We start from the raw sequence: 55,908 nt of genomic DNA on the forward strand, positions 1-55,908 counted from the left end.
TCCGTTCGAAGACGGTCCACCCGCCTTTCGGCTTCTGTTTATTCGGCTTCCGACCCATGGTGGCGCGATGACCCTGCCCTCTCCTGCGTCATCAGGGCTGCGCCCGATCGGCAAGCTCGCCGCCGCCACCGGCGTCAAGATACCGACCATCCGGTTCTACGAGCAGATCGGGCTGCTGCCCGCGCCGCCGCGCACCGCCAGCGATCGACGCCTGTACGACGACGAGGCGGAGCGCCGCCTGTCGTTCATCCGCCATGCGCGTCAACTGGGCTTCGATCTGGACTCGATCCGCTCCCTGCTGGATCTGTCCGATCACCCCGACCGGCCCTGCGCGGAGGCCAACGTCATCGCCGAGCGTCACCTCGCGGAGGTGAAGCAGAAGATCGCCCAGCTCAAGGCTCTCCAGCGCGAGCTTTCCCGGATGACGGCGGAATGCGCCGGCGGCCGGGTCTCCGCCTGCAAGGTGATTGAAGCCCTGCACGATCACGCGGCGACGCTTTAAGCGCGACAGTCTCTCGGCTCGAATGCTAATGCGAGCCGCTCACAACTAGGTTCCCCATGCGTCCTCTGCTCCGTCTGCTCGCCCTGGTGTTCACCCTTGGGCTGGCCGCGCCCGCCCTCGCCCAGGCTCCGTCCGCCGCCGAGGCGCAGGTCGCCTGGCGACTGCTCGACTATGTGGCGGTCGACTACGCCGGCGCGGTGGCGAACGGCGAGGTGATCAATCCGGCCGAGTACGGCGAGATGGTTGAGTTCGGCAGCCAGATCCGAACGCGGCTGGACGCTCTGCCCTCCCATCCGGCCAAGGCGGGTCTGGTGCGCGACGCGGTCGCCCTGCAGGCGGCCATTCGAGACAAGGCCGACCCGCGCGTCGTGGGCGACCAGGCGAAGGCTCTCGCCGGCGCGGTGCTGACGGCCTATCCGAGCCCGCTCGCGCCGTCCTTCCCGCCCGATCTGGCCAGGGGTGCGGCGCTCTACGCCGAGCAGTGCTCGGTCTGCCATGGCGCGACGGGACGCGCCGACGGCGCCGGCGCCGAAGGGCTCGATCCGCCTCCTATCGCGTTCGCGGACGTGGAGCGCGCCCGTCAGCGCAGCGTGTTCGGTCTCTATCAGGTGATCGACCAGGGCCTCGACGGCACGGCGATGGCCAGCTTCGCACACCTGCCGGCCGAGGATCGCTGGGCCCTGGCCTTCTATGTGGGCCGTTTCGCTTTCACCGACGCCGAGGCCGCCGAAGGCCAGCGCCTTTGGGAGAGCGACCCGGCGATCCGCGCCGCCTATCCCGATCTGGCCGCCGTCACCCAGGCCACGCCGGCGGACCTGGCGAGGCGCATCGGCGAGACCAAGGCGCGCGCGGTCACGGCCTATCTGCGTCGCCATCCAGAGGCGGCGAGCCGTCCTCAGGGCTCGACCCTGACCCTGGCCCGGACGCGTCTGGCCGAAAGCGAGGCCGCCTATCGCCGGGGCGACCGCAAGGCCGCCACGGACCTGGCCCTGTCGGCCTATCTCGATGGTTTCGAACCCGTGGAGCCTGCGCTCGGCGCTCGCGACGGCGCCCTCCTGCGTCGGGTCGAGACGGCCATGACCGAGCTTCGCGCCTCGATCAGCAAGGGCGCGCCGGCCGAAGAGGTGGCGGATCGGGTCGCCCGTCTGAACGCTCTGCTGGACACCGCCGAGCGCGCGCTCGCGCCCCAGGAGGCGGACAATCTCGCCAGCTTCCTCGGCGCCTTCACCATCCTGCTTCGCGAAGGGCTGGAGGCCTTGCTCATCGTAGTGGCGATGATCGCCTTCCTTCGGAAGGCCGAACGGCCCGAGGTGCTGCGCTACGTCCACGGCGGATGGGTGGCGGCTCTGGTCGCCGGCGGCGCCACCTGGGCGGCCGCGACATTCTTCATCTCCATCAGCGGCGCCAGCCGGGAGCTCACCGAAGGGTTCGGGTCGCTTCTGGCGGCGGTCGTGCTCGTCTCCGTCGGTATCTGGATGCACGGCAAGTCGCACGCCGACGCTTGGCAGACCTATATCCGCGACAAGCTCTCTGCGGCGCTCTCGAAGCGGTCGGCCTGGTTCCTGTTCCTGCTGGCCTTTGTCGTGGTCTACCGCGAGGTGTTCGAGACCATCCTGTTCTATGCCGCGATCTGGAGCCAGGGCGGCCATCTCGGCATGCTGGCCGGCGCGCTTACCGCGGTGGCGATCTTGGCCGTCGTGGCCTGGGCGCTGTTGGCCTACAGCAAACGCCTGCCGATCGGCCGGTTCTTCTCGCTGAGCTCGATCCTGATGGCCGTCCTGTCGGTCATCCTCGTCGGCAAGGGCGTGGCGGCGCTGCAGGAGGCGGGCTGGCTCGACGTTCATCCGCTCGCCTGGGTCCCCCGCATCGAAATCCTCGGCCTCTACCCCACGGTCGAGGGCGTCGGGGTCCAACTTCTGACCATCGCCATCCTCGTGGTCGGCTTCGCCCGGACCTCGGCGCCGAAAGCGGTCGGTCCGGCTCATTGAGGCGGTCCAGTGGCCGTTCGCGGCCGTAAGCTAACGGTGGAGAGGTTGGCGGTAGGCGTGCCGCGGTCTTTCGAGTTCGATTCCCACGACAATGTGGAGATCTTCGATGGCCCAGGCCGACCCGCCGCTGAGGCGCACGATCAAGAAGCCCCAGTTGCGCCAGATGGTGCCGCTGGCCGACAGCACGATCTGGGAGATGGAGCAGCGCGGCCAGTTCCCGAGGCGGTTCCTGCTGACGCCGCGCTGCGTCGTCTGGGACCTTGCCGAGGTCGAGGCCTGGCTGGCCCTTCGCCGGGCCAAGCCCATCCGCAGGGCCCCGCCGCCCGATGTGCGCAAGCGGGTCACCCGCCCGGTCAGAGTCGCGGATCGAACCGAGGACCGGCCGTTTCCGGGATGACGAGCACGGGGGTGAACGCCCGCCCGGCCTCCCAGGCGTCCACGGCGTTTGACCACTCCTGGGCCATGTGACGACGCTGCGCCTCAAACTCGGCCTTGTTGTAGACGCCGCGAGACGACCGCTCCTCGTGGGCGAGGCATTTCTCGATCCAGTCCGAGTTGAACCCCATCTCGTGCAGAAGCGTCGAGGCGGTCCGCCGCAGGTCGTGGACCGTGAAGGGCTCTAGGGGCAGCTCCCGCTCGCGCGCTCGCTCGGCGATCGCCGAGGTCACCCGGTTGAAGGTCGCCCGCGACATCGGCGCATCGGCGTCATAGCGGGACGGCAGGATGTAGCGCGAGTTCCCGGCGCAGGTCTTCAGCGCGATCAGGATGTCGAGCATCTGGGTCGAGAGGTAGACGTTGTGCGGCCTCGACCGCTTCATCCGCTCCTTCGGGATCGACCAGACGGCGTTGGCGAAATCCACCTCATCCCAGACCCCGTCCTGGAGCTCGCTCTTCCGGACCATGCTCAGCAGGACGAACTTCAGGCCCAGACGGATCGTCGGAAGGGTGGCCACCTCCCCCAACAGGTTCAGCGCGATGCGGATCTCCGTCGGCGACAGCGACCGGTCCCTGGGCCGGAAGGTGGCGATGGAGGCCGGCCCGACCCCGTCCGCGGGGTTGTCGATCTTCTCCCCGTGCAGGATGGCGTAGGCGTAGATCTGTTTGACGATGTCGCGGACGTGGACGGCCGTCGCCGGCGCGCCCCGCTCGACGATCGTCTTGCAGTGGGCGCGAAGGTCGTTGGGCGTGATCTCGTTCAGCAGCCGGTTGCGCCATTGCGGCAGGATTTCCCGGGTGAAGATGGACCGCCGCATGTTGCGGGTGCTGTCCGCCATGGGCGCATGGTCCATCCAGCGCTGGGCCACATGCTCGAAGCTCCGGGCCTGTTGCAGGCGGCGCTTGGCCCGTTGCTTCTCCAGGGCGGGCGAGACGCCTTCCGCGATCATCCGCTTGGCGTCGATGACCTTCTCTCGGGCCTTGGCGAGCGACAGGCCGGCCGGTCCGTAGGAGCCCAGCGTCACGGATTCCCGCCGCCCGTTGAAGCGGTAGTCGTACTTGAATGCGATGCCGCCCTTGGGCGAGATCAGCAGGTACAGACCGTCCCTGTCGGTCATTTTGTAAGACTTTGATTTCGGGCGAATATTCCGCAATGCGGCGTCGGTAAGCATGCCGTTTTGACTCCAAAAGACCGTCAGGCGCTTTCGAGGTCTTTCGGGATCATTTTCCTGAACCAAATCCATTGCTTGGCTCAAAAAAAGACCGTCAGGACCCTCTCGGCCCTCTGACGGTATGGAGCGGAGTCCCGGCGGGCAATGGCTGCGGGACCGTCAGAGGGACCGACGCAGACGAAAGCAGCCCCTCGAAAGGTATCGAGAGGCTGCAAAAGCATTTATCTTATAAGTCAGTGTTTTAGCGCGACTTTCGGAAGCGCTCTGAAAAGATTCAGAAGGCTCTGAATCATTCCCACTCGATCGTGCCGGGCGGCTTCGACGTCACGTCATAGACGACGCGGTTGACGCCGCGGACCTCGTTGACGATCCGGGTCGCGCACCTGCCCAGCACGTCCCAGGGGAATTCGAAGAAGTCGGCGGTCATGCCGTCAGTCGAGCTGACCGCGCGCAGGGCCAGGACCTTTTCGTAGGTGCGGGCGTCGCCCATGACGCCGACGGTCTTGACCGGCAGCAGGACGGCGAAGGCCTGCCAGATCTTGTCGTACAGACCGGCCTTGCGGATCTCGTCGAGATAGATGGCGTCGGCCTGTTGCAGGGTCTCGACGGCCTCGGGGGTGATCTCGCCGGGGATGCGGATGGCCAGGCCCGGTCCGGGGAACGGATGACGACCCACGAAGGCGTCGGTCAGGCCGAGCTCGCGGCCGAGGGCGCGGACCTCGTCCTTGAACAGTTCGCGCAGGGGCTCGACCAGTTTCAGCTTCATATAGTCGGGCAGGCCCCCGACATTGTGATGGCTCTTGATCACATGGGCCTTGCCGCTGGAGGACGACACGCTCTCGATCACGTCTGGATAGAGGGTGCCCTGCGCCAGGAATTCGGCACCCTCGATCTTGCCGGCCTCGCGGTCGAAGATCTCGATGAAGACGCGGCCGATGGTCTTGCGCTTGGTCTCGGGATCCGACTGGCCCGCCAGTTCGCCGAGGAATTCCTTCGACGCATCAACGTGTATGAGCGGGATATTGTAGTGCTCGCGGAACAGGGTCGTGACCTGGGTCGCCTCGTCCTTGCGCAGCAGGCCGGTGTCCACGAAGACACAGGTCAGCTGGTCGCCAATCGCCTCGTGGATCAGGACGGCGGCGACCGAGCTGTCGACCCCGCCGGACAGGCCGCAGATCACCTTGGCCGAACCGACCTGTTCGCGGATCTGGGCGATCTTCTCGTCGCGATAGGCCGCCATGGTCCAGTCGCCCTTCAGCCCGGCGATGCCATGGGTGAAGTTCTTCAGCATCGTCGCGCCGCGCGGGGTGTGCATGACCTCGGGGTGGAACTGGACGCCGTAGAAGCGGCGGGTCTCGTCGGCGATGACGGCATAGGGGCTGCCGGCCGAGGTCGCGACGACGTCGAAGCCTTCGGGGATGGCGACGATCTTGTCGCCGTGGCTCATCCAGACGGTCTCGTCCTCACCCACCGGGGCCAGGCCGGCCAGCAGGGGCGAAGCCTTCTGGACGGTGATCTCGGCGCGGCCGAACTCACGGGTGTGGCCGCCCTCGACCTTGCCGCCCAGCTGTTCGCACAGGGTCATCTCGCCGTAGCAGATGCCCAGGACCGGCACCCCGGCCTCGAACACGGCCTGGGGCGCGCGGGGGCTGCCCTCTTCGTGGACGCTCTCGGGGCCGCCCGACAGGATGATCGCTGCCGGCTTCAGCGCCGCCAGAGCGGCCTCGGCCTTCGCATAGGGATGGATCTCACAATAGACGCTGGCCTCGCGCAGACGGCGCGCGATCAGCTGCGTCACCTGGCTGCCGAAGTCGACGATGAGGACCTTCTGGTGATCAGTCGTTGCGGCGGTCATGCGGGCTCCATGGGATCGGCGGTCAGGCGTTCGAATTCGGCTTTCAGCAGGTCCAGCGCCTCGGCCAGTCCCTCGTCGATCACCGAAAGCGTGTCGGTCCAGTCGGACAGGCCGGTCAGGTCGGCCTTGCCGTCCGAAATGCCGCGCAGACCCATGACCGGCACGCCGAACTTCGCGGCGGCGCGGACGACGGCATAGGTCTCCATATCGACCATGTCGGCATCGATGTCGTCATAGGCCTCGCCGGTGACGACGCTCGCGCCGGTCGCCAGCCGCGCATAGGGCTGGCCCGCCGGGCCGCTGGCCAGGGTCAGGCTGGCGGGCTCGTTGAGGAAGGGGGTGACGCCTTTGGGAAAGCCGATCGCCGAGGCGTCCATGTCGCGATAGGCGACCTCGTCCACCCAGTAGACGCGGGCGTGCTCGAGCTTTTGCGAGCCGGCCGAGCCGAGCGAAATCAGCACGTCCGGCAGCCGGTCCTCGGCCGCCAGTCGCGCCAGCGCCGCCGTCGTCTCCACCGCCGCCTCGACCGGGCCGACGCCGGTGACCAGCGGCCTGATGCGCGCCCTCAGGGCCGGGCCGTACTCGGCCTGGGCCGCCATGACGCACAGCACCGTCAACGGCCCGAAGTTCGTCAGCTCGAAGGTCTCGCTCACGCCTGCCGCTCATAGACGGCGGCGAAGAAGCCGTCGGTATCGGCCGTGGCCGGGGACAGACGCAGGCGATGGCCGCCATGGGCCAGTTCAGCCAGTTTGTTGCGGCCGGCGTCAGTGAAGCCCGACGACGACAGACCCTCGGCGATCGCGACCGGGGCGAAGGACGGATGATCCTCCTCGAAATGGTCCAGGGTCGCCTCGTTCTCGATCCGAAGCATCGAGCAGGTGACATAGACAAGTCGTCCGCCCGGCTTCACCAGCTTTGCCGCCCGCGCGAGGATGGCGATCTGCAACGAATGCATCCGGTCGACCTCTTCCGGCTTCAGACGCCAGGCGTCCTCCGGCCGGCGACGCCAGGTGCCGGAACCGGTGCAGGGCGCATCGACGAAGACAACGTCGGCGACGCCGATGATGTCCTCGACCCCGCCGCCGTTGGGACCCAGATGGATCAGCTCGGCCTCGACTCCGGCGCGGGCCAGCCGGGGCCGGATGTTGTCGAGCCGCTTCTGCACCACATCGCAGGCGATCAGACGGCCCTCAGCCCTGGCGATGGTCGCCCGTTTGGACTTCGACTTCGGCGCGTCGACCCAGCCGGTCGGGGTCCAGATCCGCTCGGGCCCGGCAGGCGCGGCCTCGACCCGCGAGGCGCCGACGGCCAGACCCTGCATCGCCAGGCCCAGCGTCTTGCCCCCGCCCCCGGCGCAATAGTCGACCACGGTCATGCCGGGCCGGACGCCCGCGAGCCAGCAGGTGATCTGGCTGCCCTCGTCCTGGATCTCGATACGGCCCTGTTTGAAGGCTTCCAGCGCCTGGACGTTGGGCGGCGGCTCGGCCGAAAGGCGCAGGCCCCAGGCCGACCAGGGCGTGCGTTGCGGCGACAGGCCGGCCTCGCGCAGTTCGGCCATGACCTCGTCGACCGTCGCCTTGGCGGCGTTGACACGCAGGTCGATCGGGGCGCGCGGGACCATCAGGCCTGCGGCCTCCTCGGCCCAGCGATCGCCGAAGGTGTTCCGGAAGTCCTCGACCACGAACTCGGGCAGCCCCGCGAGCGCCCAGGCAGGCGGCCCGTCGTCGGTCAGGCTGATGCGGCTGCGTTCCTGTTTCGACAGGGGCTTGGGGCCGTATCCGTCGCCGGAGTGGAGCGCCTCGATCTCCTCGACCGACAGGCCGTCGATCAGGCTGAGGGCGCCGATGACCAGGGCGCGGCCGTCCTCCCGCCCGCCCATGGCCCAGACCAGACGGCCGCGGGCGCGCATGACCTTGTAGACCTGGTCGGCGATCGACCGACGGTCCTTGGAGCCGGCGTAGCGGTTCTCGGTCCCCCAGGTCTTCAGGACGGCCTCGGCCGGGGCCTTGCCCGCACTGATGCGGTCGATGATGGCGGCGGCGGCGGCGAGGCGAGCGGCTGGGGTCACTTAAACTTTCAGATGAACAGGGCGGCGACGATCATCAGGAGACCGGCGAGCGATGCGAGGAAGGCCAGGCTGCGCAGGCCCGTGACGCCGAACGCGTACAGGGGCACATAGACGACGCGCGCCCAGAAATAGAGGGTAGCGCCCCAGTACGTCAGAAATCCGTCCTCGCCCGCGACATGGGCGATCAGGACGGCACCGAGAAACAGGGGCAGGGTTTCGTAGAGATTGGCCTGCGCCCGTTCCAGCCGGCCGGTGATGACGTTGGACGGCGGAACCGCGGCGTCGCGCGGCCCGGCGTTCCACTTCGGCCCGTGCTGCAGGGTCCGGCCGGTGGCGGGCAGAAAGATCTGCACCACCGCCAGCAGGATGGCCAGGGCCGCATAGGTGAGCTCGGGCGTCATGTTGAACATCTGCTATCCCTGCCGATAGTTCGGCGCCTCGCGCGTGATCATCACGTCGTGGACATGGCTTTCGCGCAGACCCGCGCCGGTGATCCGGACGAACCGTGCACGCTCCTGGAGGTCCGCAATGGTGGCGGCCCCGACATAGCCCATGGCGGCGCGCAGCCCCCCGACCATCTGGTGCAGTACCGGCGCGATCGGACCCTTGTAGGGTGTCTGGCCCTCGATGCCCTCGGGCACCAGCTTGCGGGAGTCCTCGACCTCCTTCTGGAAGTAACGGTCGGCCGAGCCGGCTCCCATGGCGCCGACCGAGCCCATGCCACGGTACGACTTGTAGCTGCGGCCCTGGTACAGGAAGACTTCGCCCGGGCTTTCGTCGGTGCCGGCGAACATCGAGCCCATCATGGCGACCGAGGCGCCCGCCGCGATGGCCTTGGCAAGGTCGCCCGAATATTTGATCCCGCCGTCGGCGATGACCGGCGCGCCGGAGTCCTTCGCCGCCCGGACCGCATCGATGATGGCGGTCAGCTGTGGCACGCCGACGCCGGCGACGATGCGGGTGGTGCAGATGCTGCCGGGACCGATGCCGACCTTCACAGCATCCGCGCCCGCGTCGATCAGGGCCCGGGCGGCGTCATAGGTGGCGATATTGCCGGCGATGATCTGGAGCCGGTTGTTCTCGCGCTTGATGCGTTCGACCACCCGCGCGACCTGGGCCGAGTGGCCGTGGGCGGTGTCGATGACGACCACGTCACACCCCGCGTCGGCGAGGGCCATGGCCCGCTCGTAGCCGGCGTCCCCGACCGTCGAGGCGGCGCCGACCAGCAGCCGGCCCTGGTCGTCCTTGGCGGCGTGAGGATGGGCCTGGGCCTTCTCGATGTCCTTCATCGTGATCAGGCCGGTGGCGCGATAGTCCTCATCGACGACGATGACCCGCTCGATCTTGCGGTCGCGCAGCAACTGCCGCGCCTCGTCCTTGCCGGCGCCTTCGCGAACCGTGACCAGGTCGCCCGTGGTCATCAGCTGGGCGGCGGTGCGGTTCGGATCGGTGTCGAACCGCATGTCGCGATTGGTCAGGATGCCGACCAGCTTGCCGCCGGCGTCGACCACCGGGAAGCCGCTGATCTTGCGGGCCGCCACAATCGCGCGAACCTCGCCGAGGGTGGTCTCCGGGCGGATCGTCACCGGATTGATGACCATGCCGCTCTCGAACCGCTTCACCTCGCGCACCTGATCGGCCTGCTGCTGCACCGTCATGTTGCGGTGAAGCACGCCCAGACCGCCGGCCTGGGCCATGGCGATGGCCAGCCGGCTTTCGGTGACCGTGTCCATGGCGGACGAGGTCAGAGGGATGTTCAGCCTGATGTCGCGAGTGAGCCGGGTCGAGACGTCCGCGTCTGCGGGCATGATCTCTGACGGACCGGGTTCAAGCAAAACATCGTCGAAGGTGAGCCCTTCGCGAATCTCCATGGGAGTCTCCGTTTTGCGGGCCGCCTATCCTCTTTCGCGGGTGCGAAGTCAACCACAATGGCCCGCGTCCGGCGGCTTGCCACGCTCGAAAATTTTTCAGCAGAGCTTGAAACTTTCAGCCATGGCTAACATTTAAACGCCTGATGGTCGCCAATCTCGCCCGATCCGTGCGGAGCCTCGCGCTCAAGATCGCCAGTTACGGCGTGATGCACCTCGTCGTCGCCATGCTGGTGGCCTTCGCCATCACCCGCGACTGGCGCATGGCTCTCGCCATCGGCCTGGTCGAACCCTTCTTCCAGACCGTCGCCTATTCCTTCCACGACCGGGTCTGGCACCGGATCGAGCGTCGGCGGATGCGCAGTGGCATGGAAGAGACCGCAGAGGCCTTCACCGCACGCCTCGACGTCATGAACGCCGAGGAACAGTCCCGCGCCCACGGCCATCACGGCCACAGCCACGCCCTGCCCTCGCTCAAGAACATCGCGCTGAAGACGGTCACCTATGGCGTCATGCATTTCGCCGTTGCCGTCACTGTCGCCTACGCCATCACGCGGGACTGGCGCGTGGCCCTGACCGTCGGGGTGATCGAGCCGCTGGTGCAGATGATCTTCTTCGCTATCCACGATGCGGTCTGGCGCCGAACCGAGGCCCGGAAGGCCGCCCGATCAACGGGAATGGCCTCCGCCTGATCAGGGCAACAGGAACCCCGTGCTAGAACAGCCGGGCCGTGTGTTCGTCGAGCGGTTGTCCGGATCCCTGCAAATCAGGGCCCTGAGGCCGGTGTGATCGGCGGCGTCCCGCTCGACCTTCCAGATCACGGTCAGGCCGCGGACTCCCAGCAGGCCGACCTTCGCCACCGTGTCTGTGCCGGATCCCAGCCTGATCGCAATGACCGCGAACTCCGGATCGGCCGGATCTCGAAGAACCCGTGTGCCGCGAACAGGACCCGCCCTGTCCTCGGGCGACATGCCGAGGTCCTCCCCTGCCTCTACGGACGCCAGCAAGGCTCCGCCATCGCGATCAGCGCGTGCCTCCGCGGCCCGACGGAATGGCACGGCCGGCAAGGCCGCCAGGCCGACGAGCCCCCAGAGGAGGTCCATGCCCGGATCGCTTCGGTAGGTCGATGCCGGCAGTGTTCTGCAGAGGCTGACCAGCGCGGAGCCGACGGAAGATGGCTCAAGTCGCCCCAGCACGGCTGCTCCGTCGGAAAGCGGCAATCGACCCGGACCGACCGCCAGCGCCGAAGCCGGTCGCGGCTGGCGCAACTGCTCCCGCGGTGCCGTCACGGCAGCTGGAGCGCGGATGGAGGCCGGCGGGGACGTCGACGGATCGCGGTAGACGCCCAGCAGGCGACCGTCCTCGAACGCAAGCAGACCCGTGCTGGTCGCCAGACCGCGGCTCCTTTCGACAGGATTGTCCCCGGGCGACCCGTCCTCAAAACCGGTCAGGCAGCCCGCGTCGTCGCGGGTCGGTTGTCGCCAGAATCGACGAAGCGGATACAGTTCCAGGGTTCGCCCGCCGTCGACAATCCGTATCGCGTCGCGAGGTTCTACGCCCGGCGCAGCCCCGGTGCGAGCCTCGACCTCGGCAACAGTGAGGCCCGTGAGGTCGTCCAGCGGGACCCGCCTTTCATCAGGCGTTCCCTGAAGGGCGACCGCGAGAAGGATCGCCGTCAGGATCATCGCTTGTTCAACGCCACCAGATAGACCTCCGATGAACCCTTCCGGCTGGCGGCGGGCTTGACGTATTTCACGTCCTGGAAGTTGGCGCGCAGGTCTGCCAGAACGTGACCGGCGTCCCCGCCCTGGAAATTCTTCGTCACGAAATGCCCGCCGGGCCTCAGGGTCCGGATGGCGAACTCCGAGGCGATCTCGATCAGGGCGATAATCTTCAGGTGATCCGTCTGGCGGTGTCCGACGGTGTTGTGCGCCATATCCGACAGCACCAGGTCCGGCGGTCCGCCGAGGGCCTCAATGAGCTGACGGTCCACGCCGGGCTCGGTGAAATCGGCCTGGATCAGGGTCGATCCCGGGATCGGCTCGATCGGCAGCAGGTCGACTCCGACCACCGAGGTCGCGCCCCGATTGACGCAGACCTGGATCCAGCCGCCGGGCGCCGCACCCAGATCGATGACCCGCGACCCCTTCTTGACCAGCCGGAAGCGGTCGTCGATCTCGCTGAACTTGAACGCTGCGCGGCTCCGCCAGCCCTCGGCGCGCGCCTTCTCGGACCAGGGATCGGCCAGCTGGCGCTTGATCCATTCGATGGACGAGATCGACTTCTTCTCGGCCGTCTTGATCTTGCCACCCATGCCCCGGCCGGCGGCCGTCCCGCCGGTGGGCGGGCGGACCATACGGCGGCGCGCAGGCTCGGCAGGCGCGGATGTGGGCTTTTCGTCGTCACTCATCGCTCCCACATAGCGCCCACGGCCCTCAGCGGCTATGACCCCCGCCAATCATCCGAAAATGGAGCGCCACATGGCCGACCAGACCCTGACCCTGACCCTCGACACCGGTGACGTCGTCATCAAGCTGCGCCCCGACCTCGCGCCCGGCCACGTGGCCCGCATCACCGAGCTGGCGACCGAAGGATTCTATGACGGCGTTGTCTTCCACCGTGTGATCGCGGGCTTCATGGCCCAGGGCGGCGATCCGACCGGCACCGGCACCTCGGGATCCAAGAAGCCGAACCTGAAGCAGGAATTCTCGTCGGAGCCGCACGTGCGCGGCGTCTGCTCGATGGCCCGCACGTCCAACCCGGACAGCGCCAACTCCCAGTTCTTCATCTGCCTGGACGACGCGACCTTCCTGGACCGCCAGTACACGGTCTGGGGCGAAGTGATCGAAGGCATGGACCACGTCGACGCCCTGCCGAAGGGCGAACCGCCCCGCGCGCCGGGCAAGATCGTCAAGGCGACGGTCAACTAGAACGGATCAGGGCGGCTCTCACAAGCCGCCCTTTTCGTTAGGCGTCAGTCGCCGCCGTACCAGTTCAGTTTGACCCCGGACCAGCTCTGGTCGCCGATCCGGATCGTCGCAGTGATGGCCGGCTCCTCAGAGCCGCCCAGATTGCGCCGCGCGGTCGCGAGGGTTCCGACGTTCAACTGGCCGTCGAAGGTGATCCGGTCGCCGTTCGAACCGTTGCCCGTCATGCGGATACGGCCGTCGCTGACCGAGTAACTGTCGGGCAGAACCCGCTCGGTCGTCTCGCCGGGAACAAGGAATTCCAGCATCACCGGGGCGAAGGTCGCGGACCGCTTGCCCGTCTCCCAGTCGGCGAACGCCTGCGCCTGGCCGACGAACAGATGCATCAGGGAAAAGTCGCCGGGTCCGACCTGGGCCTCGCCGACCTGGTAGTAGCCGGACAGGTCCTCGCCCTGGCTGTGTGCGAAATTTCCGGCACCCGCAGGCGCGGGCGCGGTCGAGGGCGTCTCCCCGCCGGGATCGGCCGGCTTCGCCGGCGCGTTGAACAAATCGCAGCCGGCCAGCGTCAGGCCGACGGCGCTCAACACGATGACGGTGCGCATGGCCGTCGTCCTCAGGGCAGATACAGCAGAACCGGCAACCAGCCGGCGGCCTGGGCCATATCGATACCTTCGAAGACCGGAATGGCCAGCAGGAAGACCAGCCCGTCACGAATCGTCGTCAGGAAGAACCGCGGCTTGATGCTGAGATCCTCCTCGTCGCGCCATTTCGAGAAGTCGGGGCCACAGCGGGGCGTGCGCGCCATATAGGCCCTGTAGGTGTCGCCGAACTCGGCGGTCAGCCAGGCTTCCTCCTTCTCGATCGTGAAGTGGAAGACGACGACGGCGATCAACACGAACAGAACGGCGATCACCATACTGCCGGTCTGGGCGCCGACCCCGAAGGCTCCGGCATAGCTGAAGACATAAAGCGGGTTGCGGCTCAGGGAATAGGGGCCGGTGGACACCACCTCCGCCTTCTTGCGCCCGCCGATGTAGAGCGAGCACCAGGCGCGCCCGACGATGCTGATGATGATCGCGCCGAGGCCGACAGACTCTACCGCTTCATGGGTTGGCCCCTGCCCCCACCGGGTGGCGCTGAACATGGCCAGCACGACCACTGCCAGCAGGGACAGGCCGATGGCCCATTTCCGGATTCTCTGGATCCGCTGAAGATCGAACGCATCGGTACTCACCGTCGTCATGGTCGTTTCCATGCCCCCCCTTGTTGATCCGGAGACCGAAGCGCCGATGCAACGCTTCGCGCAAGAGCTATCTTTGCAAGTGAAAATCGCCTGCGGTCAGCGATCCAGACCCTGATCCAGCGCCCGGAACGCTGACCAGGACAGTTCGACCGCGCTCTGGAACACCGACGGGGTGATCCGCTCGAAATCATCCGACGGCCGATGATAGTCGGGGTGGTAGTTCACGCCCAGATAAAGGAACGGCACCTGGGCGTTGAAGAAGGCGCCCTGGTCCGAGGCCTCAACCCAGTTGTCCTCGCCCGTGTCCTGCGGCGTATCCTTGCCGAAGGCCAGGGACACGGCGCCGTTCGCCGGAATGTCTTCAAGGATCGGCCGGAAGGTCGGGTGCTGATAGGTACCCGTGACCCACAGGAAACCATCCGTTTCGGCACGCGCGATCATGTCGAAGTTCAGGTTCATGGCGATCGACGACAGGGGCACCGGCGGCGCCTGGACGAAATGCTTGGCGCCCAGAAGCCCGCGCTCCTCGCCGTCGAAGGCGACGAAGATCACACTGTGGTCGGGCTTGCTGACCTTGAGGCGTGCGGCGATCTCGAGCATGGTCGCGACGCCCGAGGCGTTGTCATCCGCCCCGTTGTAGATCTGGCCGCCGTTCACACCGACGTGGTCGTAGTGGGCAGTGATGACGATGTAGCGATCCGGCGTCCGCGTGCCCCCGATCAGACCGAGCACATTGACGCCGTGGAAGGTCTTCGGTCCCTCGCGGGTGCGCCCCTGGGCCTCGAACGGCTGCAGACGGCCCATCGGCGGAGCGGCGACGCCGAGCGCCTCCAGCCGGGACACGATATAGGCCCGGGCCCGCTCTCCGCCCGGCGCGCCCGTGTCCCGGCCCTCCATATCGTCCGCCGACAGGGTCCGCACATCGGCCATCAACTGGTCGTAGCTGACGGACGGAGCGGCGGCGGTTTCAACCGGCGCTTCGACCGCAGCCGGGGTCTCGGTCATGCCCGCACAGCCGGACAGGATCAGGGTTGCGACGGAGGCGAGGGCGGCGGCGCGAAGGGGTCGGGACATGAAGACTCTCTGGATACTTCCTTTCAGAGATAGCCTCACCCGTCCGCCCCGTCCGCATAAATTCGTATGATCGACCCGGCTGGCCGCGCCCGCGGGCGGTGCTAAACCGTGAGCATGGCCGAACCGACCGTCGAATCCCTGAACGAAGCCGAAGCGGGGGCTGAACTGGCCCGGCTCGCCGCCGAGATGGCGCGCCATGACGCCCTCTACGCCGAGGCCGCTCCCGAGATATCCGACGCCGACTACGACGCCTTGCGCCTGCGCAACCTCGCTATCGAGGCCCGCTTCCCCGCCCTGGTCCGCGACGATTCGCCGTCGAGAAAGGTCGGCGCGCCGGTCTCCAGCCAGTTCGCCGAAGTGCGCCACGGCGTGCCCATGCTGTCGCTCGACAACGCCTTCGACGACGGTGACGTGACCGATTTCGTCGCCCGCATCCGGCGGTTCCTGAACCTGCCCCAGGACGAGCTGATCGCCTTCGTGGCCGAACCCAAGATCGACGGACTCAGCGCCAACCTGCGCTATGAAAACGGCATTCTGGTCCAGGGCGCGACGCGCGGCGACGGCCGGGCGGGCGAGGACATCACCGCCAACCTGAAGACCCTCGCCGACATCCCCCATCGGCTGAAGGGCTCCGGCTGGCCGGCCCTGATCGAGGTGCGGGGCGAGGTCTACGCCCCCAACGAGGCCTTCGCCGCCTTCAACGCGGAGGCCGAGGCCGCCGGTCGTCGCACATACGCCAATCCCCGCAACTTCTCCGCCGGATCGCTGCGTCAGATCGATCCGACGGTGACCGCACACCGTCCGTTGAGCTTCTTCGCCTACGCCTGGGGCGAGACCTCCGAGCCGTTCGCAGAGACGCAAGAACAGGCTCTGGAGGCGTTCAAATCCTGGGGCTTCCCGGTCAATCCGCGCTCGACCCGGGTCGAGGGCGCCGACGGCCTGATCGCCATCTATCGCGGTCTCGAAACGGATCGCGCGCAACTCGGCTATGACATCGACGGCGTGGTCTACAAGGTCGACCGGCTGGACTGGCAGACCCGTCTGGGCTTCGTCTCGCGCAGCCCCCGCTGGGCCATCGCCCACAAATTCCCGGCGCAGCAGGCGACCACAGTGCTGGAGGGCATCGACATCCAGGTCGGCCGCACCGGCTCCCTGACCCCGGTCGCCCGCCTCGCCCCCGTCACCGTCGGCGGCGTCGTTGTGCGCAACGCCACCCTGCACAACGAGGATGAGATCGCCCGCAAGGATGTGCGGATCGGCGATACCGTCGTGCTGCAACGCGCGGGCGACGTCATCCCCCAGATTGTCTCTGTCGTGGCCGACAAACGCCCCGCCGACGCCGTCCCCTATGTCTTCCCGACCCACTGCCCGGTCTGCGGTTCGGAAGCCGTCCGGCCCGAGGGCGAGGTCCGCCGTCGCTGCACCGGCGGCCTGGTCTGCGCCGCCCAGCTGGTCGAACGGCTCAAACATTTCGTCTCCCGCCGCGCCTTCGACATCGAGGGTCTGGGCGAGAAACAGCTGACCGCCTTCCACGAGCGCGGCTGGATCCACGAGCCGGCCGACATCTTCCGCCTCGCCCGCGATGCGGAGAAGCTGGACCAGCTCCGCGCCGAGGACGGTTATGGCGAGACCAGCGTCCGCAACCTCGTCGCCGGCATCGACGCCCGCCGCGTCATTGCCCTGGAGCGGCTGCTGTTCGGCCTCGGCATCCGCGACATCGGCGACCAGACCTCCCTGCTGTTGGCCCGGCATTTCGGCGACTGGACGAGCTTCCATGCCGCCGCGCTCGCAGCCGCATCGGGCATGCCCTCGCCCGAGTGGACACGACTGTCCGAAGGTCACGGCGTGTCCGCCCGGACCCTGTCGGTCATGGCCTCAGCCGTTCTGTCGCCCGCCGATCCCTGGCCGGAGGCGCCGCTGGACCAGAAGCTGGCCCTCGCCTTCCCCGGCGTCGCCACGCCCGCCCGCCGGGCCTTGGGCGGGCTGGTCACCGACTGGGCAAGCATCGTCGAACTGGCCCGCGTCGCTCGCGAGGAAGGCCCGTCGATGACGCTCGGAGACATCGCGGGCATCTCGGGCGTCGGCCCCGTCGCGGCCCGCGCCGTCGCCGAATTCTTCCACGAACCGCATAACCAGCGCGTTGTCGACGCCCTGGTCGCCGAATTGAACACCATCGAGGACGCTGAACGACCCAAGGCCAACACCCCGGTCGCCGGCAAGACCGTGGTCTTCACCGGCTCGCTCGAACGCTTCACCCGCGACGAGGCCAAGGCGCGGGCCGAAAGCCTCGGCGCCAAGGTGTCCGGATCCGTATCGAAGAAGACCGACTACCTCGTCGCCGGCCCCGGCGCCGGGTCCAAACTGGCCGAGGCGCAGAAGCACGGCGTCGCCGTCCTCACCGAGGACGAGTGGCTGGCGTTGATTTCGTGATCCTTCTCCCCTGCGGGAGAAGGACGCCGCCTCACCGGTTCAGCGCGCCTCGGGCCGCCTCCGCATAGCGGTGGCCAGAGGCGGCGTCCTTCGGGAAGACGGCCTCGATCGCCTCGAGGTCCGCGGCCGTCAGCACGATGTCCGGGGCCGCTGCATTGTCCTCCAGCGTCGCGATCCGGCGGGTGCCCGGGATCGGGACCAGATCGTCACCCTGGGCCAGCACCCAGGCCAGGGCCAGCTGGGCCGCCGTCACGCCCCGGTCGTGGGCGATGCCCTTGACCGCCTCGACGAGGTTCAGGTTCTTCTGGAGATTCCCGCCCTGGAAGCGCGGATTGGACAGGCGGAAATCGCCCGGCTCGAGATCGGCGATCGACTTGATGTCGCCGGACAGGAAACCGCGTCCCAGCGGGCTGTAGGGCACGAAGCCGATTCCGAGCTCGCGCACGGTCGCCAGGATCCCGTCCTCCGGCTCGCGGCTCCACAGGGAGTATTCGGTCTGCAGCGCCGTGATCGGATGGGTCGCGTGGGCCCGGCGGATCGTCTCCGGCGCGGCTTCAGACAGACCGAGGAAGCGGACCTTGCCCTCCTTAACCAGCTCCGCCATCGCCCCCACCGTCTCCTCGATCGGCGTGTCCGCATCGACGCGGTGCAGGTAGTAGAGGTCGACGTGGTCCATCCCCAGCCGGGTCAGGCTGCCCTCGATGGCGCGACGCACATTGGCAGGCGAGCCGTCGACCTTCAGCGCCGTGCGGTCCGCATTGTAGCCGATGCCGAACTTGGTCGCCACGAAGGCCTTGTCGCGTCGATCGGCCAGCGCCTTGCCGACCTGGATCTCGTTGGTGTGGGGGCCGTACATCTCGGCCGTATCGAAGAAGTTGATCCCAAGTTCCAGCGCCCGGTGGATCACCGCCGTGGCCTGGGACTCGTCCGATGGCGTGCCGTAGAAGGACGCCATCCCCATACAGCCCAGGCCGATGGCCGAAACTTCGGGACCGTTCGGTCCGAGACGACGGGTCTTCATGGGGCGATCTCCTGCGGTGGACGAGACCCCGAAATCGGGTCTCACAACGTCACGTGCAAGTCCCTCAAAGCGGGGCGCACTGCGCCTCAAGCCAGGCCTTCGCCTCGCCGTCCAGCAACGGCCCCACCTTCGCCAGGGTCTCGGCGTGATAGGCGTCGACATAGGCCCGCTCGTCGGCGGTCAGGGCCGTGACGTCGATCAGCTTCCGGTCCAGCGGCGCGAAGGTCAGCTGTTCGAACCCGTGCATCGGCCGCTCGCCGCCGGGGATCGGCTCGGGCGGAGTCACGACCTGCAGGGTCTCGATGCGGATGCCCCAGTGACCCTCGCGATAGTAGCCGGGCTCGTTGGACAGGATCATGCCAGTCAATAGCGGTTGGGTGTTCACCGCCTTGGCGATCCGCTGCGGCCCCTCGTGGACCCCGAGGTAGGAGCCGACGCCGTGGCCCGTGCCATGGTCGTAGTCGAACCCCGCCATCCACATCGGCGCCCGAGCGAGAGCGTCCAGCTGGTGCCCGCTGGTCCCGACCGGGAAGCGGATCACGGCCATGGCGATATGGGCCTTGAGCACCAGGGTGAACATCCGGCGCTGGTCAGCCGAGGGTTCGCCGATGGCCATGGTACGGGTCACGTCCGTGGTGCCGTCCAGATACTGGCCGCCGCCGTCGACGAGCAGCAGGGAGCCCGGCTCCATCCTGCGGATCGTGCGGGTGACGGGCTTGTAGTGCGGAAGCGCCGCGTTCGGTCCGACCCCGGCGATGGTGTCGAAGCTGAGATCCTTGAGCGCCCCGGTCTCCTCGCGGAACCGCTCCAGCGCCTCGACCACGCCGCGCTCGTCCGGCAGTTCGACCTGGGCCACCGTATCGACCCAATGGAGGAACCGCGCGAGCGCCGCGCCGTCACGGATATGGGCCTGACGCGAGCCCTCGATCTCGACCGGGTTCTTGGCCGCGCGCGGCAGGGCGCAGGGGTCCATGCCGCGAACGACGGTCGCACCGACCAGCTCCAGCCGGTCGAAGTACCAGGCCGAGGACTGGGCCGGATCGATCAGGACCTTGAACCCCTTCATCCCCTCAAGCGCCTGCGGAAGGACGTCCGGGGTCATCAGGGTGACGTCGTCCCCGAGCCAGCCGGGCAGTTCGTTGGTGACCTTGGCCGGATCCAGGAACAGCATGGCCGTGCCGTTGGCGGCGACGATGGCCTGGGCCAGTGGCAGGGGCGAGCGGATGACGTCCCCTCCCCGCACATTGAACAGCCAGGCGATCGAGGACGGCGCGGTGAGGACGACGGCGTCGGCGCCAGCGGCGGTCACGGCTTCGCCGATGCGCCTACGCTTCGACGAGCTCGTTTCTCCCGCATAGCGGTCCTCATGCGGCACGACAGGGGCCTGCGGCTGGGCCGGGCGGGCCTCGGCCCAGGCGGCGTCGACCGGATTGCTGTCGACGGGCTTCAGACTGGCGCCCGCCTTCGCCGCCGCGCGCTTCAGCGTCGCCAGGGCGTCGGGACTGTGCAGGCGGGGATCGTAGCCGATCACGGCCCCGGCCGGCGCGCGCTCCAGATAGGCAGGCACCCCGCCCTCGACCAGGTCCAGAATTTCGAACTGGCCCGCGTCGACCTGGGCCCGGACCTGGACGGTGTAGCGACCGTCGGCGAAGACAGCGGCCCTGTCCTTCATCACCACGCCCGCGCCGGCCGAGCCGGTGAAGCCGGTCAGCCAGGCGAGCCGGTCGTTGGCAGCGGGCAGATATTCGTTCTGATGCTCGTCCTCATGCGGCACGAGGAAGCCGTCCAGGCCCTGCTGCGCCATGGCGGCGCGTACCAAGGGAAGGTGTTTGGCCCCGAAGGACGGCGAGGTGGTTTCGTCGAAGGACTGGCGCATGCCGCACGCATAGCGCCCCCTCCCGCTTTTGGGGAAGGGGCGAACGCACGGGATCAGTTCTGCGGCGTCGTGCTCGTGATCAAGGCCGGGGCCGATGCGGGAGCGGGCGGGGCGGCCGGGACGGTGATGATCACCGGGGCCGGCTGGGCGACGGCGCGGGCGACCTCGGCCCGAGCCTGGCTGGTCGCGCGAGCCGCGTCCGCCTGGGCGCGCGCGGCGTCCATCCGGGCGATGTCGACGCTCTGCTGGGCACCGGCGATCTGCCCCTGGATCACGGCCTCGTCTGCACGCGCCTGGGCCGCGACGGCGTCCGCCTGGGCCTGCGCCAGGGCGAGCTCCGTTTCATCGTCGCGCCCGCCGGACGACAGAATCCACAGCACGGCGATCAGGACCGCGGCGGCCAGACCGCCGGCGATCCACCAGCCGGCGCTCGAGTCGCGACGGACGATGACCGTCTCGGTGTAGACGGGCTCGGTGACCACCACCCGCTCGACGGTGGCGTTCGGGTCGATATTCGGATCGTACTGGCTCACGGGAAACCCTCCATTGAGCCAGCAGAACGGCGCCGCTTTGCCGTTGTTCCGTCAGGCCATCCTGCGCAGGACGAGGGCGCTCCAGGCATCGCGGTGAATCCGCCGCTCCAGCCGGAAGCCGCGCGACAGATAGGCTGCAGACACGCGCCGCTCCTGGGTCCGCAACAGGCCCGACAGGATCGCCACGCCCCCGATGCGCAGGCTCATCTTGATGTCCTGCGACAGGGCGACCAGCGGCGGGGCCAGGATGTTGGCGAACACCAGGTCATAGGGGGCGCCGGCCCGCACCTTCATGTCGTTGAGGCCCGAGGCGTGAACGAATTTCGCATTGGCCTGATTCAGCTTCGCGTTCTCGTTGGCGATCCGCACCGAAGGCGCGTCGATGTCGGTCCCGACCGCCAGGGCCGCCCCGGTCCGCGCCGCCGCGATCGCCAGAACACCCGTGCCGCAACCGACATCCAGAACCTTCTCGAACCGCTCGCGCTTCAGCAGTTCGTCGTAGGCCACCAGACAGCCGACGGTCGTCCCGTGATGCCCGGTTCCGAAGGCCGCGCCCGCATCGATCTTCAGGTTCACCGCGTTCGGCGGCACCCGGCCCTGGTCGTGGGCACCGTAGACGAAGAACCGTCCCGCCCGCACCGGCGGCAGGCCCGACAGAGACATGGCCAGCCAGTCTGCGTCGGCCAGGGGCTCGACCTTGACGGTCACGCCGGGATGATCGGCCAGACGGGCGGTCAGGGCCTCGACCTCTTCCTCCGAGGTCGGGAAGGCGTCGATGCGCCAGATGTCGCGATCCTCGTCTTCTTCGAGGATCGAATAGGTGGCGCCCTCCAGCAGGACGTCGGAATCGATGGCTTCGGCCGCCGCTTCAGCGGCGGCCCGAGAGCCGCGGGCGATAATCTGGACGGGGTTGTGGGACATTTATTCAAACACCGGTATCATTGCGAATCGATACTATTGAGTTTGCGCCCATGCTCTCCCGCATTGGTCGCGATCGTTCCAACCGAGGGGTCGGGGAATACATGGCCAAGTCACCGTCTACTGCGTCGCCTAAAGCGTCCGTCGCTTCCAAGCCTAAAGCAGCCGCGAAGTCGACTGCGAAAACGGCCAAACCTGCCGAGGCCAAGCCCGCCGTCGCCGCCAAACCCGCCGCCGTGAAGGCTGCTCCGGCCGCGAAGGCGCCCGTGAAGGCGGCAGCCAAGCCCGCCGCCAAGCCGGCTCCGAAGGCCGCCGCAAAGCCTGCCGCCAAGGCTCCGGCCGCAACGAAGGCCGCTGCGCCGAAGCCCCCGGTCAAGGCCGCCACGCCGAAGACCGCCGCCAAGTCGCCGGCGAAGGCCGCTGCCAAGCCCGCCGCTGCGAAGGCTCCAGCCAAGCCGGCTCCGAAAGCCACCGCAAAGCCCGCGGCGAAGGCCGCTCCGGCCGCCAAGCCTGCCGTCGCCGCCGCTCCGGCGCCTGCACCGGCGCCGAAGCCCGCCGTCGCGGCTGCACCTGTTGCGCCGGTCGCCCCTGCAAAGCCCGCCACGGCTCCGGCCGCGAGCGCCCCGGCTGCTCCCGCGCCGAAGAAGGGCTTCTTCGACAAACTGGCGGACGCGATTTTCGGCAAACGCTGATCCTCGTCTGAAACGAGAAACGCCGGGCGGTTCGCACCGCCCGGCGTTTTTGCGTCTGGCATCCTGCGCCGGATCAGTCGGCGGGCAGGTCCTCGGCGAGGATCGCCATCTCGAACATGAAGCTGCCGTCCTCGTCCTCGTCGTCAAAGACCACGCCGATGAACTCGTCGCCGACATAGACCTCGGCGGAGTCGTTCACCTTGGCGCGCGCCTTCACGATGATGCCGCCGGTGTTGAAGGTACGCTTAAGGTGCGTCTCGATACGCTTCATGTCTGCTTCGTTCACGGCGGGCCTCGGGAGTCTGGATTGAAGGCGCGGACCCTAGAGAACCGGTCCCGCCAAGGAAAGCCCGTCAGGCCTAGATCACGAAATCATAGACGACGTCGGCCAGGGTATGGTCCATCGTCCGGGCTGGCGTCGCGTCCGTCGGACAGTTGACCAGTCGCGCGGGCACGCCCGCCACGGTGCATCCTGCCGGTACCGGCTTCAGCACCACCGAGCCCGAAGCGACCTTGGCATAGTCACCGACGGTGATGTTCCCCAGCACCTTGGCGCCCGCGCCCAGCAGGACGCCCTTGCCGATCTTGGGATGGCGGTCGCCGCGTTCGGCGCCGGTCCCGCCCAGGGTCACGCCGTGCAGCATGGACACCTCGTCGCCGACCACCGCCGTCTCGCCGATCACGATGCCGGTTCCGTGGTCGAGGAACAGGCCGGAGCCCAGACGCGCGCCCGGATGGATATCGATCTGGAACAGCTCCGAGATCCGGCTCTGGAAGTGGAAGGCGAGGGTCTCGCGTCCCTGGGTCCACAGCCAGTGGGCCACCCGCGACGCCTGCAGCGCCTGGAACCCCTTGAAATAGAGGAACGGCTGCAACAGCGTCTTGATCGCCGGATCGCGCTCGGCCACCGCCTGCAAATCGGCCTCCGCCGCCGCCACGATGGTCGGGTCCGACCAGTAGGCGAAGGCGCAGACCTCGCGCACGCTCATGGGCGCCAGTTCGGCGTCGCCGATCTTGCGCGCGATCTGGAAGCTCAGGGCATTGGCCAGGTCGATGTGCGACAGGATGGTCGCGTTCATCAGCGAGCCCAGATGCGGCTCGCTGCGCGCGGCCGCCTCTGCGGAGGCCCGAAGTTGGGTCCACATGCTGTCCTGGGAGGCGACGACTTCAAGCTTGGGCATCATGGGCTCCATGGGCCATCATACCCGCGTCAGCATGGCGTGCGCCAGCCAGCCCGGGATCAGCGACTCCCTGGCCATATGGTAGGCCCGAAGGGCGGTAGCCACCGTAAAGGTGTCGCGCACCGCACCCCGGTCAATCTCGCGCATCAGGGTCATGAAGGGCACGCGCGCCAGTTCGATCACCTCGGTGGGATCCGGTGCCTTTTCCACCTCCGACAGGTCCCAGGCCAGCCAGGCGATGGCCCGCTCGTCGGTGATGGAGTTCGACATCTCCATCCGCAGCACCTCGCGCCAGGATTTTGCCGCCAGGCCGGCCTCCTCGGCCAGCTCCCGTTTGACGCCGTCCAGCGGATCCTCGTTGAACGGTGCCCCGCCCTCCGGCATCTCCCAGGAATAGTTGGCCAGGGCGAACCGCGCCTGACCGACCAGGGTCACTGTCCCGTCGGCATGAATGGGCAGGACCCCGACCGACAGGTTCTTCGGCCGCATGACGACATAGGTCGCCTCGGCCCCCGTCGGGGCCGTCGCCGGATGCGAGGTCAGGGTCAGCCACGGATTCTCGAACAGGATGGCGTCGCCGTCGCTTTTCCACACCGGCCGCGCGGGCGGGTGTGTGTCCCATGAAGGCGCGGGCCGGTCGGCGTCAAAATCGTCGCGGGAATCACTCATCGGCGGCATATGGCGCCCCGGGCGCCGAACGCATAGCTAGAGCGTATGACCCTGCCTCCTCCCGTCGATCTCGGGGCGCCCCTGCCCCCACCCACGCCGTCGTCCGAGATGCTGGCCCGGCTGGCCACCCGCCGCTCGGCCCCGGCCCAGGCCCTGACCACGCCGGGCCCCGATGCGACCCAGATCACCGACATCCTGACCCTCGCCGCACGCTCGCCGGACCATGGCAAACTCTTCCCGTGGCGGTTCGTCGTCCTGGGTCCGGTCAGCCGAGCGGAGATCGCCGAACAACTCGGCGCCATGGCCGTCGACAAGGGTCTGCCGCCCAAGGCCCGGGCCGTCCTCGCCAAGCTGACCGGCGCCCCGATCACCGTGCTGGTCATCTCGACCGCCGCCCCGGCCTCAAAGCCCGTCTGGGAACAGGAGCTCAGCGCCGGCGCCGTCTGCATGAACCTGGAGCACGCCGCCTCGGCCTTCGGCTTTGCCTCCAGCTGGATCACCGACTGGTACAGCTATGACCCCGACGCCGTGGCCCTGTTCGGGGTCCGCGAGGGCGAAAAGGTCGCCGGCTTCATCCATCTCGGCACGGCGGCCGAGCCGCTGCTGGAACGCGACCGGCCGAACGTCGCGACGCTGACGACCACCCTGCCCTGAGCCCTTGTTCAGGGAGTTGTCTTTGCTTTTCGGTCGGACCATGAGTCATTGCGGTCAAGGAACAGGAGGATGCCGATGAAGCGATATGGACTCATGGGCGTGCTGTTCGCCCTGCTCACCGCAACGACGGGCCTCGCACAGGACACAGAGCCGTTTGCGCCTGACGGCGTATGGATCTTCCGCACAGACGAGATGGCAAACGGAAGCCCCATCTGCACGGAAACCTGGGCGTTCGGCCCGGGTGACCGGCTGTTGGTCGAGAGCGGCAAGGAGAGGGTCAACAAGCGGTTCCGCATCGTGCGCGACACAGACGGCCTGTGGCTGGTCACCGAGACCCTTCACACCAATGGCCGGGCCGACTGCATGGGCGATGAGACGGCGATCCCCGACACTGCCGAGCGGCGGACCTATCTCGTGCCGATGAACGATGGCCGGGTGCTCACATGCCCCGCACCAGGGCGGGCTCCCAACGGCGCTCCCTTCATCACAGGCTGCTACGGCTCGATTATGCCTGCGGCCATGGTCGGCTGATCACCGCTTCAGGCCGGCTTCGTCCACTCCATCATCATGAACCAGGGCACCCGGTTGTAGCGCGCCTGCCGGACCGGATCGCCCCCATGGGCGGGCGGCTCGGCGAAATGGGTCAAGGTCAGCCCCTGCTCCAGCAACAGGGTCATGTAGGTGCTCAGGGGCCGGTGCCAGTTCTGGATGCGGATTCCCTTCCAGGCGATCCAGCCGGCCTTCTCCTCCAGGTAGTGGTCCATCGCATGGACCTGTCGCCCGTCCGGCAGGGTGATCCAGCCCAGGTCGTTGGCGTCAGCGGCCGAGTTGTACCCCGCCAGGTTGGCGATCAGCAGCCGACCTCCGGGGGCCAGGACCCGGGCCATCCCGGCGATCGCGGCCCGCACATCCGGGATATCAATCAATGACAGATAACTGACCACAAGGTCGAACGCCCCCTCCTCGAACCCCAGGGCCTCGGCCGCTTCCACGCGATAGTCGCCCCCGGGATCCAGCCTGCGCGCATGGTCGATCAGGGCCTCGGTCGGATCGATCCCGACCGCCGCCACCCCCTCGGCCTTCAGCATCCGGCAGAACCGCCCCTCGCCGCAGCCGACATCCAGCGCGCGGCGGAACGGCCGCAGCCGCACCCGTTCCAGCATCGGCGCATCCATGACCCAGCGCCGGCCGAAGTCGCCCTCGTCCCCCTGGGATGCGACCCAGGCATCCGCCGATTCCGCCCATCCGTCGCTCATCGCGGTTCCTCCTCCGGCCGGTGGACCAGCGATACCATCACCACCGAGATGATCATCAACAGATACCAGCTGCCCAGCTTGGCTAGGGACACCATCTCCCATCCCGCCTCCTGCCCGGGATAGGCCCAGGCCCGGCCGAGGGTGCCCAGGTTCTCGGCGAACCAGATGAACAGGGCGACCAGGAAATACCCCACCAGCAACGGCATCTTCAGCCGCGTCCGGTTCGCCGTGAACCAGAACCATCCTCGTCCGAACAGCAGGACCGTGGTCGCGAACAGGGCCAGTCGAACGTCCGGCAGCCAGTGATGGGCGAAGAAGTTGACGTAGATCGCCGCCGCCAGAACCCAGGTCGTCCACACCGGCGGGTAGCCCCTGACCCGGATATGGAAGATCCGCTGCACCCGCGCGATGTAGGAGCCCACAGCCGCGTACATGAAGCCCGAGAACAGCGGCACGGCCCCGATCCTGAGCACCGAATCCTCCGGATAGACCCACGACCCGTGCGCCGTCTTGAACAGCTCCATGATCGTCCCGGCGATGTGGAACAGCAGGATCACCCGCGCCTCGGCCCAGGTCTCCAGCTTCAGGGCCAGCATCGCCGCCTGGATCAGCACAGCCCCAACGACGAGGAAGTCATAGCGGGACACCGGGCTGTCGTCGGGCCACAGCAGGAAGGTCGCGAGGATCAGCCCCAGCATCGCCCCGCCGAACAGGCAGGCCCAGGCCTGTTTGAGGCCGAACATCAGGAAGGCAAAGGCGAAGCGGGACCATGCCCGCCGGTCAGCCCAGGTCTGTCCCCGCCCCAGCCAGTGGCGCCCCCAGGTCTCGAGTGGAAGGCGACGGGGTTCGGTCAAGACAGCTGACGGCTCGCCGCACGGAATTCCCGGGGCGTCACGCCGACCTGCTCCCGGAAGGCACGGTTGAACGGTCCGACGGATCCGAATCCGCACTCGAACGCGACCTCCAGAATGGGCAGGACCTGCTCCGGGTCAGCAAGCAGGCGTTTCGCGCGCTCGATCCGGTAGTGATTGATCAGCCGGTTGAAATTCGGGAAGCCCAGAACGGTGCTGATGCACTGGGACACCTTGTATTCCGGCTGGCCCATGCGCGCGGCGACATCGCCGATCCTGAGGTCTGGCCGGCTGTCGATCGCTTCATCGCGTAAAAGCGCCAGAAGCCGTTCGGCAAGGCGCCGGTCCTCATCCGTCGGCGCCCGGCGCGCCGAACCCGTCCCGTCCGCCTGACCCAGGGGATGGCGCAGACGATACCAGACCGCTGCCGACGCCCCGGCCAGTCCGACGACGCAACAGGCGATCCGGATCAGGTCGGTCTGCGAGACCCCCAAGGTACCCGGACTGGAGACTCCCGACCCCAGAACCGCCACCAGCTGCGCCGCATTGATCGTGAGGAAGGCGAGCCGGAACCGCTTCTCGTGCACCCCGACATCAACCCGGCGCGCCTGGAACGGCTCAATGAAGGCCAGCAGCATGGCCGCCGAGCCGCTGAGCCGATAGACGTTCGCGGCAAAGCCGGAGAGGCCGCCTTCGGCCGGCGCGAGGACCGTCAGCGCGCCGGTGACTGCGACCACGGTCGCCACGATGCGGGGCCACCAGACGTCGTAGGGCGCAGGATCGAACAGGGCCCGGGTCAGCAGCCAGGCCCATCCGCAGGCCCCTGCGCCGACCAGCGAAAACAGGATCCCGGCGGCACCGTCGGTCAGACGGCCCGCGATGTAGGAGACGAAAGTGACCGCGCAGAGCGCTGCATAGGCCTGAAGACGACTGGGTGCCCGCCGGGACCATGGGGCCCGGCCGACGACCGAAACGCTGAGAACTGGCTGGGTGTACACCGATCCTCCCGGGCGCTGACGGATTCATGGCCCGCCAGAACGGCCCTGTCCAGCGCGCCGCCGCCCGTTCGTGACGGTCCCTGGCAGAATATTTCTGGCCGATTTCCAAATCGGCGAGACGCCCGGCCAAGGTCCCCCCATCCGTGCCGACACCCCGCATTCCGGGGCCTGTCGGGAGACCTCATGTCCAGCATTTCTTCACCGCCCCCTGTGAAGCGCGTCGCCGCCGGAGCCCTGCGCTGGGCTGGCATCCTCTGGTTCATCGTCGCCGCCATAGGCCAGGCGGCCTTCATCAGCTTCATCCTGGCCTTCTACGGCACGCGGACCGCGTCCGGGGACTACGCCGGCTGGAACGACAAGCCGCTGATCGACGGCTACATCGCAGGCGACGCGACCGGGAATTTCATTTTCGCCGCCCATGTGCTGCTGGCGTCGGTCGTGACCTTCGCCGGACTGATGCAACTCGTTCCTTGGATCCGGCGCGCCTTCCCGATGCTGCACCGCTGGAGCGGTCGGACCTTCCTCGTCGTGGCCGGCTTCATGGCGTTGAGCGGCTTCTGGCTGACCCTCGTCCGGGGGACCTCGCTGTCCAACGTCTCCTCGGCCGCCATCGTGATCGACGGGCTGCTGATTCTCGTCTTCGGCGCGCTGGCGTGGCGGAATGCCATCAGGCGCCGGTTCGACCAGCACCGGGTCTGGGCGATGCGCACCTTCATGGCGGTCAGCGGCGTCTGGTTTCTCAGGGTCGGCATCATGGGATGGGTGCTGGTCAACCAGGGGCCGGTCGGCATGTCGGACAGCCTGTCGGGTCCGGCCGACATCGTCATCGTCTTCGGCAGCTATCTGATCCCGCTGGTCTTGCTGGAGCTCTATTTCCGGGCCGGGCGCAGCGCCCATGCGGCGCCGAAGTTTCTGACCGCAGCCATCGTCCTCGTCGCCGCGGCCTTCACGGCGATCGGAGTCTTCGGGACGATCGCCCTCATGTGGGGTCCGTACCTCTAGGAGGAGACCGGGCGGCCTACCCCCGCCCGCGATAGGTCGGCACGCCCTGGTCGGGCAGCCACAGGCCCTCGGGCGGGGCGCCCGTCTGCCAGAAGACGTCGATCGGGATTCCGCCGCGCGGGTACCAGTAGCCGCCGATGCGCAGCCATTTCGGCTGCAACAGGTCGGCGATCCGCTTGCCGATGGCCACGGTGCAGTCCTCGTGGAAGGCGCCGTGGTTGCGGAAGGCGGTCAGGTACATCTTCAGCGACTTGGATTCGACCAGCCAGTCGCCCGGCGCATAGTCGATGACGATGTGGGCGAAGTCCGGCTGGGCCGTCACCGGGCACAGGCTGGTGAACTCCGGCGCGGTGAACCGGGCCAGATACAGGGTGTCGGGGTGGGGATTGGGCACACGCTCCAGCACGGCCGTCTCGGGCGAGGTGGGCTGGACGATATGCTGGCCGAGCTGGCTCAGGCCGGAAGTGTCGGTGGTCATGGCGGTCAAATAGCGTCACGCGCGTCTGCTGTCTCCTCCCCGTCGCCGGAGGGCGATGGGGAGGTGGCCCGGAGCGATCAGCTCCGGGACGGAGGGGGCGACCGGGTCTCACAGAGTAAGCACGGCAGATCTCAAACACCCTCTCGCCCGCTCCACCACCCGCCAAGCGGCGGGTGGTCCCCCTCCCCATTCGCCAAGCGGCGAACGGGGAGGAGACAGGGGTCAAGCATTTGCCTTCCCCGGCGACACCCGGTTAAGCGTAGCCAAACAAAACGCTCAGGAAACCGCCATGGCCATCCCCGCCTCCCTCCAGAAGGGTCTCAAACTGCCGGTCATCGAGGCGCCGATGTTCCTCGTCTCCGGGCCGGATCTGGTCGTCGAATGCTGCAACAACGGCATCATCGGCACCTTCCCGTCGCTGAACGCCCGGACGACCGAGGGTTATCGGGAGTGGCTGGTCGAGATCAAATCGCGGCTGACCCCTGACGCCGCCGCCTTCGGCGTCAACCACATCGTCCACCCGACCAATCCGCGCCTGATGGCCGATATGATGGTCTCGGTCGAACACAAGGTGCCGCTGATCATCACCTCCCTGGGCGCCGTGCGCGACGTGGTCGATGCCGTGCACGGCTACGGCGGCGTGGTCTTCCACGACATCGCCAATGTCCGTCATGCGAGGAAAGCCGCCGAGAGCGGCGTCGACGGCCTGATCCTGGTCGCCAACGGCGCCGGGGGCCATGCCGGCATCATCAATCCCTTTGCCCTGATCAATGAGGTGCGCCAGTTCTACCAGGGCACGATCATCCTGTCGGGCTGCCTGTCGACCGGCCAGGACGTCGCCGCCGCCCTGATGATGGGCGCCGACTTCGCCTATATGGGCACCCGGTTCATCAACACGACCGAGGCCATGGCCCCCGAGGCCTACAAGGACATGATCATCGAGAGCGGGGCCACGGACATCGTCCACACCCCGGCCGTCTCGGGCATCCCGGCCAACTTCATGACCAAGTCGCTGGAGGCCAACGGCATCGACCCGAAATCCCTGCCCGAGCACAAGCTCGACATGGGTGACGAGGCCAAGGCCTGGAAGACCGTCTGGTCCGCCGGCCAGGGCGCAGGGGCTGTGCACGACGTCGTGCCGGCGGCCGAACTGGTCGCCCGCCTGCAGGCCGAGTACGCCGACGCCACGGAACAGTTCGCCGCCAAGGCGATCGTCCGCTAAGGAACAGGCTCCCGCTCCCGGAGCCTCGATGCGTCACGTCCTGACCGCCCTGACCGCCCTTCTTTGGGCTGCGGCTCCGGCGGCGGCGGCCCAGGACCGGGACGACCCGCGCTACAGCGCCGAACGGCCGTCCCACTGGGCGTTCGAGGCCGGGGCCGGCACCGACAACCGCTCCAAGGGCGCGACCAAGAGCGCCGACGCCCCCTATGTCTTCGGCGAGGTCGAATGGGCCACCGCCGGCTTCTATGTGGACACCGAGTTCGAGACCATCGACTCCTCCGGCTCCAGCGTCGAGACCGAGCTGGAGGCCGGCTGGCAGTTCGCGGCGGCCGGTCTGGATTTCGACACCTCGGTCTCGCGCAAATGGCGGCTCGGGGCCGACGCCGGCGCCGATGATGAGGCCTGGGAGTACCAGTTCGACATCCTGCGTGACTTCGGTCCCGTCGACACCCGGCTGCGGCTGGAGCATTCGCCCGATGGCCTCGGCTCGACCCGCGCCACCACCTGGGTCGAGGCCCGGCTGCGCTGGCCCCTGGCCGACCGGCTGAGGGCCAGCATCACCCTCGGACGGCGTGAACAGGACAATGCCCCGGACTATACGGGCGGCAATGCGGGCATCGCCTGGGCCGTCACCGACACTACCGCCCTCGACCTGCGCTGGCATGTCACCGACGCGGCGGGTCAGGGCTTGCAGTATGAAGACGGTCTGGTCGCCTCCGTCCTGGTCGCCTTCTAGATCCTTCCCGCCGGCGGCATTCCGTCTCTGTCAGGCCAGGCTCGCGCCCGCCTCAAGCCGATTGACCTCGCCGGTCACTTCGGATCACAGATCACCGATGACCCGAGCCGTCCCCGAGCATGAAGGCGTTGACCGCGCGTTTTTCGAGAGCGTGATCGTTCCCGCCGGCCGACCGGCGGTCCTGCGCAACCTGGTGTCCGACTGGCCCATGGTTCAACTGGGCCGGACGTCCACGGCCGCCCTGTCGGCCCATATCCGCGCCGCCGCGACCGATGCGCCCACACCGATCTGGAGCGGCGCTCCCGAGATCGAGGGTCGCTTCTCCTATGGCGACGACCTGAAGAGCTTCAACCACACCCAGGAGAACGCCCCGCTCGCGACCCTGCTGGACCGCCTTGCCGCCCACCATGACGATCCCCGCCCGCCGGGCTTCTATGCGGGCGGCGTTCCGTTCCGCCCCTGCCTGCCCGGTCTGCTGGCGGAGACGCCGATGCCCCTGCTGGATACGTCGACCCAGCGGCGAACCTCTCTGTGGATCGGCAACCGCGTACGCACGGCCTGCCATTGGGACCTGCCCCAGAACCTGGCCTGTGTCGTCGCCGGCCGACGTCGCTTCACCCTGTTCCCGACCGACCAGATCGCCAACCTCTACATCGGACCGGTGGACTTCACCCTGTCCGGACAGCCGACCAGCCTTGTAGATTTCGACAAGCCGGATCTCGACCGATATCCCCGGTTCGCCGAGGCGCTGAAGCATGCCGAGATCGCTGAACTGGCGCCCGGCGACGTCCTCTATATGCCCAGTCTGTGGTTCCACCATGTCGAGTCGCTCGATCCGTTCGGGGCCATGGTGAACTTCTGGTGGCGAGACGCGCCGGACTATATGACCGCGCCGATCTTCACCCTGCTGCACGGCCTGATGACCCTGCGCGACCTGAACCACCGCGAGCGTCAGGCCTGGCGCGTGATCTTCGACCATTATCTGTTCCGGCCCGATGATCAGGACCCGATGGCCCACATTCCGACGGATGCCCGGGGCCTGTTCTCCGCCATGACTCCGGAGATCGAGCGGCGCCTGAAGGCGACCTTGATTGGGCCTCTCTCGCGCTGACGGCCGCAGCCGCATGACGCCACGGTCATCCCCGTCCTGACTACGGTCATGGAACCAACAGGGCGACGGCGCGCGAACAGGCTTGACCATTCGCACGGGTGGGTCACAGTTCGGGAGAAGAATACGGACCGGCCGGCGATGCGCCTTTTCACCACGACGATGATGGCGGGCTGCCTGCTGGTCGCAGGCGAGGCGGCGCAGGCCCAGACGGCCTCGCCGTGGTCGGGCAGTCTCGGTCTGACCACGGACTACATCCGGCGCGGCACGGTTCGGGGTCAGGAGGACGTCGAGGCGACCGGTAGCCTCGAATACACCCGGGGTTCCTTCTACGCCGGTACGGCCGCCAACACCGCCGCGGTCGGCGACGGCGACTACGAGGTCGACCTCTATGTCGGCTACCAGCCGACCTGGGCCGGCTGGGACTGGGATCTGAACGCCAAGCGGATCAGCTATTTCGGCGGCTCCGGCGACGTCGATCACTGGGAGTTCTACGCCCAGGGCACGCGGGCCATCGGCCCGGTCACCGCCGTCGCCCTGGTCGGCGGCTCGCCCGACTATGAGGGTGTGGCCGAGGACGCGGTCTGGGCCAATGCCAATCTCGCCTGGGCCTTGACGCCCAAATTGTCTGCCGACATCGGCGGAGGCTTCCAGGACCAGCAAGGCGCGCCCGACTACGGCTGGTGGCAGGCGGGCGTCACCTATGCCTTCACCGCGTCCATCACCGGCGACCTGCACTGGTACGACACCGACAACGCTGCGGCCCTCGGCGAGAGCGGCGACGGCCAGCTCGTCGCAGCCGTCAGCTGGGCCTTCTAGCCTTGTCCAAAATCGACAACCCTTGACAACCTTTTGTTGTGCGATACGCTTTTTCCTGGAGGATTTCGCGATGTTAAATCCCGCTGTTGCGATGGCCGCTTTCGTCCTCGCGGTCAGCTCGGCCGGCGGCGCACTTGCCCAGGCCAATCCCAATGCAGGCGACATGGGCACCGCGCGGGAGCGGCTTATCGAGCCGATGCGCCCCGGCGCCGCGCGGATGCAGCAGTTCGAATCCGTGCGCCGGCTGAATGCCTACTCACCCGCCCAGCGCCAGCGTGCCATACGCCAGGCCCAATCCCTGTTGGCAGCCTCTCATACCAGTTGCGACGTCGTAAACGCCGCCCAGGTGGGCCGTACGGAGCGTCGGCGAGACATCCTCGAGGTCGCCTGCTCCAACGGGTATGGCTATCTGCTGGTGGATGGAACGACACCGGCGGCGTTCGATTGTCTCCAGATCGCCCAGGCCGCCGCGGCTCTCCGCAGGGAAAATCCCCGCGCCGACGTCGGCTCCCAGTGCACGCTCAGCGAAAACGGCGGCTGATCCCGCCCGCTCTTGACCAAGGTCTGCCTCACAACCTCACCCCCGTTGCGGAGACGATGACATGCCTAGATCCAACGCCACGTGCCGATCCATCGCCGTCATCGCAGCAGCGATCGCGACCCTGTCGGGCGCGTCCTCGGTACAAGCGCAAACGGCCCCGGACTATGCCGCACTCGACCGCCAGACCGGCGTCTGGAACGACAATCCGCAAGCCAGTGCTGCAATGGCGCGCAGGCATGCCTATGCCTTCGATCGCGACATCCAGCCCTATACAAACCTCGAGCGCCAGCGCGCTTTCCGCCGCGCCGACACCTTGCTTTCTGCGTCTCGCACGAACTGCGAGGTGACCAACGCCGCCCAGTTGGGACGCACGGAGCGCCAACGTGACATCGTCGAGGTCGCCTGCGCCAACGGGTCCGGATACATCCTTGTCGATGGCTCGACCCCGGCGGCCTTCAACTGCCGCCAGATCGCCCAGGCGACCGCCGTCGTTCAGCGGGAGCGGTCGCGTCGCGGGGTCGGCGTGCAGTGCGCGCTGGACGAGAACGGCGGCTGATCCAGCCGCGCGCCTGAGTAAGGTCGGCGATCAGATCGTCCAGATTAGCGACGCCGACCGACAGGCGGATCAGGTTGTCCGTCACCCCGCCCGCTTCGCGCACCGCCTTCGGCTCGGAGGCGCGGGTCATGATCGCCGGTTGGTTGACCCGGCCTGGCCATGCGCGCGGTCGGGGCTCAGTTTGGCGCAACAGTGGGGATCGGCCGGCAGTACGCCCTGTGACCACGATGAATCCTGCAGGCTCCCTGCTGGTCGCAGGCGAGGCGGCGGGGGGTCAGAAAGACCTCGAGGCGACCGGCAGCCTCCAATGCATACAGGGTTGCCTCTACGCCTGCACGGCGGCCAACGCCGCCGCCCCCGGCGAGAGCGGCGAAGGCCAGCGGCCAGATGCCGCATGACGGATCGAACGGCATCCGGGTGCGACGGAGACTCGTTCCTGCCTCCGATCGCACAGCCGCGATCTGCCCAGGAACCTCCCCATGAAACTCGCCACCCTTGCCGGCGCCGTCTCTGCCGCAGCACTTCTCGCCGCCGCCCCCGCCGCCTTCGCTGATCATCATGGCGGTGGCCACGGCCAGTCCGTCACGGTCGGCGGCGCCGCCATGTACGCCAACAAGACCATCGTCGAGAACGCCGTCGCCTCGCCGATCCACACCACCCTGGTCGCCGCCGTCACCGCCGCCGGCCTGGTCGAGACCCTGTCGGGTCCCGGCCCCTTCACGGTCTTCGCTCCGACGGACGCCGCCTTCGCCGCCCTGCCTGCCGGCACCGTCGAGACCCTGGTCCGCCCTGAGAACAAGGCGACCCTGACCAGGATCCTGACCTATCACGTCGTCGCCGGCCGTGTGACCGCCGCAGACGTCATCGCCCTGATCCAGGCCGGGGGTGGATCCGCTGCCATCACCACCGTCTCGGGCGACACCCTGACCGCCTCCCTGCGCGGGTCTTCGGTCATCCTGACCGACGAGAACGGCGGCGTCGCCACCGTGACCCAGACCGACGTGTTCCAGTCGAACGGCGTGATCCACGTCACCGACGCGGTTTCTATTCCGAACTAGTGCAGGTGTGCGGAGGTGTTGTAATCACACCTCCGCACAACTTCCGACTTGGTTCCGCTTTACAATGTCGAAAGTCACTTGGCCGCAGGGCCATTGTCCCCGGGAAATAGTGCGCCACTTCCTGATCTCTCTGAAATCAGGAACGACATCATGGCTACCGAAACACACGACATCGTCGACACCGCCGTCGCCGCCGGCTCGTTCAAGACTCTGGTCGCCGCCGTCACGGCCGCGGGCCTGGTCGATACCCTCAAGGGCGCAGGTCCGTTCACCGTCTTCGCCCCGTCCGACGATGCCTTCGCCAAACTGCCCGCCGGCACGGTCGAGGATCTGGTCAAGCCCGAGAACAAGGACAAGCTGACCGCCATCCTCACGCTCCACGTCCTGTCCGGGGCCATCCATGCCGCCGACATCACCGGCAAGACCCTCAGCCCTGCCTCGGTCAACGGTGAAGCCCTGACCGTCGACGGAACCGATGGCGTCACCGTCAACGGCGCCAAGGTCGTTTCGGCCGACATCGCCTGCACCAATGGCGTGATCCACGTGATCGACACCGTGCTTCTGCCCAAGGGCTGATCCTCGCGGATCGACCCGACCGGAGGGCGGCCCGCAAGGGCCGCCCTTTGTCGTGTCAGCCCAGCGCCTGATCCAGATCGGCGATCAGGTCGTCCAGGTCCTCGACCCCGACCGACAGGCGGATCAGGTTGTCCGTCACTCCGCCCGCCTCGCGGACCTCTTTCGGCACCGAGGCGTGGGTCATGATGGCCGGGTGGTTGACCAGGCTTTCGACCCCGCCCAGCGACTCGGCCAGGGTGAAGACCTGCACCCGCTCCAGCACCTGTTTCGTCCGCGCCAGGTCGCCGTCGATGATCACCGTGACCATGCCGCCGTAGCGGCCGTTCATCTGGTGCGTGGCCAGTTCGTGCTGCGGATGGCTGATCAGGCCCGGATAGATGACCCTGGCCACGCCGCCGTTCGGCCGGCCGATGCGATCTTCCAGCCAGCGCGCGATGGCCAGAGCATTCTCGTTGTGCGCCTTCATGCGCAGGCCAAGGGTCTTCAGTCCGCGGTTGGCCAGGAAGGCGTCGAACGGTCCCATCACCCCGCCGATGGAATTCTGAAGGAACTTCAGCTCCTTGGCGACCTCATCCGAACCCGCCACCAGAACCCCGCCGATGATGTCGGAGTGGCCGTTCAGGTATTTGGTCGCGGAATGCATGACCACGTCGGCGCCGAGCGACAGCGGCCTCTGGCTCCACGGCGTGGCGAAGGTGTTGTCCACCACCAGCAGCAGGCCGTGCCGCCTCGCGATCGCCGACAGCCCGGCGATATCCGCCAGCTTCATCAGAGGATTGGTCGGGGTCTCGGCCCAGATCATCTTCGTCTTCGGCGTGATCGCCGCCTCGACGGCCGAGAGGTCCGCCATGTCGACATAGGCGAAGTCCAGCCCCATCGAGCGCCGGCGCACCCGCTCGAACAGCCGCCAGGACCCGCCGTACAGGTCGTCGCCCGTTACAATGTGAGCGCCCGCGTCCAGCAGCTCCAGCGCCGTCGAGGTCGCCGCCATGCCTGAGCCGAAGCCGAAGGCCTGAACCCCGCCTTCCAGATCGTTGATACAGGCCTCGAACGCCTCGCGCGTCGGATTCTTGCCCCGGGCGTACTCATAGCCCTTGTTCACCCCCGGGCTTTCCTGGGCGTAGGTCGAGGTGGCGTAGATCGGCGTCATCACCGCGCCCGTCGTCGGATCGGGCCGCTGTCCGGCATGGATGGCGCGGGTCGAGAAGCCCTGGCTGTTTCTGTTCTGGCTCACGCCTGCATCTCCGGAAGCGTCTCGTTGAAATGGGTCACGACCAGATCCATCATCTCTGTCCATTGTTTCTGATCAAACACGTGTCCGGCTTCCGAGATACGGCGCACGGTCGTGGGCACCTGCGCCTCTCGCAGTTGATCGGCCCACGCGAGGGTACTGGACGGCCGGACATGATCGTCCCGCTGCCCATAGACAAGCAGCACGGGCCTCCGATGTCGCGGCGATCGCGGCGGGTAGACGTCTGTTCCGGTGACCACTCCAACCGCAGACGCGGCCTCGCATCCCTGGCCAAGGGCCGTGTCCACGGCCACATAGCCACCGAGCGACACGCCCCAGAGTCCGACACGCAGCCGCCGCGACCGCAGGACCTCGACCGCGTCGGAGGCTGCCCGCCGCCAGCGTTCCATCAGCCGCGATCGACGCACACCATCGTCCGCGCCCGCTTCAAAATAGTTTGGCACCAGACTCGCATAGCCCTCCGCAGCCAGCCGGCCGGCCAGCGCGCTCAACACGACGAATTCACGCTGTAACCCCCCTGCGCCGTGCAGGATTACGACACCGGCACGCGCGGGCCCTGATGGCTCAAACTGGATCGCATGAACGGTCGCGCCGCCGCTTTCGTAGGTTACCACTTCCTCTGGGGGGCGAGGCTGTGCCTGACGTGGCGCAACACCGGAGCTTCCCAGCAATCCCGCGACCATACTTCGCCTGGAAAGGTCCGCGTTCATGGTCCTACCGGTTCAGACTCAGGTGGTTGATCAGGTCGACGCGCGCGATCAGGCCGACGAACTGTTCGCCGTCCAGCACGATGGCCACCCGGTCGCGATCGAACAGGGGGATCAGGGCGTCGAGAGGCTCGGTCACCTGGACCGTGTCGAGGTCGCGCGTCATGGCCGAGGACACCGGCTTGGCGAACCGCTCCTTGCGGGTGATCTCGTCGGTGTTCATCACATGGACCAGATCGCTCTCGTCGAGGATGCCGACCAGACGGCCGTCCTGGATGATCGGAAGCTGCGACACGTCCGCGCCGCGCATCCGCTTGAAGGCCGTGTCCAGGGTGTCGTCCGGCCCGGCGGTGACCACGTCGCCCTTGTCGTATTTGCGGGAGATCAGGTCCGAGAGGTCGCCATGCAGTTCACGCTCGCCCAGCCCCTGATCCGCCAGCCAGGCGTCGTTATAGACCTTGGACAGGTATTTCGCCCCGGTGTCGCAGACGAAGGTGACGCAGCGCTTCGGCTCGGTCTGCTCACGGCACCAGCGCAGGGCCGCCGCGATCAGGGTTCCCGACGACGATCCGGCCAGGATGCCTTCCTTCAGCAGCAGTTCGCGCACCGTCGCCACGGCCTCGGCGTCCGGAATCGAATAGGCCTTGTCGATCAGGCTCATGTCCGCCGTGTCGGGCACGAAATTCTGACCGATGCCCTCGACGGTGTAGGACCCCTCCGGTCCCGGGACGCCGTCGTTGACGATCCCGGCCAGAACCGAACCGACCGGATCGGCGAGGACGATCTCGGCCTTCGATCCCTGGCTCTTCAGATACTCGGCGACGCCTGTGATCGTCCCGCCCGAGCCGATGCCGGCGACATAGGCATCGATATCGTGACCCATCTGTTCCCAGATTTCGGGCCCGGTCGTCCGGACGTGCGCCTCGGAGTTGGCCTTGTTCGCGAACTGGTTGACGAAGAACCCGCCCGGAATCTGCTGCGCCAGCCGCTCCGCCATGTCGGTGTAGTACTCGGGATGGCCGTGCGCGACGTCCGACCGGGTCAGGCGGACATCGGCGCCCATGGCCCGCAGATGCTGGATTTTTTCCTTCGACATCTTGTCCGGGATGACCAGCAACACCTTATACCCCTTGGCCTGACCCACGAGGGTCAGCGCCAGGCCCGTGTTTCCGGCCGTCGCCTCGACGATGGTGCCGCCGGGCTTCAACCACCCTTCCGCCTCCGCCGCCGCGATCATCGACAGGGCGATACGGTCCTTGATCGATCCGCCCGGGTTCTGCGCCTCGAGCTTCAGGAACAGCCGGCACGGCCCGGTGTCGATCTTCGAGACCTCGACCATCGGCGTCCTGCCGATCAGGTCCAGCAGCGAGCCCGTGGGCGCGCTCAGGGTCGGGTGGTCGCTCAGCGGCATGGAAGACATTCAGACAAACTCCGGAACGGACGGGCGCGGCGGAAGCTGATCGCCCGACCCCATCCGGTCAAGCGGCGCAAGATTTCGCCCTTTTACGCGAAGCGCCCTACATAGGAACTCAATGACCAAAACACCCAGAAAACCCGCCGCCGGATTGCCGGATGAAGCCACGCTGCTGGCCTTCCTGCGCGACGCCGGCAGTGCGGAAAAGGGCGATATCGCCCGCCACTTCGGCCTCAAGGGCGAAGATCGCCGGCGCTTGCGCGAAATGATCCGCGGTCTCGAATCGGCCGGCAAGCTCGGCAAGCGCGGCAGGAAGGGCTTCTCCGAAGCCGGCGCCCTGCCCCCCGTCGGCGTCGCCGACGTGGTCGAGAAGGACAATGACGGTGAACTCTACGTCCGTATGGTCGAGGCCTCGGCCGATGCGCCCAAGGCCCTGCTCATCCCCGACAAGGGCAAGCCCGGTCCCGCCCCCGGTCTCGGCGACCGCGTGCTCGCCAAGTTCGAGCACGGTCCGAACGGCTGGGAAGCCCGGCTGATCAAGAAGCTCGACACGAACAACAACCGCGTCCTCGGCGTCATCCGAAAATCGAACAAGGAGACCCGCGTCGAACCCGTCGACCGGCGCTCCAAGGACGTCCTGATCATCCCGCAGATCCTGGCGGGCGACCTGCGGGACGGCGACCTGGTCCTGGCAGCGATCGAGAAGTCAGAGCAGCGCTACGGTCACAAGCGCGGCAAGATCCTGGAGACTGTGGGCCGCGAGGACGATCCCCGCGCCGCGTCCCTGATCGCCATCCACACCCACGGCGTGCCCATGGGCTTCTCGGATGCCGTCGAGCAGGAGGCCGAAAACCAGGACCTGCCGACGCTCAAGGGCCGCGACGATCTGCGCGACATCCCCTTCGTCACCATCGACCCGGCCGACGCCCGCGACCACGACGACGCCGTCTTCGCCCAGCGCGACGACGATCCGAAGAACGAGGGCGGCTGGATCGTATGGGTCGCCATCGCCGACGTCGCCGCCTACGTCCGCCCCAACACCAGCCTCGACCGCGAGGCCCGGGCCAAGGGCAACTCCACCTACTTCCCCGACCGCGTCGAGCCGATGCTGCCCGAGCGGCTGTCGAACGGACTTTGCAGCCTCAAGGAGGGCGAGAACCGCGCCACACTGGCCGTCCGCATGGTCTTCGACAGGGAGGGCCGCAAACTCGGGCACAAATTCCATCGCGGCCTGATGCGCAGCCACGCCAAACTTTCCTACGAGCAGGCCCAGGCTGCCATCGACGGCGTCGAGAAGGGCGGCGGGACCGACGACGCGACCGGTCCGATCATGGACACGATCCTGTATCCGCTGTGGAACGCCTACCACACGATGCTGAAGGGCCGGCTGAAGCGCGCTCCGCTGCAGATCGACAGCGCCGAACGCCGCATCCGCATGTCGCCGGACGGCGGCATCGCCTCGATCGAGAAGCGCGTTTCCCTCGAAGCCCACCGTCTGATCGAGGAGATGATGGTCCAGGCCAATGTCTGCGCCGCCGAAACGCTTGAGCAGAAGAAGACGCCGCTCATCTTCCGCGTCCACGAGACCCCCAGCCAGGAGAAGGTCTTCAATCTGGCCGACTTCCTCTCGACCATCGGCAAGCCGTGGAACAAGGGCGAGGCGCCGACTACCAAACGGTTCAACAAACTGCTGGACGAGACCCGCGACGGCCCCCACGCCGAGGTGGTCAACGAGGTCGTCCTGCGCAGCCAGATGCAGGCCATCTACTCACCGGACAACGTCGGCCATTTCGGCCTCAACCTCGACCGTTATGCCCACTTCACCTCGCCGATCCGGCGCTATTCCGACCTGATCGTGCACCGGGGCCTGATCCGCGCCCTGAACCTGGGCAGCGATGGCCTGACCGATCGCGAGATCGCCGAACTCCCGGCCATCGCCGATCAGGTGACCCAGACCGAGCGCCGCTCCATGGCGGCCGAGCGCGACGCGATGGACCGCTACATCGCCGCCTTCCTGCAGGACCGCGTCGGCGCGACCTTCACCGGCCGCATCACCGGCGTGACCCGCTTCGGCCTGTTCATCCGGCTGGACGTGACCGGCGCGGACGGCCTGGTGCCCGTGTCATCGCTGGGCAATGAGTATTTCACCCACGACGACCGCGCCCACGCCCTGGTCGGCGAGCGCTCGGGCCAGCGCTACACCCTGGGCCGCCCGGTCGAGGTCAAGCTGAAGGAGGCCACCCCGATCACCGGCGGCCTGCTGTTCGAGATGCTCTCCGACCCCGAGCCCCGCGACCCCAACGCCCCCGCCCCGAGGCTCGGCCTCCGGGGTCGCGGCCCCGGAACAGGCGGCAACGGCCCGCCCAAGCGCGGCCTCGGTCGTCCCGGCGGTCCCAAGCCCCCGCGCGGCGGCACGCCCAAGGGCGTCCGCAAGGGCAAGCGGCGGTGACACACCCCTTCGACGCCGCCCAGGACCTGCGTGACGCGCCCCGCGCCGCCGGCCCTCGTCAGCGCCCGAAGGACGCCGCCACCCTGATCCTCGTCCGCCGGGGCAAGCGCCCGGAGGTGCTGATGGGCCGGCGCGCGCCTGGCCATGTCTTCATGGCGTCCAAATGGGTCTTCCCCGGGGGCCGCATCGACCGCGCCGATTTCGCCGCCGCCTCCGCAACCGATCCCTCGCCCGCCGCCCGCACCCGGCTGGAGGCCGAAGTGCCGCCGAATCGCGCACGCGCCCTGTGCCTGACCGCCGTGCGTGAGACGTTCGAGGAAACCGGCCTGATCCTCGGTCAGGCTGCGCCTCCCGCCTCCGTCGCCGGGCCGTGGCGGGAGTTCCGTCAGGCCGGGGCCCTGCCCGACCTCGCCGCCCTGTCCTACATCGCCCGCGCCATCACCCCGCCCGGCCGCACCCGCCGGTTCGACGCACGCTTCTTCATGGCCGACGCCTCGGCGCTTCTGACGCCCGAGCCGACCGCCGGTTCGGGCGAACTGGACGAGATCGCCTGGCTGCCGCTCGAGGAGGCCCGCGCCCTCGACCTGCCCGCCATCACCCGATTCGTCCTGGGCGAGGTGGCCGAGCGGCTGACGCAGCATGACCGCCCCCTCCCCTTCGTCCGCATGGTGCGCGGCGCCCATCTGGTGAGCCATGACTGAGACCGTCACCCTGCGCCTGACCATCGTCGATCCGGTGCCGGGTCTGCACTACTGGCGTCAGGACGCGAAGAACGCGCCCCATGACATCCGCCTTTCGACCGATGCGCCCCTGACCTTCGACATGCCCGTCGATCTGCGACCGGACGGCCGACTGGGCGGAACTTTCGTGCGTCGCGAGGGCAAGGACCGGCGCTTCGTCTACATCGCCATCGGCGGGTCGATGGCGGGCCTGACGGTCGTCAGCCGCCGCGCCAAGATCGATGTCCACGACATCCCCGCTGATCTGCTGAAGCCCGGAGCCGTCATCGCGACCTCACTGCCGGGCCGGGGCAAGGACGGGACGCCCGCCTGCGCCACCGTCCGTCCGCTCTCTCCCTGGACCTCCATCGACTGACCGCCCTGTTCCGGCCACGGTCCCCGGTCAGCTTGGCCTGACCGACGGGGAGGATCTGTGTCGAACGCCGGCCTGAGTATCGCGTCCTGGCGCTCGCCCGCTGATCGTCGCCGCGCGGCGATTCTCGCGGGCTCGATCCTGCTTCACGCGGCCGTGCTGACGCCGCTGGCCATCGGCCTTTTCGCCGGCGATCCCACGGTCTTCACAGAGGCGCCCGACCTGCCGATCTTCGTCGAGATGGAGCCGCGCCCCCTTCTGGACGGCGAGACCGTGCGCGAGCCCACCCTCGCCAGCGTCGCCGCCCGCGAAACGGCTCCGATCGCCGGTGAACCTGTCCCCTCCGTCACGCGCGACCGCACGCGCGAGGAAGAAGATGAGGACCGACCGACCGTCCCGATCCCGCGCATCGGGTCCAGTTCCCTGGTCGCCCCCCCTCCGGCCTCCGCCGATCCCTGGCAGGTGACGCCGGAAAGCACAGCCGCCGCCATCGGCCGGTCGATGCGCACGGGCGCCGGCGGGTGCCGGACGATGGACGGCCAACTGTCCGCCTCGGAACAGCAGCTCTGCGACGAGCGCTTCAACGCGGCCGCCGGCCGGGCCGGCCCGCTGGGCCCGCGCACCCTGACGCCGTCGGAGCAACGTCGAGACGCCCAGTTCGCCCGCGACGGCGCCGCCGCCCTGGCCGAGCATGACGCCCGGCGCAGGCCTCTGTCGGGCGGCCCCGGGATCACCCTCGCCAGCCCCGACTGCCCGGGCGGCAACCTGCGCGGCTCCTGCGCCGGCGCTCACCTGCGACCCGGCTTCGAAATGACCGACGAGCGGCTGCGCAACAACCGCAAGATGGAGTAGCGGTTTCGCCTCTCCTCGCTGTTCGCCTTTTGGCGAATGGGGAGGAGAACGGCCGCGCCCACAGAAAAAGGGCGGCCCCGTCTCCGGAGCCGCCCTCTTCAGTCTTCAACCGGTGAAAACGATCACTCGCTCTCGGCCAGCTCCAGCTGCAGGTCCGCCGGCAGGGGCTCGACGGCGGCTTCCCGCGTCGAGGTCAGCAGGGCGTCACGCTCGTTGGCGATCTTCTGCAGGCTGCGCAGGTAGGCGCCGGTACCGGCCGGGATCAGTCGGCCGACGATGACGTTTTCCTTCAGGCCTTCCAGCATGTCCTTCTTGCCGTGGACCGACGCATCGGTGAGGACGCGGGTGGTTTCCTGGAACGAGGCCGCCGAGATGAAGCTGCGGGTCTGCAGCGACGCCTTAGTGATGCCGAGCAGGACGGGCTGGGTGGTGGCGATCCGGCCCCCACGCTTCTCAACCTTGTCGTTCTCGAGCACGGCTTCCGCGACCTCGACCGTGTCGCCACGGATCAGGGTCGTCTCACCCGAGTCGATGATCTCGACCTTCTGCAGCATCTGGCGAACGATCACCTCGATGTGCTTGTCGTTGATCGGCACGCCCTGCAGTCGATAGACCTCCTGGACCTCGTTCACGAGATACTCGGCCAGCGCCTCGACGCCCTGGATGCGCAGCAGGTCGTGCGGATCCGGGTTGCCGTCGATGATGTAGTCGCCCTTCTGGATCAGATCGCCGTCGTGGACGGAGATATGTTTGCCCTTGGGGATCAGGAACTCGACCGGTTCGCCCTGGTTGCCATCGGCATCCGGCTCCGGCGTGATCTTGATGCGGCGCTTGTTCTTGTAGTCACGACCGAATTCGACGCGGCCATCCATCTCGGCGATGACCGCGCAGTCCTTGGGACGACGGGCTTCGAACAGCTCGGCCACCCGCGGCAGACCGCCGGTGATGTCGCGCGTCTTGGCGCCTTCCGTCGGGATACGGGCCAGGATCTCGCCGGGCTTCACCTCGTCGCCGTTGGCGACCGACAGGATGGCACCGACGGGCAGCAGGTAACGGGCGTCGGAGCCCGAGGCCAGCTTGGCGTAGGTGTCCGCCGTGGTGATGCCCATGGCCGGACGCAGGTCCGAACCGCGCGGCGAGGCGCGCCAGTCGATGACGACGCGCTGGGCGATGCCTGTCGCTTCGTCGGTTTCCTCGCGGAACGACAGGCCCTCGGTCAGGTCCTCGAAGCGAACGACGCCGCCCACTTCGGTGATGATCGGGGTGGTGTAGGGGTCCCACTCCGCCAGGCGCTGGTTCTTCTTGGTCTCGTCGCCTTCCTTGACGCGCAGACGGCCGCCGTAGGGGATCTTGTACGACTCGCGATCCTTGCCATCGACCATGACGGTGACGACGACGTTGCGGCTCATCGACACCAGGTCGCCGTGGGCACCGGTGACGGTGGGGCCGACGATCTTGACCGTACCGGCATTGGTCGCCTCGTAGAACGAGGTTTCCGCCACCTGGGCCGTGCCGCCGATGTGGAAGGTCCGCATCGTCAGCTGGGTGCCCGGCTCGCCGATCGACTGGGCGGCGATGACGCCGACCGCTTCGCCGATGTTGACGTTGGTGCCGCGCGCCAGATCCCGGCCGTAGCACATGCCGCAGATGCCGGCTTCGGCTTCACAGGTCAGGGCCGAACGGACCTTGACCGACTGGACGCCCTCGCGGTCGATGACCTCGACCACGTCCTCCACCAGATAGGTGTCTGCGGGGAACAGGACGTTGTCCGTGCCCGGCTCCTTGATGTCCTCGGCGTTGTAGCGGCCCAGGACGCGTTGACCCAGGGAGACCAGGACGTCGCCGCCCTCGACCACGGCGCGCAGGGTGATGCCCCGCGTGGAACCGCAATCTTCCTCGGTGACGATCGAGTCCTGCGCCACGTCCACCAGACGGCGGGTCAGATAACCCGAGTTGGCGGTCTTCAGCGCGGTGTCGGCCAGACCCTTACGGGCGCCGTGGGTGGAGTTGAAATACTCCAGAACGGTCAGGCCTTCCTTGAAGTTCGAGACGATCGGGGTCTCGATGATCTCGCCGGACGGCTTGGCCATCAGGCCGCGCATCCCGCCGAGCTGCTTCATCTGGGCCTGCGAACCGCGGGCGCCGGAGTTGGCCATCATGTAGACCGAGTTGATCTCGGCAGTACGACCCGAGGCCAGGACGCGCGGTTGCGCGATCTCGCCCATCATCTCGTCGGCGACCCGGTCCGTGGCCTTGGCCCAGGCGTCGACGACCTTGTTGTACTTCTCGCCCTTGGTGATCAGGCCGTCGGCGTACTGCTGCTCGTATTCCTCGACCAGCGTCCGCGTGGCGGCGACGATCTCGACCTTCTTGGCCGGGATCACGATGTCGTCCTTGCCGAACGAGATGCCGGCCTTGGCGGCTTCCTTGAAGCCCAGGCCCATCATCTGGTCGGCGAAGATCACCGTCGCCTTCTGACCGCAGTGGCGATAGACCACGTCGATCAGATTGCCGATTTCCTTCTTGGTGAGGTTCTTCTCGAGCAGGCGGTAGCCGACATTCGGGTTCTTCGGCAGCAGGGCACCCAGCTTCATCCGGCCCGGAGTCGAGTCGATGACCTTGGTCACCTCTTCGCCGGCGGCGTTCTGTTCGGTCCAGCGCGCCTTGATACGGGTGTGCAGGGTCACAACGCCGGCGTCGAGCGCGGCGTCGATCTCGCCCATGTTGGCGAACAGCTTGCCTTCGCCCGGCTCACCGTCCTTGACCAGCGAGATGTAGTACAGGCCGAGGACGATGTCCTGCGACGGCACGATGATCGGCTTGCCGTTGGCGGGCGACAGGATGTTGTTGGTCGACATCATCAGGACGCGCGCTTCGAGTTGCGCCTCCAGCGACAGCGGCACGTGGACAGCCATCTGGTCGCCGTCGAAGTCAGCGTTGAACGCGGCGCAGACCAGCGGGTGCAGCTGGATGGCCTTGCCCTCGATCAGCTTGGGCTCGAACGCCTGGATGCCCAGGCGGTGGAGCGTCGGCGCGCGGTTCAGCATGACCGGGTGCTCGCGGATCACCTCTTCGAGGATGTCCCACACCTGGGGCTGTTCGCGCTCGACCATGCGCTTGGACTGTTTGACGGTGCCCGACAGGCCCTTGGCGTCCAGGCGCGCATAGATGAACGGCTTGAACAGCTCGAGCGCCATCTTCTTGGGCAGGCCGCACTCGTGCAGCTTCAGGTCCGGTCCCACGACGATGACCGAACGACCCGAATAGTCGACGCGCTTGCCCAGAAGGTTCTGGCGGAAGCGGCCCTGCTTGCCCTTCAGCATGTCGGCCAGCGACTTCAGCGGACGCTTGTTGGCGCCCGTGATCACGCGACCGCGACGGCCGTTGGCGAACAGGGCGTCGACGGATTCCTGCAGCATCCGCTTTTCGTTGCGGATGATGATGTCCGGCGCGCGCAGCTCGATCAGGCGCTTCAGGCGGTTGTTTCGGTTGATGACCCGGCGATACAGGTCGTTCAAGTCGGAGGTGGCGAAGCGGCCGCCGTCCAGCGGCACCAGCGGGCGCAGTTCCGGCGGGATGACCGGCACGACCGTCAGGATCATCCACTCGGGCTTGTTACCGCTTTCGAGGAAGGCCTCGATCAGCTTCAAGCGCTTGGAGGCCTTCTTGGCCTTCATTTCCGAGGGGCTGTCGGCCAGTTCGCCGCGGTGGCGCTCGGCCTCCGAATGCAGGTCGATGCCCATCAGCAGGTTGCGCACGGCCTCGGCGCCGATCTCGGCGGTGAAGCCGTCATCGCCGAACTCGTCCTGGTAACGGTAGAACTCGTCTTCCGTCAGCAGCTGGTTCTGCTTCAGCGGGGTCAGGCCCGGCTCGGTGACGATGTAGTTTTCGAAGTAGAGCACGCGCTCCACGTCCTTCAGCGCCATGTCCAGCATCAGAGAGATGCGCGACGGCAGCGACTTCAGGAACCAGATGTGGGCGACCGGCGAGGCCAGTTCGATATGGCCCATCCGCTCGCGCCGAACGCGGGCCAGCGTGACCTCAACGCCGCACTTCTCGCAGATGATGCCCTTGTATTTCATGCGCTTGTACTTGCCGCACAGGCATTCGTAGTCCTTGGTCGGGCCAAAGATACGGGCGCAGAACAGGCCGTCACGCTCGGGCTTGAACGTCCGGTAGTTGATGGTCTCGGGCTTCTTGATCTCGCCGAACGACCACGAACGGATCTTTTCCGGCGAGGCCAAGGCGATACGGATACGGTCGAAGGTCGGAGCGGCCTGGACCGGATTGAAGATGTTCAGGACTTCCTGGTTCATCTTGGTTCCTTCTGCGGGTCGGTTCCCGCGAAAATTTCAGAAGAGCTGGATAGAGGACCGCCCTCCCCCTTTCGAGGGAGGGCCGAAATCCGTCAGCTGTTCTCCAGCTCCACGTTCAGGCCCAGAGAACGCATCTCCTTGACCAGCACGTTGAAGCTTTCCGGAATGCCGGCCTCGAAGGTGTCGTCGCCGCGGACGATGCTCTCGTAGACCTTGGTCCGGCCGGCGACGTCGTCCGACTTCACCGTCAGCATTTCCTGCAGGGTGTAGGCGGCGCCGTAGGCTTCCAGAGCCCAGACTTCCATTTCCCCGAAGCGCTGACCGCCGAACTGAGCCTTACCGCCGAGCGGCTGCTGGGTGACGAGGCTGTACGGGCCGATCGAGCGGGCGTGGATCTTGTCGTCGACCAAGTGGTGCAGCTTCAGCATGTAGATGTAGCCGACCGTGACCGGACGCTTGAACCGCTCGCCCGTCTGGCCGTCGTACAGGTACGACTGGCCGGAGCGGTCGAGGCCCGCCTTCTCCAGCAGGTTCTCGATGTCGTCGATGTGGGCCCCGTCGAACACCGGCGTGGCGAAGGGAATGCCCTTCGACAGGTTCTTCGCCAGCTCGATCAGTTCCTCGTCGCTTTCCGGCAGTTCCTCGTCCGGCCCATAGGTGCCGGCGAGATAGTCGATCAACGCCTTGCGCTGGCCGCCGTTCTGCCAGTCCTCGAGCAGGTCGGCGACCTGCTTGCCGAGCCCGGCCGAAGCCCAGCCGAGGTGGGTCTCGAAGATCTGACCGACGTTCATCCGCGACGGCACGCCCAGCGGGTTCAGCACGATGTCCACGTGCTGGCCGTTTTCCAGATAGGGCATGTCCTCGATCGGGAGGATCTTGGAGATGACCCCCTTGTTGCCGTGACGGCCGGCCATCTTGTCGCCCGGCTGCAGCTTGCGCTTCACCGCCACGAACACCTTGACCATCTTCATCACGCCCGGGGGCAGTTCGTCCCCGCGCTGCAGCTTGTCGACCTTGTCTTCGAAGCGACGGTCGAGGCGCTTGCGGCCCTCGTCGAACTGGCGGCGCATGGCCTCCAGCTCGCCCATCGCCTTCTCGTCGTCGAGGGCGATCTGCCACCACAGGCCGGGCGAGATTTCTTCCAGCTTGTCGGCTTCGATCTTGCCGCGCGCCAGGCCCTTCGGACCCGACACGGCGGTCTTGCCCACCAGGAGGTCGCGCAGACGGCTGGTCATGTTGCGGTTCAGGATGCCGAACTCGTCGTCCCGGTCCTTGCCCAGGCGGTCGATCTCCGCCCGTTCGATGGCCAGGGCGCGCTCGTCCTTGTCGACGCCGTGCCGGTTGAACACCCGCACCTCGACGATGGTCCCGGCGACGCCCGGGGGCAGGCGCAGGGAGGTGTCGCGAACGTCGGACGCCTTTTCACCGAAGATGGCGCGCAGCAGCTTCTCTTCCGGCGTCATGGGCGACTCCCCCTTCGGCGTGACCTTGCCGACCAGGATGTCGCCCGGCATCACCTCGGCGCCGATCGCCACGATGCCCGCTTCGTCGAGGTTGCGCAGGGCTTCCTCGCCGACGTTCGGGATGTCGCGGGTGATTTCTTCCGGACCCAGCTTGGTGTCGCGGGCCATGACCTCGAATTCCTCGAGGTGGATCGAGGTGAAGATGTCGTCGCGCACGATGCGCTCGGAGATCAGGATCGAGTCCTCGAAGTTGTAGCCGTTCCAGGGCATGAACGCGACGAGCGTGTTCCGGCCGAGGGCCAGTTCGCCCAGGTCCGTCGACGGGCCGTCGGCGATGACGTCGCCGGACTTGATCCGGTCGCCCACCTGCACCAGCGGACGCTGGTTGATGCAGGTCGAGGTGTTGGAACGCTGGAACTTCTGCAGGCGGTAGATGTCGACGCCCGGCTTGGTGGGGTCGGTCTCTTCCGTGGCGCGCACGACGATCCGCGTGCCGTCGATCTGTTCGACGACGCCCGAGCGGCGGGCGGTGACCACGGCGCCGGAGTCGACCGCGACGATGCTTTCCATGCCGGTCCCGACCAGCGGCGCATCCGACTGGATGAGCGGCACGGCCTGCTTCTGCATGTTCGAGCCCATGAGGGCGCGGTTGGCGTCATCGTTTTCGAGGAACGGGATCAGCGACGCGGCGACCGAAACCACCTGCTTCGGCGACACGTCCATCAGGTCGACCTGTTCGCGCGGCAGCAGCGAGGGTTCGCCGTTGATCCGGCCGGGGACCAAGTCATCGACGATGTTGCCGTTGTCGAGCTTGATGTTGGCCTGGGCGATGACGTGCTTCGCCTCTTCCATGGCCGACATGTAGACGACTTCCTCGGTCGTCTTGCCGTCCTTGATCCGACGGTACGGGCTCTCGATGAAGCCGTACTTGTTGACGCGGGCGAAGGTGGCGAGCGAATTGATCAGGCCGATATTCGGGCCTTCCGGCGTTTCGATCGGGCAGATCCGGCCGTAGTGGGTCGGGTGCACGTCGCGGACTTCGAAGCCCGCGCGCTCCCGCGTCAGACCACCCGGGCCAAGGGCCGACAGGCGGCGCTTGTGGGTGATTTCCGACAGCGGGTTGGTCTGGTCCATGAACTGCGAGAGCTGCGAGGAGCCGAAGAACTCCCGCACGGCCGCGGCCGCCGGCTTCGCATTGATCAGGTCGTGCGGCATGACCGTGTCGATATCGACAGAGCTCATGCGCTCCTTGATGGCGCGCTCCATGCGGAGCAGGCCGACGCGGTATTGGTTCTCGAGCAGTTCGCCGACCGAGCGGACCCGGCGGTTGCCGAGGTTGTCGATGTCGTCGATCTCGCCCTTGCCGTCCCGCAGGCCGACCAGGGTGTTGAGCACCGCCAGCACGTCTTCCTTGCGCAGGATGCGCACGTCGTCGGGGCAGTCCAGCTCCAGACGCATGTTCATCTTCACGCGGCCGACCGAGCTCAGGTCGTAGCGCTCACCATCGAAGAACAGCGACTTGAACATCGCCTCGGCGGCTTCCACCGTCGGCGGCTCGCCCGGACGCATGACGCGATAGATGTCGAACAGCGCGTCCTCGCGGACGGTGTTCTTGTCCACCCGCAAGGTGTTGCGGATGTAGGCGCCGATGGTGACGTGGTCGATGTCGAGGACGTCGAGGGTGGTGAAGCCCTGCTCTTCCAGCGCCACGATCAGGGCCGGATCCAGCTCGTCGCCGGCTTCGGCGTAGATTTCGCCCGTCTCGAAGTTGACCAGGTCGCGCGCCAGGTAGCGGCCGTTCAGGGCCTCCGGCGGCAGCAGCAGGGTCTTGAGGCCCGCGTCGGCGAACTTCTTGGCGTTACGCGCCGAGATCTTGGTGCCGGCCGGCGCGATCTCTTCGCCGCTTTCGGCGTCGATCAGCGGGAACTCCGGCTTCACCCCGCGCCAGCGCTCGGGGATGTAGGCGGTCGACCAGCCAGCCGTCTTCTTCTCGTAGGCGACGGTCTTGTAGAACGTCGAGAGGATCTCCTCGCCGTCCATGCCCAGGGCCATCAGGAAGGTGGTGGCCGGCAGCTTCCGGCGACGGTCGATGCGGACGTAGACGATGTCCTTGGCGTCGAACTCGAAGTCGAGCCACGAGCCGCGGTACGGGATCACGCGGGCGGCGAACAGGAGCTTGCCCGAGGCGTGGGTCTTGCCCTTGTCGTGGTCGAAGAAGACGCCCGGCGAGCGGTGCATCTGCGAGACGATGACGCGCTGGGTCCCGTTGACGATGAAGGTGCCCTTCTCCGTCATGAGCGGGATGTCGCCCATGTAGACGTCCTGCTCCTTGATATCCTTCACGGAGCGGGCGCCGGTCTCTTCGTCGGTTTCGAAGACGATGAGGCGCAGCTTCACCTTCAGCGGCGCGGCATAGGTCATGTCGCGCTGGACGCATTCCTCGACGTCGTACTTCGGCTCTTCGAACTCGTACGAGACGTACTCGAGCACGGCGCGTTCGTTGAAATCCTTGATCGGGAAGACGGACTTGAAGACCGCCTCCACGCCCTCGTCGCGACGTTCGCCGGCGCGGACTTCGCGCTGCAGGAACTGTTCGTAGGAGGAGCGCTGAACCTCGATGAGGTTCGGCATCTGCACGGCTTCGGGAATGCGGCCGAACGAGAACCGGATCCGCTTCTTACCGGTGAAGGATTGCGCCATTTTGATCCCTTGAGGACGCCAGGAGGGTACTCCGGGCGTCGAATGTCTTCATCCTGTGTCCGCCCTACGGACTCCCTTGCGGGAGCCGGACACTGGAATGCTCCCCGTATCGTCGGGAGCGCCCCTTCGCATGGTCAGAGGGCTTGGGACCATGCCTCGAGGCCTGCACGCGCGAAGGCCGCATCGAAAAGATGTGATTCGGGAACTGTTTCGCGAGCCGGCGGAGATAGGCGCTTTCGCGCAACTTGTGAAGCCCCGCGCGTCAAAAAACGCATGTATGACAAGCGGTCGCAGGAGGATCACCCCCACGCCGCCGCCAAAACCTGGGCTCCGCGGCTAAGGCCCGGGGCTTATTCGCATAAGGCGGAGCACCCGGGTCAAGTTCCCGTCAGCCGGCGCGGACCGGCGCGCCGCCCTCACCCGCCGGGCGCCAGGCCGCCTTGGCGTAGCGCGCATGGTACTCGGGATGCTCGGTGCCCATCCAGCGATCCCACCAGGTGAACCAGGCCGCGTAGTTCCAGCCCGCCTGGGCGTGATGCAGGTCGTGGTGCGTGGTGGTGACGATGAAATCCAGCATCGGCCGTCCGTCGCGCCGCGCGGGCATCAGTTCATAGCCCGAGTGCAGCAGGGTGTTGGTGACGATCTGGTAGAGCATGACCCACTGCATGGCCCCGGACGACATGGGGAACACGATGGGGAACACCACTACATAGCCGATGAGCACCAGCGCCTCGCCGACGTCGAAGCTGTAGGCGGTGAAGGGCGAGGGGTTATTGCTGCGATGGTGGCGGCGATGGAACCGGCGGAACAGCCGCGGGTGGTGCATCAGCCGGTGGCTCCAGTAGAACCAGGCGTCGAGGCCCACGATCCCCGCCACCAGCGACACCCCGAACCAGACCGGGCCCCAGCTGTCGGCGATTGTCCCGAGCGGATAGAGCCCCGCCTCGTACATCCAGACCATCAGCACGCCGACCGTGGCGAAGATGACCATCGAGCGCAGCGAGTAGCCGAGCTCAGTCAGCATCTGCCACGCGGGCGGCGTCTCCGGCCGGATCTTCCGCGCCGCCAGCCAGGGTTTCAGCACGACCCAGAGCAGGAGCCAGACGCCGACCGTGAAGATGGCGTAGCGCAGCAGCGTGGGCTCCAGCTGGCTGAGCCAGACGTCGGCGATGTTCGAAAGCGCGCCCTGCATTGGCATTTCCTCTGGTGTGAGGACGCCAAGATGGATGGGCCCGCGCCGCGGGGTCTCGCCAGGATCGGAAAAGCCTCGCCGTTTCTGAAATCAGCCGGTCGTTTGCAGATCCGGCGAGCCCGAAAGGGCCGCTCTGCGCCACGCCGTCGGGGTCTCGCCCGTCGCCGCGCGGAACGCCCGGTTGAAGGGTCCGAGCGAGCCGTATCCCAGGTCAACGGCGATGGCGGCCACCGTCGTCCGCGCCTCCCCCGGATCGCCCAGGCGCGCCTTCGCCGCCTCGATGCGATAGCCGTTCACGAAGTCGGCGAAGTTGCGGTGCCCCAGACGGCGGTTGATAAGTCGCCGAACGCGGTGCTCGGGCTCTTCGAGCTGACCCGCTAGTTCGCCGATGGTCAGCCCCTCGCGCCGCCAGCCCCCTGCCGCCATCACGGCGTTCAACTTCTCCAGCAGCAGCCGGTCAGCCGCCTCGGCGCGACTATCCGCGACCGCCTCGGGACGACGAACGGTCCCGAACACCTCGCTGCGGGCCTGCAGGAAAACCATCGCCGTCAGCAGCGCCAGAAGGCTGACGAACAGGCCGCCGTACGGCTCGCCCACGTCGAACAGCAGCCAGAGGCGGTTGGGCGCGATCCGATAGCTGAAGGCGATCCCCACCTCGAACACGCCGAACAAGGCGCCGATCCCCAGCAACGGCGCGCGGAGCCGACGGCGGCCCTCGACCAGATCGCCACGCCAGCTCAGCGCGATCAGATAGGCGGCGTGCGCCGACAGCAGCGCCCCGGCCGCGTTCCGCAGGACCCACAGTGGCTCCGCGATCGCCTTCGGCGAATAGCTCATCACGAACCCGGTGACGAAGAGCGCCAGCGCCGGGCTGAGGGTCGCCAGGGTCACCCGCTTGTCCGCGAACATCACCGCGATGAACAGCCAGAAGGCCCCGCTGATCGGATAGGCCGGGATCATCACCAGCGGGCTGTTGCCGAAGGCGGCCCACAGCCGGTCGGCCTCGGTCATCATCCAGGCCGCCAGACTGACGCCGCCCAGCAGGGTGGCGATCTTCGCGTCCCGGGTCGCGGCGCTGCGCCAGCCGGTGAACGCCAGGATCAGCATCGCGCCGACGCCGATCCCGCGGAAAAAGAAGTCGAGGCTGGCGAGGGCGTCGTCCATTCCGCCAGCCTATCACGGCCGAGGTCCGGCTAAAGTGAAGCTCCCGTCAGACTCGTCATTGGCGCGTGGGCAGCAGGTCACCGAAGGGATTGGTGGCCGGGCGCGCCGCGGGCGTCGTTGGGCCGGCCGCTCCGATCTGCAGGCAGGTCTGGATGACCGCGGCGTTCCCGCCAGCGCCACGCACGCAGGCCGACACCGCCTGCTGGATCGCTGCGGGATTGACCGGCGGCGGCGGCGGGGCCGCAGCTGACGGCGCCTGGCGGCTCTGCGCCGCACTGAGGGCCGCCCCCAGGAGATTGGCGATGCCGGCCGCCTGCCCCGGGCCGCCAAGCCCGGCCGGCGCGCCATTGCCGCGAAGCCCCAGCTGGCCCAGCGCCGCTGCGGTGTCCTGCGGCGAGACGACCGTCATGCCCAGGCTTCCCCGGAACTTGGCGCACTCCGGGATCAGAGCGCCGGTGCTCGATCCACAGATCTGCATGGCCTGCGTCGCGCGGTTGTACTGCTCTGCCGACTGGGCCCGGGCGGGTCCCCCAGGCAGGCTCGCGGCCAAGGCGGCGACGACGCTCGTCAGGATGATGGTCTTGGTCATGGCGCACACGGTGCGCCAGCTCACCGCCGCTGCCCTCCCCCTTTCGGGGGTGCTTGTGGCGCAGCCGCGACTCGCGAATGTTGCCATCGTCATGGGGGAATAAGTCGGATCGACAACTTCGGCGCGCGAGCGCCGCTGTCGGTTCGCGGGGAAACAATACGACGTGAAAACTCTGATGCTCGCGCGTCTGGGCGCGATGGCGATCGCGGTCGCGCCGGCATGGGCGATGGCTCAGGAGACTCAGCCCGCACCGGCGGCTGCAATGGGGGTCGCGCCGTCAACGCCCTGTTGCATCATCCCCGCGGGGATGGTCGTCGAGCTTGAGGTGACCGAAGCAGTCTCGACCAAGACCCATAAGCGGGGCGACAAGTTCCCCTTGCGGCTCGTCCGTCCCATCGTCGTCGATGGCCG

55 protein-coding genes are annotated in these 55,908 nt (G+C 67.5%); 24 read left to right on the top strand and 31 right to left on the bottom strand.

What is annotated here, in order from left to right; genetic code table 11:
- The first annotated feature begins 67 nt into the window (after positions 1 to 67).
- The 3 genes from Q0044_RS10240 (at position 68) to Q0044_RS10250 (ending at position 2,887) form a co-directional block, all read left to right on the top strand.
- Entirely contained in the window at positions 68 to 502 is a 435-nt protein-coding gene (locus Q0044_RS10240; protein ID WP_298161978.1) for a MerR family transcriptional regulator, read from the top strand.
- 56 nt (positions 503 to 558) lie between these two features.
- Positions 559 to 2,490 (top strand): FTR1 family protein, encoded by a 1,932-nt coding sequence (locus Q0044_RS10245; protein ID WP_298161979.1) that lies wholly within the window; start codon positions 559 to 561, stop codon positions 2,488 to 2,490.
- A 106-nt stretch (positions 2,491 to 2,596) separates the two neighbouring features.
- The gene (locus Q0044_RS10250) at positions 2,597 to 2,887 is read left to right on the top strand and encodes a helix-turn-helix transcriptional regulator (RefSeq protein ID WP_298161980.1); all 291 of its coding nucleotides are present in this window, start codon (positions 2,597 to 2,599) and stop codon (positions 2,885 to 2,887) included.
- Here Q0044_RS10250 and Q0044_RS10255 read toward each other — a convergent pair.
- From Q0044_RS10255 to guaB, 6 genes are all read right to left on the bottom strand, one after another.
- The gene (locus Q0044_RS10255) at positions 2,844 to 4,097 is read right to left on the bottom strand and encodes a tyrosine-type recombinase/integrase (protein ID WP_298161982.1); all 1,254 of its coding nucleotides are present in this window, start codon (positions 4,095 to 4,097) and stop codon (positions 2,844 to 2,846) included. The two genes, Q0044_RS10250 and Q0044_RS10255, sit on opposite strands and share 44 nt — an antisense overlap.
- 289 nt (positions 4,098 to 4,386) lie before the next feature.
- Positions 4,387 to 5,952 carry a glutamine-hydrolyzing GMP synthase gene (guaA, locus tag Q0044_RS10260; protein ID WP_298161985.1) on the bottom strand — a complete coding sequence of 522 codons (1,566 nt, stop codon included), beginning with the start codon at positions 5,950 to 5,952 and terminating at the stop codon, positions 4,387 to 4,389.
- Complete coding sequence (locus tag Q0044_RS10265) at positions 5,949 to 6,605, bottom strand: 5'-methylthioadenosine/S-adenosylhomocysteine nucleosidase (protein WP_298161989.1); 657 nt, start codon at positions 6,603 to 6,605, stop codon at positions 5,949 to 5,951. The genes guaA and Q0044_RS10265 overlap by 4 nt, the downstream gene beginning before the upstream one ends.
- Positions 6,602 to 8,020 carry an RsmB/NOP family class I SAM-dependent RNA methyltransferase gene (locus Q0044_RS10270; RefSeq protein WP_298161991.1) on the bottom strand — a complete coding sequence of 473 codons (1,419 nt, stop codon included), beginning with the start codon at positions 8,018 to 8,020 and terminating at the stop codon, positions 6,602 to 6,604. The genes Q0044_RS10265 and Q0044_RS10270 overlap by 4 nt, the downstream gene beginning before the upstream one ends.
- An 8-nt stretch (positions 8,021 to 8,028) precedes the next feature.
- Positions 8,029 to 8,421, bottom strand: a complete 393-nt coding sequence (locus Q0044_RS10275; protein ID WP_298161993.1) for an MAPEG family protein — start codon at positions 8,419 to 8,421, stop codon at positions 8,029 to 8,031.
- A 12-nt stretch (positions 8,422 to 8,433) separates the two neighbouring features.
- Positions 8,434 to 9,891, bottom strand: coding sequence for an IMP dehydrogenase (gene guaB, locus Q0044_RS10280; RefSeq protein WP_298161995.1), 1,458 nt, complete (start codon positions 9,889 to 9,891; stop codon positions 8,434 to 8,436).
- Positions 9,892 to 10,034: 143 nt separating this feature from the next.
- Between guaB and Q0044_RS10285 the strand changes: the two genes are divergently transcribed.
- Positions 10,035 to 10,580: a DUF2061 domain-containing protein gene (locus Q0044_RS10285; RefSeq protein WP_298161997.1), complete on the top strand. Its 546-nt coding sequence runs from the start codon at positions 10,035 to 10,037 to the stop codon at positions 10,578 to 10,580.
- On the opposite strand, the gene Q0044_RS10290 is transcribed toward Q0044_RS10285, so the two are convergent.
- Complete coding sequence (locus Q0044_RS10290) at positions 10,581 to 11,573, bottom strand: hypothetical protein (protein WP_298161999.1); 993 nt, start codon at positions 11,571 to 11,573, stop codon at positions 10,581 to 10,583.
- Entirely contained in the window at positions 11,570 to 12,298 is a 729-nt protein-coding gene (locus tag Q0044_RS10295; protein ID WP_298162001.1) for an RlmE family RNA methyltransferase, read from the bottom strand. The genes Q0044_RS10290 and Q0044_RS10295 overlap by 4 nt, the downstream gene beginning before the upstream one ends.
- Positions 12,299 to 12,368: 70 nt before the next feature.
- On the opposite strand from Q0044_RS10295, the gene Q0044_RS10300 reads away from it, so the two are divergent.
- On the top strand, positions 12,369 to 12,818 hold the full coding sequence (locus Q0044_RS10300) for a peptidylprolyl isomerase (protein ID WP_524536164.1): 450 nt from the start codon (positions 12,369 to 12,371) through the stop codon (positions 12,816 to 12,818).
- A gap of 44 nt (positions 12,819 to 12,862) precedes the next feature.
- Here the strand turns inward: Q0044_RS10300 and Q0044_RS10305 are convergent, their stop codons facing one another.
- From Q0044_RS10305 to Q0044_RS10315, 3 genes are all read right to left on the bottom strand, one after another.
- Entirely contained in the window at positions 12,863 to 13,417 is a 555-nt protein-coding gene (locus tag Q0044_RS10305; protein WP_298162003.1) for a hypothetical protein, read from the bottom strand.
- An 11-nt stretch (positions 13,418 to 13,428) separates the two neighbouring features.
- On the bottom strand, positions 13,429 to 14,058 hold the full coding sequence (locus tag Q0044_RS10310) for a methyltransferase family protein (RefSeq protein ID WP_298162005.1): 630 nt from the start codon (positions 14,056 to 14,058) through the stop codon (positions 13,429 to 13,431).
- Between the two features lie 96 nt (positions 14,059 to 14,154).
- Complete coding sequence (locus Q0044_RS10315; protein ID WP_298162008.1) at positions 14,155 to 15,132, bottom strand: M20/M25/M40 family metallo-hydrolase; 978 nt, start codon at positions 15,130 to 15,132, stop codon at positions 14,155 to 14,157.
- Positions 15,133 to 15,246: 114 nt separating this feature from the next.
- Between Q0044_RS10315 and ligA the strand changes: the two genes are divergently transcribed.
- A complete protein-coding gene (gene ligA / locus Q0044_RS10320) occupies positions 15,247 to 17,562 on the top strand; it encodes an NAD-dependent DNA ligase LigA (RefSeq protein ID WP_298162010.1) in 2,316 nt (771 codons plus the stop codon).
- Between the two features lie 31 nt (positions 17,563 to 17,593).
- Here the strand turns inward: ligA and Q0044_RS10325 are convergent, their stop codons facing one another.
- From Q0044_RS10325 to Q0044_RS10340, 4 genes are all read right to left on the bottom strand, one after another.
- A complete protein-coding gene (locus Q0044_RS10325; RefSeq protein ID WP_298162012.1) occupies positions 17,594 to 18,583 on the bottom strand; it encodes an aldo/keto reductase in 990 nt (329 codons plus the stop codon).
- 64 nt (positions 18,584 to 18,647) lie between these two features.
- Positions 18,648 to 20,459: an aminopeptidase P family protein gene (locus tag Q0044_RS10330; protein WP_298162014.1), complete on the bottom strand. Its 1,812-nt coding sequence runs from the start codon at positions 20,457 to 20,459 to the stop codon at positions 18,648 to 18,650.
- 53 nt (positions 20,460 to 20,512) lie between these two features.
- Positions 20,513 to 20,992, bottom strand: a complete 480-nt coding sequence (locus tag Q0044_RS10335) for a hypothetical protein (RefSeq protein ID WP_298162016.1) — start codon at positions 20,990 to 20,992, stop codon at positions 20,513 to 20,515.
- Between the two features lie 51 nt (positions 20,993 to 21,043).
- Positions 21,044 to 21,913 carry a 50S ribosomal protein L11 methyltransferase gene (locus Q0044_RS10340; protein WP_298162018.1) on the bottom strand — a complete coding sequence of 290 codons (870 nt, stop codon included), beginning with the start codon at positions 21,911 to 21,913 and terminating at the stop codon, positions 21,044 to 21,046.
- A 101-nt stretch (positions 21,914 to 22,014) separates the two neighbouring features.
- Here Q0044_RS10340 and Q0044_RS10345 point away from each other — a divergent pair, with 101 nt between their 5' ends.
- Positions 22,015 to 22,602 (top strand): hypothetical protein, encoded by a 588-nt coding sequence (locus Q0044_RS10345; protein WP_298162020.1) that lies wholly within the window; start codon positions 22,015 to 22,017, stop codon positions 22,600 to 22,602.
- A 73-nt stretch (positions 22,603 to 22,675) separates the two neighbouring features.
- On the opposite strand, the gene Q0044_RS10350 is transcribed toward Q0044_RS10345, so the two are convergent.
- The 3 genes from Q0044_RS10350 to Q0044_RS10360 all read right to left on the bottom strand — a co-directional run bounded on the left by Q0044_RS10350 (position 22,676) and on the right by Q0044_RS10360 (position 24,452).
- The gene (locus Q0044_RS10350) at positions 22,676 to 22,873 is read right to left on the bottom strand and encodes a DUF3126 family protein (RefSeq protein ID WP_409013079.1); all 198 of its coding nucleotides are present in this window, start codon (positions 22,871 to 22,873) and stop codon (positions 22,676 to 22,678) included.
- A gap of 88 nt (positions 22,874 to 22,961) precedes the next feature.
- A complete protein-coding gene (cysE, locus tag Q0044_RS10355) occupies positions 22,962 to 23,786 on the bottom strand; it encodes a serine O-acetyltransferase (RefSeq protein ID WP_524536167.1) in 825 nt (274 codons plus the stop codon).
- 15 nt (positions 23,787 to 23,801) lie between these two features.
- On the bottom strand, positions 23,802 to 24,452 hold the full coding sequence (locus Q0044_RS10360) for an NUDIX domain-containing protein (protein WP_298162026.1): 651 nt from the start codon (positions 24,450 to 24,452) through the stop codon (positions 23,802 to 23,804).
- Positions 24,453 to 24,497: 45 nt separating this feature from the next.
- On the opposite strand from Q0044_RS10360, the gene Q0044_RS10365 reads away from it, so the two are divergent.
- Together Q0044_RS10365 and Q0044_RS10370 are read left to right on the top strand one after the other, a co-directional pair.
- On the top strand, positions 24,498 to 25,106 hold the full coding sequence (locus Q0044_RS10365; RefSeq protein WP_298162028.1) for a nitroreductase family protein: 609 nt from the start codon (positions 24,498 to 24,500) through the stop codon (positions 25,104 to 25,106).
- A 75-nt stretch (positions 25,107 to 25,181) separates the two neighbouring features.
- Positions 25,182 to 25,637 (top strand): hypothetical protein, encoded by a 456-nt coding sequence (locus Q0044_RS10370; protein WP_298162030.1) that lies wholly within the window; start codon positions 25,182 to 25,184, stop codon positions 25,635 to 25,637.
- A gap of 8 nt (positions 25,638 to 25,645) precedes the next feature.
- Here the strand turns inward: Q0044_RS10370 and Q0044_RS10375 are convergent, their stop codons facing one another.
- From Q0044_RS10375 to Q0044_RS10385, 3 genes are read right to left on the bottom strand one after another with little or no spacing between them, the layout of a single operon-like run.
- Positions 25,646 to 26,362, bottom strand: a complete 717-nt coding sequence (locus Q0044_RS10375) for a class I SAM-dependent methyltransferase (protein WP_298162031.1) — start codon at positions 26,360 to 26,362, stop codon at positions 25,646 to 25,648.
- On the bottom strand, positions 26,359 to 27,216 hold the full coding sequence (locus Q0044_RS10380; protein WP_298162032.1) for a DUF817 domain-containing protein: 858 nt from the start codon (positions 27,214 to 27,216) through the stop codon (positions 26,359 to 26,361). Before Q0044_RS10380 ends, Q0044_RS10375 begins: the two co-directional genes overlap by 4 nt.
- The gene (locus Q0044_RS10385; RefSeq protein ID WP_298162034.1) at positions 27,213 to 28,211 is read right to left on the bottom strand and encodes a helix-turn-helix domain-containing protein; all 999 of its coding nucleotides are present in this window, start codon (positions 28,209 to 28,211) and stop codon (positions 27,213 to 27,215) included. Before Q0044_RS10385 ends, Q0044_RS10380 begins: the two co-directional genes overlap by 4 nt.
- A gap of 183 nt (positions 28,212 to 28,394) precedes the next feature.
- On the opposite strand from Q0044_RS10385, the gene Q0044_RS10390 reads away from it, so the two are divergent.
- On the top strand, positions 28,395 to 29,213 hold the full coding sequence (locus tag Q0044_RS10390) for a DUF2306 domain-containing protein (RefSeq protein WP_298162035.1): 819 nt from the start codon (positions 28,395 to 28,397) through the stop codon (positions 29,211 to 29,213).
- Between the two features lie 16 nt (positions 29,214 to 29,229).
- Here Q0044_RS10390 and queF read toward each other — a convergent pair whose 3' ends face one another.
- Positions 29,230 to 29,691, bottom strand: coding sequence for a preQ(1) synthase (gene queF, locus Q0044_RS10395; RefSeq protein WP_298162036.1), 462 nt, complete (start codon positions 29,689 to 29,691; stop codon positions 29,230 to 29,232).
- A gap of 289 nt (positions 29,692 to 29,980) precedes the next feature.
- On the opposite strand from queF, the gene Q0044_RS10400 reads away from it, so the two are divergent.
- The 6 genes from Q0044_RS10400 (at position 29,981) to Q0044_RS10425 (ending at position 34,673) form a co-directional block, all read left to right on the top strand.
- Positions 29,981 to 30,913 carry an NAD(P)H-dependent flavin oxidoreductase gene (locus Q0044_RS10400; RefSeq protein ID WP_298162038.1) on the top strand — a complete coding sequence of 311 codons (933 nt, stop codon included), beginning with the start codon at positions 29,981 to 29,983 and terminating at the stop codon, positions 30,911 to 30,913.
- 28 nt (positions 30,914 to 30,941) lie between these two features.
- Complete coding sequence (locus tag Q0044_RS10405) at positions 30,942 to 31,649, top strand: hypothetical protein (protein ID WP_298162039.1); 708 nt, start codon at positions 30,942 to 30,944, stop codon at positions 31,647 to 31,649.
- Positions 31,650 to 31,746: 97 nt separating this feature from the next.
- Complete coding sequence (locus Q0044_RS10410) at positions 31,747 to 32,760, top strand: cupin-like domain-containing protein (RefSeq protein WP_298162042.1); 1,014 nt, start codon at positions 31,747 to 31,749, stop codon at positions 32,758 to 32,760.
- Positions 32,761 to 32,898: 138 nt separating this feature from the next.
- Positions 32,899 to 33,576: a TorF family putative porin gene (locus Q0044_RS10415; RefSeq protein ID WP_298162044.1), complete on the top strand. Its 678-nt coding sequence runs from the start codon at positions 32,899 to 32,901 to the stop codon at positions 33,574 to 33,576.
- A gap of 22 nt (positions 33,577 to 33,598) precedes the next feature.
- Positions 33,599 to 34,117: a hypothetical protein gene (locus Q0044_RS10420; RefSeq protein WP_298162046.1), complete on the top strand. Its 519-nt coding sequence runs from the start codon at positions 33,599 to 33,601 to the stop codon at positions 34,115 to 34,117.
- 61 nt (positions 34,118 to 34,178) lie between these two features.
- A complete protein-coding gene (locus tag Q0044_RS10425) occupies positions 34,179 to 34,673 on the top strand; it encodes a hypothetical protein (protein ID WP_298162047.1) in 495 nt (164 codons plus the stop codon).
- Here the strand turns inward: Q0044_RS10425 and Q0044_RS17000 are convergent.
- Positions 34,573 to 34,899, bottom strand: coding sequence for a PLP-dependent transferase (locus Q0044_RS17000; protein WP_524536165.1), 327 nt, complete (start codon positions 34,897 to 34,899; stop codon positions 34,573 to 34,575). The genes Q0044_RS10425 and Q0044_RS17000 overlap by 101 nt on opposite strands.
- On the opposite strand from Q0044_RS17000, the gene Q0044_RS10435 reads away from it, so the two are divergent.
- The 3 genes from Q0044_RS10435 (at position 34,892) to Q0044_RS10445 (ending at position 36,307) form a co-directional block, all read left to right on the top strand.
- Complete coding sequence (locus Q0044_RS10435) at positions 34,892 to 35,071, top strand: hypothetical protein (RefSeq protein WP_298162049.1); 180 nt, start codon at positions 34,892 to 34,894, stop codon at positions 35,069 to 35,071. The two genes, Q0044_RS17000 and Q0044_RS10435, sit on opposite strands and share 8 nt — an antisense overlap.
- An 81-nt stretch (positions 35,072 to 35,152) precedes the next feature.
- Positions 35,153 to 35,731: a fasciclin domain-containing protein gene (locus Q0044_RS10440; RefSeq protein ID WP_298162050.1), complete on the top strand. Its 579-nt coding sequence runs from the start codon at positions 35,153 to 35,155 to the stop codon at positions 35,729 to 35,731.
- A gap of 150 nt (positions 35,732 to 35,881) precedes the next feature.
- Positions 35,882 to 36,307 (top strand): fasciclin domain-containing protein, encoded by a 426-nt coding sequence (locus Q0044_RS10445; protein ID WP_298162051.1) that lies wholly within the window; start codon positions 35,882 to 35,884, stop codon positions 36,305 to 36,307.
- 55 nt (positions 36,308 to 36,362) lie between these two features.
- Here Q0044_RS10445 and Q0044_RS10450 read toward each other — a convergent pair whose 3' ends face one another.
- From Q0044_RS10450 to Q0044_RS10460, 3 genes are all read right to left on the bottom strand, one after another.
- Complete coding sequence (locus tag Q0044_RS10450) at positions 36,363 to 37,541, bottom strand: trans-sulfuration enzyme family protein (RefSeq protein WP_298162053.1); 1,179 nt, start codon at positions 37,539 to 37,541, stop codon at positions 36,363 to 36,365.
- Positions 37,538 to 38,173: a dienelactone hydrolase family protein gene (locus Q0044_RS10455; protein WP_298162054.1), complete on the bottom strand. Its 636-nt coding sequence runs from the start codon at positions 38,171 to 38,173 to the stop codon at positions 37,538 to 37,540. Before Q0044_RS10455 ends, Q0044_RS10450 begins: the two co-directional genes overlap by 4 nt.
- Before the next feature lie 100 nt (positions 38,174 to 38,273).
- The gene (locus tag Q0044_RS10460; RefSeq protein ID WP_298162055.1) at positions 38,274 to 39,686 is read right to left on the bottom strand and encodes a pyridoxal-phosphate dependent enzyme; all 1,413 of its coding nucleotides are present in this window, start codon (positions 39,684 to 39,686) and stop codon (positions 38,274 to 38,276) included.
- Between the two features lie 112 nt (positions 39,687 to 39,798).
- Between Q0044_RS10460 and rnr the strand changes: the two genes are divergently transcribed.
- From rnr to Q0044_RS10480, 4 genes are read left to right on the top strand one after another with little or no spacing between them, the layout of a single operon-like run.
- Positions 39,799 to 42,129 carry a ribonuclease R gene (gene rnr / locus Q0044_RS10465; RefSeq protein ID WP_298162056.1) on the top strand — a complete coding sequence of 777 codons (2,331 nt, stop codon included), beginning with the start codon at positions 39,799 to 39,801 and terminating at the stop codon, positions 42,127 to 42,129.
- Positions 42,126 to 42,830, top strand: coding sequence for an NUDIX hydrolase (locus tag Q0044_RS10470; RefSeq protein WP_298162057.1), 705 nt, complete (start codon positions 42,126 to 42,128; stop codon positions 42,828 to 42,830). Before rnr ends, Q0044_RS10470 begins: the two co-directional genes overlap by 4 nt.
- Positions 42,823 to 43,224 (top strand): DUF5990 family protein, encoded by a 402-nt coding sequence (locus tag Q0044_RS10475; protein WP_298162058.1) that lies wholly within the window; start codon positions 42,823 to 42,825, stop codon positions 43,222 to 43,224. The genes Q0044_RS10470 and Q0044_RS10475 overlap by 8 nt, the downstream gene beginning before the upstream one ends.
- Before the next feature lie 57 nt (positions 43,225 to 43,281).
- A complete protein-coding gene (locus Q0044_RS10480) occupies positions 43,282 to 44,073 on the top strand; it encodes a hypothetical protein (protein ID WP_298162059.1) in 792 nt (263 codons plus the stop codon).
- A 122-nt stretch (positions 44,074 to 44,195) separates the two neighbouring features.
- Here the strand turns inward: Q0044_RS10480 and rpoC are convergent, their stop codons facing one another.
- From rpoC to Q0044_RS10505, 5 genes are all read right to left on the bottom strand, one after another.
- Positions 44,196 to 48,389 carry a DNA-directed RNA polymerase subunit beta' gene (rpoC, locus tag Q0044_RS10485; protein ID WP_298162060.1) on the bottom strand — a complete coding sequence of 1,398 codons (4,194 nt, stop codon included), beginning with the start codon at positions 48,387 to 48,389 and terminating at the stop codon, positions 44,196 to 44,198.
- Between the two features lie 92 nt (positions 48,390 to 48,481).
- Positions 48,482 to 52,552: a DNA-directed RNA polymerase subunit beta gene (rpoB, locus tag Q0044_RS10490; protein ID WP_298162061.1), complete on the bottom strand. Its 4,071-nt coding sequence runs from the start codon at positions 52,550 to 52,552 to the stop codon at positions 48,482 to 48,484.
- 388 nt (positions 52,553 to 52,940) lie between these two features.
- Positions 52,941 to 53,744 (bottom strand): sterol desaturase family protein, encoded by an 804-nt coding sequence (locus Q0044_RS10495; protein WP_298162062.1) that lies wholly within the window; start codon positions 53,742 to 53,744, stop codon positions 52,941 to 52,943.
- A 90-nt stretch (positions 53,745 to 53,834) separates the two neighbouring features.
- Entirely contained in the window at positions 53,835 to 54,908 is a 1,074-nt protein-coding gene (locus Q0044_RS10500) for a helix-turn-helix domain-containing protein (protein WP_298162063.1), read from the bottom strand.
- Between the two features lie 55 nt (positions 54,909 to 54,963).
- Positions 54,964 to 55,497, bottom strand: coding sequence for a hypothetical protein (locus Q0044_RS10505; protein ID WP_298162065.1), 534 nt, complete (start codon positions 55,495 to 55,497; stop codon positions 54,964 to 54,966).
- Positions 55,498 to 55,660: 163 nt separating this feature from the next.
- Between Q0044_RS10505 and Q0044_RS10510 the strand changes: the two genes are divergently transcribed.
- Positions 55,661 to 55,908 (top strand): hypothetical protein (locus tag Q0044_RS10510; RefSeq protein ID WP_298162066.1); only part of this gene is annotated, 248 nt, incomplete at its 3' end.

Origin of the sequence: Brevundimonas sp. (assembly GCF_027484365.1) — a bacterium.
GTDB lineage: Bacteria > Pseudomonadota > Alphaproteobacteria > Caulobacterales > Caulobacteraceae > Brevundimonas.

Bases quoted from the DNA above. Each gene is read 5' to 3' on its own strand.
- Q0044_RS10240 (WP_298161978.1), top strand. From the start codon at position 68: ATGACCCTGCCCTCTCCTGCGTCATCAGGGCTGCGCCCGATCGGCAAG.
- Q0044_RS10245 (WP_298161979.1), top strand. From the start codon at position 559: ATGCGTCCTCTGCTCCGTCTGCTCGCCCTGGTGTTCACCCTTGGGCTG.
- Q0044_RS10250 (WP_298161980.1), top strand. From the start codon at position 2,597: ATGGCCCAGGCCGACCCGCCGCTGAGGCGCACGATCAAGAAGCCCCAG.
- Q0044_RS10255 (WP_298161982.1), bottom strand. From the start codon at position 4,097: ATGCTTACCGACGCCGCATTGCGGAATATTCGCCCGAAATCAAAGTCT.
- guaA (WP_298161985.1), bottom strand. From the start codon at position 5,952: ATGACCGCCGCAACGACTGATCACCAGAAGGTCCTCATCGTCGACTTC.
- Q0044_RS10275 (WP_298161993.1), bottom strand. From the start codon at position 8,421: ATGACGCCCGAGCTCACCTATGCGGCCCTGGCCATCCTGCTGGCGGTG.
- guaB (WP_298161995.1), bottom strand. From the start codon at position 9,891: ATGGAGATTCGCGAAGGGCTCACCTTCGACGATGTTTTGCTTGAACCC.
- Q0044_RS10285 (WP_298161997.1), top strand. From the start codon at position 10,035: ATGGTCGCCAATCTCGCCCGATCCGTGCGGAGCCTCGCGCTCAAGATC.
- Q0044_RS10290 (WP_298161999.1), bottom strand. From the start codon at position 11,573: ATGATCCTGACGGCGATCCTTCTCGCGGTCGCCCTTCAGGGAACGCCT.
- Q0044_RS10295 (WP_298162001.1), bottom strand. From the start codon at position 12,298: ATGAGTGACGACGAAAAGCCCACATCCGCGCCTGCCGAGCCTGCGCGC.
- Q0044_RS10300 (WP_524536164.1), top strand. From the start codon at position 12,369: ATGGCCGACCAGACCCTGACCCTGACCCTCGACACCGGTGACGTCGTC.
- Q0044_RS10305 (WP_298162003.1), bottom strand. From the start codon at position 13,417: ATGCGCACCGTCATCGTGTTGAGCGCCGTCGGCCTGACGCTGGCCGGC.
- Q0044_RS10310 (WP_298162005.1), bottom strand. From the start codon at position 14,058: ATGACGACGGTGAGTACCGATGCGTTCGATCTTCAGCGGATCCAGAGA.
- Q0044_RS10315 (WP_298162008.1), bottom strand. From the start codon at position 15,132: ATGTCCCGACCCCTTCGCGCCGCCGCCCTCGCCTCCGTCGCAACCCTG.
- ligA (WP_298162010.1), top strand. From the start codon at position 15,247: ATGGCCGAACCGACCGTCGAATCCCTGAACGAAGCCGAAGCGGGGGCT.
- Q0044_RS10325 (WP_298162012.1), bottom strand. From the start codon at position 18,583: ATGAAGACCCGTCGTCTCGGACCGAACGGTCCCGAAGTTTCGGCCATC.
- Q0044_RS10330 (WP_298162014.1), bottom strand. From the start codon at position 20,459: ATGCGCCAGTCCTTCGACGAAACCACCTCGCCGTCCTTCGGGGCCAAA.
- Q0044_RS10340 (WP_298162018.1), bottom strand. From the start codon at position 21,913: ATGTCCCACAACCCCGTCCAGATTATCGCCCGCGGCTCTCGGGCCGCC.
- Q0044_RS10345 (WP_298162020.1), top strand. From the start codon at position 22,015: ATGGCCAAGTCACCGTCTACTGCGTCGCCTAAAGCGTCCGTCGCTTCC.
- Q0044_RS10350 (WP_409013079.1), bottom strand. From the start codon at position 22,873: ATGAAGCGTATCGAGACGCACCTTAAGCGTACCTTCAACACCGGCGGC.
- cysE (WP_524536167.1), bottom strand. From the start codon at position 23,786: ATGATGCCCAAGCTTGAAGTCGTCGCCTCCCAGGACAGCATGTGGACC.
- Q0044_RS10360 (WP_298162026.1), bottom strand. From the start codon at position 24,452: ATGAGTGATTCCCGCGACGATTTTGACGCCGACCGGCCCGCGCCTTCA.
- Q0044_RS10365 (WP_298162028.1), top strand. From the start codon at position 24,498: ATGACCCTGCCTCCTCCCGTCGATCTCGGGGCGCCCCTGCCCCCACCC.
- Q0044_RS10370 (WP_298162030.1), top strand. From the start codon at position 25,182: ATGAAGCGATATGGACTCATGGGCGTGCTGTTCGCCCTGCTCACCGCA.
- Q0044_RS10375 (WP_298162031.1), bottom strand. From the start codon at position 26,362: ATGAGCGACGGATGGGCGGAATCGGCGGATGCCTGGGTCGCATCCCAG.
- Q0044_RS10390 (WP_298162035.1), top strand. From the start codon at position 28,395: ATGTCCAGCATTTCTTCACCGCCCCCTGTGAAGCGCGTCGCCGCCGGA.
- queF (WP_298162036.1), bottom strand. From the start codon at position 29,691: ATGACCACCGACACTTCCGGCCTGAGCCAGCTCGGCCAGCATATCGTC.
- Q0044_RS10400 (WP_298162038.1), top strand. From the start codon at position 29,981: ATGGCCATCCCCGCCTCCCTCCAGAAGGGTCTCAAACTGCCGGTCATC.
- Q0044_RS10405 (WP_298162039.1), top strand. From the start codon at position 30,942: ATGCGTCACGTCCTGACCGCCCTGACCGCCCTTCTTTGGGCTGCGGCT.
- Q0044_RS10410 (WP_298162042.1), top strand. From the start codon at position 31,747: ATGACCCGAGCCGTCCCCGAGCATGAAGGCGTTGACCGCGCGTTTTTC.
- Q0044_RS10415 (WP_298162044.1), top strand. From the start codon at position 32,899: ATGCGCCTTTTCACCACGACGATGATGGCGGGCTGCCTGCTGGTCGCA.
- Q0044_RS10425 (WP_298162047.1), top strand. From the start codon at position 34,179: ATGCCTAGATCCAACGCCACGTGCCGATCCATCGCCGTCATCGCAGCA.
- Q0044_RS10440 (WP_298162050.1), top strand. From the start codon at position 35,153: ATGAAACTCGCCACCCTTGCCGGCGCCGTCTCTGCCGCAGCACTTCTC.
- Q0044_RS10445 (WP_298162051.1), top strand. From the start codon at position 35,882: ATGGCTACCGAAACACACGACATCGTCGACACCGCCGTCGCCGCCGGC.
- Q0044_RS10460 (WP_298162055.1), bottom strand. From the start codon at position 39,686: ATGTCTTCCATGCCGCTGAGCGACCACCCGACCCTGAGCGCGCCCACG.
- rnr (WP_298162056.1), top strand. From the start codon at position 39,799: ATGACCAAAACACCCAGAAAACCCGCCGCCGGATTGCCGGATGAAGCC.
- Q0044_RS10475 (WP_298162058.1), top strand. From the start codon at position 42,823: ATGACTGAGACCGTCACCCTGCGCCTGACCATCGTCGATCCGGTGCCG.
- rpoC (WP_298162060.1), bottom strand. From the start codon at position 48,389: ATGAACCAGGAAGTCCTGAACATCTTCAATCCGGTCCAGGCCGCTCCG.
- rpoB (WP_298162061.1), bottom strand. From the start codon at position 52,552: ATGGCGCAATCCTTCACCGGTAAGAAGCGGATCCGGTTCTCGTTCGGC.
- Q0044_RS10495 (WP_298162062.1), bottom strand. From the start codon at position 53,744: ATGCAGGGCGCGCTTTCGAACATCGCCGACGTCTGGCTCAGCCAGCTG.
- Q0044_RS10500 (WP_298162063.1), bottom strand. From the start codon at position 54,908: ATGGACGACGCCCTCGCCAGCCTCGACTTCTTTTTCCGCGGGATCGGC.
- Q0044_RS10505 (WP_298162065.1), bottom strand. From the start codon at position 55,497: ATGACCAAGACCATCATCCTGACGAGCGTCGTCGCCGCCTTGGCCGCG.